Raw genomic sequence first — 55,103 nt, forward strand, 5'->3', positions numbered from 1 at the left:
CTTGACGATGTCGCCGCGGGTCTTGCCGCGCACGTCGCAGGGCTGGATGGTGACCTCGGGGTTGCGGCGGATGCGCTTGACCTTCCAGCTGTCGGTCACCGTCCAGATGTACAGGCGGCCGTTGTCGAGGGCGGCCCACAGGGGCGTGCCGACGGGGGTGCCGTCCTTCTTGAACGTGGTCAGCATGACGTATTGGGCGGTCCCGGCCGGGCCGAAGGGGTTGTCCACGATCGCAGCCTAGCCGGTGCGCGGGCGGGCGGCCCGGCATCGCCGCCGGGCGCTGGCTCCCGGCCACCTTCCCGCAACAAGTCATAGGCGCGTGTCCAGTGGGCTTTGTAGGCTGATTCGCGGAGGAGAACAGTGCGAGGAGGCAGTAATGGTGGCGACTTCGGTTCCCATGCTCTGGGGCGGCAATCTGCCGGAGACTCTCGATTTCTACAAGACGCTGGGCTACGTCGTCACGTACGAGCAGCATCGCCCGTACAGCTACGGGGCGGTGCGGCGCAACGGATTCGAACTGCACTTCGGTCCGACGCCCAAGGAACTCGACGCCCAGCGGGCACACATCGGGTGCCTGGTGGTGGTCGACGAGGTCGAACCCTGGCACGTGGAGTTCACCGCCGCGCTGCGTGCCAAGTACGGGCGCATCCCCGCCCGCGGGACGCCGCGCATCACCCGATTCCGGCCCGGGCAAACGCGTTTCACCGTCGTGGACCCGGTCGGCAACACCGTCATCTACATCCAGCGCGATGAACCGGACCCCGAATACGGCGGGTCGGCGGCGCTCGAGGGGCTGGCCCGGGTGCTGGACCACGCCCGGATCCTGCGGGACTCCAAGAACGACGACGTGGCCGCCGCCCGCGTCATCGAGACCGGCCTGCGCCGGCACGCCATCAAGGCCAGCCCGGTCGAGCGGGCCCGCGCGCTGGCCATGCTCGCCGAGATCGCGGCCGCCGCGGAAGATGCCGGCCGGGTGGCCCAGTTGATCGCGCAGATCGACACCCTCGCGCTCTCCGACGACGATCGCGCGGTGGTGGACGACGAGCTCAAAGCGGTAGCGGCGCTGCGGGACTGGCTGGCCGAACAGGCCTGACGCGACCGGGCCGGTGCGTTACCGGCCCGCGGCGTCCGATGTGGTGCGGCGGGTGCGCGCCGGGCGTGTGGAACGGGTGCGGCCGGGCGTGCGGCGCCGGATGCGCGGGACGTCCGGGCGCGGTCACCGGGTGCGGGCGCCGACCATACGCAGTGCGAGCGTGGCGTATTCGTCGCCGAGGGTCTCCGGGGTGCTGCGGTAGCCGGGGCGATACCAGCGCGAGGTGTCCACGCTCAGGCCCAGCAGGGCCAGGGCGGTCGCGCTCGGATCGGTGATGTCGAATTCGCCGGTGCGCGCGCCGTCCGCGGCCAGATCGCGGATCAGGCGGTGCAGGCCGTGCTGTACCTCGGTCACCTCGGCGCGGTGGTCGGGGGTGAGGTCGGTCAGGTGGTAGAGCACGACGCGGACCGAACCGCTGTAGCGGGCATGCCAGACGGTCAGCTCGCGCACGGTGCGGGCCAGGCGCTCGGCGGCGGTGCCGGGGCCGGCCGCCGCGGCCTCGGCCACCTGCTGGGTCAGGCGCAGCGCCGAGAGCGAGATACGGTGCAGAACTTCCTCTTTGGAGCGGAAATGCACGTACAGCCCGGCCGGGCTCAGGCCTGCGCGGGCGGCGATGTCGCGGGTGGTGGTGGCGTGGAAACCACGCTCGGAGAAGGCGTCGATGGCCGCGAGGAAGATGCGGCGCTGCCCGTCGGGGAAGCGGCGACCGCCCTCGAGCTGCGCCAACGCCGTGGCCAGCGCGGCATTGCCGGGATCCAGGCCGGTTTCGGTCCCGGGCGGATGCCCGTTGCCCGGGGCCTGCGGCCGGTCGATCCCGGCGCCCTGCGGTACGTCGTCGATGTTCATCGAATCATTATCGTGCAGAGAGGTTTTCGCGCGCGCGGCCGGGCGTGGATCACCCAGGGGGCCGCCGCCCGATCGCGGCTCGGTCGCGGTACCCGCGGTGGTCAGGCGACGAGGGTGAGCACCTGCGGTCCGTCGGCGGTGATGGCCACGGTGTGTTCGGAATGGGCGGTGCGCGAGCCGTCGGCCGAGCGGATGGTCCAGCCGTCCGGGTCGGTGTAGACGCGGTCGGTGGTGCGGGCGAACCACGGTTCGATGGCGATGGTCAGGCCGGGGCGCAGGCGGTAGCCGCGGCCGGGGCGGCCGTCGTTGGCCACGTGCGGATCCTCGTGCATGGTGCGGCCCAGGCCGTGGCCGCCGAATTCGGTGTTCACCGGGTAGCCGTGCGCGGCGGCGACCGCGGCGATGGCCGCGGAGACGTCGCCGAGGCGATTGCCGGGCTGGGCGGCGGCGATCGCGGCGTCCAGGGCCAGTTCGGTGGCGCGGATGAGGCGGGTGTCCTCGGGGGCGGCGGTGCCCACGGTGACGGTCGTGGCGGCGTCGGCCACCCAGCCGTCGATGCTCACCGCCAGATCCATGGTGAGCACGTCGCCGTCGCGCAGGTCGTAGTCGAAGGGCAGGCCGTGCAGCACGGCGTCGTTGACCGACAGGCACACCGTGTTGCGGAAGGGGCCGCGCCCGAACGAGGGGGAGTAGTCCCAGTAGCAGGAGACCGCGCCGCGCTGCCGAATGCGCTCGCGCACATGGGCTTCGAGCTCGAGGAGGTTCACCCCCACCGCGGCGCGCTCGCGCAGTTCGGCCAGTACCTCGGCGACGAATCGGCCCGTGACCCGCATGCGGGCGATCTCCGCCGCGGTCTTGAGTTCCACCATGACAACCTCCGTGATCGGTATTTTAATACCGACCATAGCCGCCCGTGGTATTTTTATCCCAATCGCGGCGAACGGCCGCACCCGCCCGGGTCGCCGGGCGGCATACCGGCAGACAGGTGAGGTTTCATGGTTCGGCTTCCACTGACCCCGGCGCAGCTCGAGGCCGGCCGCCGCCTGGGCCGCGCGCTGCGCACCGCCCGCGGAGAGCGCGAGCTCGTCGAGGTCGCCGCCGCGGCGGGCATCTCGCCCGAGACCCTGCGCAAGATCGAATCCGGCCGGTTGCCGACGCCGGCGTTCGGCACGGTGGTGGCCCTGAGCCGCACCCTGGACATCCCGCTCGAAGAGCTCGCCGAGAACTGGAATCCCGCCGCGGAGGCCGCGCGCTCGGCGTCCTGACGCGCGGGCGTCCCCGCGCCGGTGGTTGATCGCGACCGCCGCTGCCGCCTCAGTCGGCCGGAAGTTCGCTCGGCACCGCGATCACGTCGACCATCGCGCCGTTGCGCAGCACCGTCACCGGGAGCGCGCGGCCGATGGCCTCGTCGAAGAGCTGACTCTGAATGCCCTGGGCGTCACGCACTTCCCGCCGGGCCACGCTCAGCACCAGGTCTCCCCGGCGCAGGCCCGCGCGTTCGGCGGGACCACCGCGCACTACCTCCATGATCCGCAGCCCGGCGTTCTGGCCGGTGCGTTCGGCGACGTCCGCGGGCAAGGGAGCGGGCACCCCGACCACTCCGAGGTAGGCGCGCCGTACCCGGCCGTCGTGGCGCAGCGTGGTGATGATGCGGCGCGTGGTCCGGTTGATCGGAATCGCCAGGCCCAGCCCGATGCCCGCCACCGCGGTGTTGATCCCGACCACCCGGCCCAGTGAATCGGCCAGCGCGCCACCGGAATTGCCCGGGTTCAGGGCGGCATCGGTCTGGATGACGTCCTCGATCACCCGCGCGGTGCGCCGGTTGCCCACCGGCACCGACCGGCCCAGCGCACTCACCACGCCCGCGGTCACCGATCCGGCCAACCCGAGCGGGCTGCCGACCGCGACCACCAACTGGCCGACCACCAGTGCGTCCGCGTCCCCGAGCGTGGCGGCCGCGGGCGCCCCGCCCCGCGCCCGCAGCACCGCCAGATCCGAGAGCGGGTCCACCCCCACGACCTCGAATCGCGATTCGGCCCCGTCCGCGAACACGACGACCCCGTTGCCCACGCTCCCCACGACGTGCGCGTTGGTCAGCAGATACCCGTCGTCGGTGAACACGACCGCCGACCCGGTCCCGCGCCGGGTCTGCACACTGGCCACGTGCGGCGTGACCGCCCGCGCCACCGCGATGACGGCCCGCGAGTACGCGTCCAGCACCGGGACGTCCGCCCCCGGCCGCGCCGAGCCGGAGGTCGTGTCGCCCGCTGTAGGGAGATCAGACACCGGGTCGGAAGTGCCGGGCAGACCGAACAATTCGGCGTCGGCGTTCGGCGCGGCGGGGTCGGCGGACTCGAATTCGCCGGCGGGGGAGAGGGCGGGTTCGTCGGACACGGTGACCACCATCCGATTACATGATTACGGGTGAGTCATTCCAGGATGCCCGCGCGCCGGGCACCCGGCATGCTGTTCGCTCGCGGCGCAACCGGTGGGCGGGGCAGGGCCCTCACGGTCGCGCTGTCGACGGAACATCTCGGGCCTATGTCTGTCCTCGCAGCGACACCGCCAAAGAGCCTCGGGTCTCGATCGGACACCGCCGCATAGCCCGCGTGCTGGCCGACGCACGGTCGGCCTGATGTTGGCCGCCGGTGCGGATCACCAGTCGTGCCCGAATCGGTTTCGTGCGAGTAATCGTCGTCTCGCGATGAAAGTCAATGCCCCGCCGCAGCGCGGAGGCTGTCGGGGTCGGTGACGCTCAGGGTCAGGGAGGTGGCCCGGACGCGGCGGAAGGCCAGCGTGCGGGCGGGGACCGGCGGGGTGAACTCGATGCGGAGCAGGGGAGAGGACGGGGAGCGGATCACGGTGAGGTGGCCGGAATCCTCGTCTACGGCCAGGCCGAGTTCGGCGGGGTCCCGGGCGGGCGGGGTGAACTGGGCGATCGCGGTGATCGAGGTGAGGGGGATATCGAGGGCTGCCAGCCAGCCGAAGCGGACGCGTAGCAGGGCGTCGGTTACCCGGACGCCGCTCCACAGGGGTGAGGCCACAGCCGCGAGCAGGACCAGCGTGGCCGCGCCGACGACGATATCGACCACGCGGGCAACGACTTCCGGGAGCAGGGCGGTGACCAGGAAATGCAGGACCACCGCCTCCAGCACGCCCAGTACGCACAGGCCGGCGACCAGCGCGGACCAGCCGGACCTGCCGCCCAGGCCGATGCGGGTGGCACCCATCGGGACCGACTCCTTCGTGGTCGAGCCGGTCCCGGCGGACCGGGGGACTAGGTGGCCTGGCTGACCGAGGACATGTGGAAATCGGGAATGCGCAACGGCGGCATGGCCGTCCGGGTGAACCAGTCCTTCCACTCCCGGGGCAGCGCGATCTCGGTGCGGCCCGCCTCGGACACCCGGCGCAGCAGATCCAGCGGCGACTCGTTGAAGCGGAAGTTGTTCGCCGCCCCGACCACCTCGCCGTCCTCCACCAGGTACACCCCGTCCCGGGTCAGACCGGTCAGCAGCAGCGTCGCCGGATCCACCTCGCGGATGTACCACAGGCAGGTGAGCAGCAGCCCGCGCTCGGTGCGGGCGATCATGTCCGTCAGCGAGGCGTCCGAACCGCCCGTCATGAGCAGGTTCTCCCCGGGCAGGGTGACGGGTGCGTCGAACTCGGCGGCCGTGGCGCGCGGGTACACCAGCGACTCCACCACGCCCTCGCGCACCCAGTCCGCGCGCTGGGCGCTGAGCCCGTTGTCGAACACCGACAGCGACTCCGAGGACGCCGGGGTCGCCACGAACGGCCGGTACTCCAGCCCCGCCGCCGACGGATCCGAGAACAGGGTGAGCGGAATATCGGTGAGCCGCTCCCCGATTCGCGTACCACCCGCGCGCGCGAACGCGGTGTGACCCTCGTGCGCGCCGCGGCCCTCCATGGACCAGGCCATGTAGATCATGAGATCGGCGACCGCCGAGGGCGGCAGCAGCGTCTCGTAGCGCCCGGCGGGCAGATCGACCCGCCGCTTGCTCCAATCCAGGCGGCGCGCGAGCTCGGCCAGCAGCCCCGGCACGTCCACGTCCTGGAAGTCGGTGGTGCCCGCGCCGACCCACGCGCTGGCCAGATCCGCTCCGGCGCCGCGCTTTCCGTTGATCTCCACCGAACCGGTCGGCTGCACCCAGCGCCGGCGCATCCCGGCCGAGGTGCCCAGCCAGGTGGAATGCACCTGGTGGTGCGCGAAGCCGTACAGCTTGTCCGCGCCGTCGAACCCGGGCGCGAGATCGCGCGCCAGCTCCCCGAACACCCCGATGTCGGTGGTCGCGGGCGTACCCTCCCAGTCGAGCATCCGATCCAGGGTGTCGGCGTCGACCGCGCCGGGTTCCAGCAGCGGCATCGCGTCCTTGGCCGGTTCGGCCGCCCGCGCGGCCGCTTCGCTGGCGCGGACCACGGCCTCGATATCGGCCGGATCCACACTCGTGGAACTCACGCTGCCCACGCGCGCGCTCGCCCCGTCCCGCAGGATCGAGACCACCGCCCAGTCCCGGGCGACCGAGGAACCGTTGGTGGTCATGGAGTTTCCGGCCCAGCGCAGGGACGCCTCGTGCGCGTCGGTGACGATCACCATCGCCTCGTCGGCGCGCGAGAGACGCAGCGCCCGTTCGACGACCTCGGGTGCGGGAAGCACACTCACCGTATCGATCCTTTCCCCGATGCCCGGGTCACTGCCCGGCCTCGGCGCGGGTGTTGAGAACGTTGATGCCGCGCACCAGGACCGACGGGCAGCCGTGCGAGACCGCCGCGACCTGACCGGGCTGCGCCTTACCGCAATTGAACGCACCGCCCAACTGCCAGGTGGACGGACCGCCGACCGCTTCCATCGCGCCCCAGAAGTCGGTGGTGGTGGCCTGATACGCGACATCGCGCACCTGCCCGGCCAGCTCGCCGTTCCGGATCCGGAAGAACCGCTGACCGGTGAACTGGAAGTTGTAGCGCTGCATGTCGATCGACCACGACTTGTCGCCGACGATGTACAGCCCGTTCTCGACCCGGGAGATCAGTTCGGCGGTCGTGGTGTCGCGCTCGGGATCGGGTTGCAGGGACACGTTCGCCATGCGCTGGATCGGGACGTGATGCGCGGAGTCGGCGTAGGAGCAGCCGTTCGAGCGCTCGAGGCCCAGGCGCGGGGCGAACGAGCGGTCGAGCTGGTAGCCGACCAGGGTGCCCTCGCGCACCAGGTCCCAGCGCTGCCCGGCCACGCCCTCGTCGTCCCAGCCGACCGTGGCCAGGCCGTGCTCCTGGGTGCGGTCGCCGGTCACGTGCATGATCGGGGTGCCGTAGCGCAGGGTGCCCAGCAGGTCGGGGGTGGCGAAGGAGGTTCCGGCGTAGGCGGATTCGTAGCCGATGGCGCGATCGTATTCGGTGGCGTGGCCGATCGACTCGTGAATGGTCAGCCACAGATTGGTGGGATCGATCACCAGATCGGTGGGACCCGCGACCACGGTGGGCGCCTTGACCTTCTCGGCCAGCCAGCCCGGAATGCGGCCGAGTTCGCCGTCCCAGTCCCAGATTCCGTCCGCGCCGGTCACGTACTCCCAGCCGCGCCCGGCCGGAGCGGCCAGGGTGCGCATGGTTTCGAACACGCCCGCGGCGGGATCGACGGTGATGGCCTCGAATTGGGGGTGCAGGCGCACCCGCTGCTGGGTGATGCGGGAGCCGAGGGTGTCGGCGTAGAAGGTCTGCTCCTTGACCTGCAGCACCGAGGCGGTCACGTGATCGACGCCGTCCGCGGCGGCGAGTCGTTCCGAATAGTCCAGCAGCAGTGCCACTTTGTCGGGGGTGGCGACCGAGAAGGGGTCGATATCGTAGGCGGAGACGTACTCCGCGTCGGCGTAGCGCGGCTCCGGAGCGAGTTCCACCCGTTCGCGATTCAGGGCCCGCAACGTTGTGGCTACCGTCACCGCGCGGCGCGCGACCTCGACGGCGGAGTTCGCGGTGAGGTCGGCGTGCGAGGCGAAACCCCATGTGCCGTCGACGATGACCCGGACCGCGAAGCCGAGATCGGTACTGTCGCGCACCGATTCGACGCGGCCGTCCCGCAATCTGATGGACTGCTGTAGGAGTCGGTGCACGCGCAGATCCGCGTACTGCGCGCCCGCCGCAGTCGCCGCCGACAGGGCGGCCTCGGCCAGCTCCGCCAGGGGGAGTGCGCGGAACTCCTCGTCCACGACCTTGGTTGCGATGCTCACCCGCACCACGCTAGAGGGTGCCCCGGCGGTCGTTCAACAGCACGCGCACACCCGTTCGCCTTCACAGGCTGCAAAGGTGCACACGCTGCAAGAACGCACGGGGTGCGAAGTAGCACACAGGGAAACGCACGCGACAAGCCCTGCACATGCGAGGTTTTGCTGTTCGGATGCCGTAGCGTCTGCCCGCGTGCCGCCATCCGCACTACGCGATCGCAAACGAGAACGCACCCGCCGCGCCCTGTACGAGGCCGCCGCCGAACTGTTCGAAGCCAGAGGCTACGAGGCGACCACCGTCGCCGACATCGCCGCCGCCGCCGAAGTGGGCACCCGGACCTTCTTCAACTACTTCGCCAGTAAAGAGGAACTGCTGTTCCCCGAACCCGACGATCGGGTGAGTTCGGCGGCGCGCGCCATCGCCGCCCGCACGCCCGAGGAACGACCGGTCGAGGTGCTGCTGCGGGCGTTGCGCGCGGCCGGCGACGATCCGGGAGCGCAAGCGGGAGACAAACTCTCGGCCCGCATCGCGGTGATTCGCGCGCAGGTGTCCCGTCATATCCCCGCGGTCAGTGGCCGGGCCGCCTACGCACAGCTGTCGGCCCAGCAGGAAATCGCACAGCAACTGCGCGCGGCGTTCCCGGAGGAACTGGACGAGGTCGGCGCGGCCGCCCTGGTAGGTGCCGTGATCGGCGCGGTGTCCGGTGCGCTCACCGCGCTGTTCCAGAGCGGGGCCGCCGGTGATCCGGCCGAGCTCCAGCGCCGCATCCAGGACACCACGTCCACGGTGCTCGCGCCGTGGCTCACCGCGCCCCGGCCCGGAACCGGTGTGGCACAGCCCGCCCCGGGTTCGGGCGGGGCTCCGGTCCGCGCGCCCCAGGTGCGCCGGGAGCCGGGTGCGTTGCGCGCACCCGAGATTCGGCGCGACGCCACGGGCCCGTCCTCCGGTGACCCCCGCCGCGCCGCGCCCATGGCTCCGGCACGGGGAACCTCGGCCGCCGCCAAGGCGTCCCAGGCCAGCCGGATCTTCGCCCCCGCCGAGCCCCCCTCCCGCGACACCCTGGTGGGCCCGATCCCGCAGGCGCACACCGCCTCCGGCCCGTCCGCCGCGCTCGACGCGACCGCGCGCCCCGCCCCGGTGACGGTCCAGGTACGCGGCAATTTCGACGCCGAGGCCTGCGCGATCACCACCCCCGCCGAGGTGTCCCGCGCGGTCCGCGTATTCGGCGCGACGGTCCGCCAGTCCGACACCTGGAGCTCGGCCGGCACCCCCGAATCCCGCACCTCCCCAACCCCGGATCCGGACGACTCCTACGCCACCCGCACCGACGCGACCTCGGGCCTGACCCACACGGGACTGTCCGCGGCCGAACTGTCCACGGCGGCGAACCGCCCGGAACCGGCACCCGCCGCTCCGCGCCCGGCGACGGTCTCCGACCCTCCCTGCCTCACCCCGCCCCAACCGGCGGGCGCGACAAGCGCGGAGCCGAATGGTCAGGCGCTCACGGAAACCGCTGCGCGGCAGGTCCCCTCGGTATCAACCGCGCACACGGTCGCCCCCGAGGTAGCGGACTCGGTCGAATCGGGTGCACGTTCGGACCATGCCGTGGACGCCTCCCGAAGGTCGCGTCCGGAAGGTCGTGCCGAGTCCGGCCCGGGTGCCCTGCCCGTCATCGGACCGGTCGCGCGCTACGAGTTCGAACGTGCGGTGTCCGTCGCCGTCGCCGGTGAAAGCCCGTCCACGGTCGAACCGACAGCGGATGCGCAGCCGATCGTAGACAAGGACCGAGAGATGCGCGCGGGCATCGGGCCCACGGCGGATTCCGCCACCGGCGATGCGCCCGGCGCTGAACCGGCTGCGCGCGTTGGGTTCCAGCCGGAAGCGGTGAGTCCCGTCACCGCCGATCTCGGACGCATGCCGGAACCGAGCGTGCGCCCCGGGTTCGGTGTCACCCGAAACTCCGACGCGGACGATTCGATCGGACCCGCGGCAAGCGATGTGCCCATGCCGGCCGGGCAGCGAGGTCCTGCGGTCCAGGTGACCACGACATGGGACTACGCCACCGACTCGCACACCGCGCGGGACGCCGCTTCGGGGGCGTTCGTGCGCCGGGAACCGGTGAGCACCTCGGATATCGAGGTAACCGGTGGCGGTCGCCCGGACCGGGACGGCACGGCGGATCCGGAGTCGGCGGTGCGGGAAACCGGCGCGGCCGACGAGTCGGTCCCGGTGCCGGTGAGCCGTCTCGATGTCGCCGCCGCACGTGCCGACGCCGGTTCGATCCGGGCCATCGGGGGCGAGGCGGACGAGACCCGGACAGCCGGAGACACCCGGTGGGACATGCACGACCGGAGTCGGTGGACGGTGGCCCGGCCTGACGTGTCCGTGCCGGAAGCCGAGCGGGGCGCGCCCGAGTCGGGCGCGACGGTCCCGGTCGCCGGGAACGCGATCGAGTTCGTCTCGGGCGCGGGGAAACCTGCGCTCGGGGTTGATGAGACCGTGGTTGAGCCTGCGGTATTCGTGCCGCGAGAGTCCGTGGCCGTCGACTCGAAAGCCGGCGGGATTCTGCCCGAGCGGCCGGCGCGTACGGGCGAGGATGTCCCCACTGCCGGTGGAGTTTTCGCCGAGCGCAAAGGACCCGAGTCAGCGGATCTCCAGCCCGTGAGTGAGGTTCAGGAGCCCGGGGCGCGGGAGACCCTCCGCGGGGGCCCGCGGTCCTATTCGGTCGCAGGGGATTTCTCGACCGAGGCCGCGCCGACCGCCCCCGAGGGCGGGGCGGTTCCCTACTGGGACGCGAATTCGCGGCCGCGGCTTGCGGTTCCGGTCCGGCACCTGGGTGCCGCGGTGTTGCGGCGGCAGGCGACCGTGGCGTCGGGGGAGGATGAGGACGGGGCCGTGGGTGCCGCGGTCGAATCCGGTTCCGCAACGGTGATTTCGGGTGTCGACGGGAGTCGGTCGGGTTCGGGGGACAGCGGCGCCTGATCCGGAGCATTCGGTCACTCGGCCGGGCCACCGCGAACCGTGGTGGCCCGGCCGAGGTGTATTCGGCTCGGGCGGTGTCGTGTGACGAAAGTCAGGCGAACTGTTGCCAGCCGAGGCGGATGACCATCGCGACGACCACCACCAGCAGGACCACGCGGACGAAGCTGGCGCCGCGGGCCAGGGCCATGCGGGAGCCGACCACCGAACCCGCGACGTTCGCGGCCGCCATCGACAGGCCCAGCGCCCACAGGACGTGGCCGGTGCTCGCCAGGAACACCAGGGAGCCGAGGTTCGAACCGCAGTTGATGACCTTGGCCATCGCGGCGGCGCGGACGAACTCGGTGCCCAGCAGGGTCGCGAAGGTGATGATCAGGAACGTGCCGGTGCCGGGGCCCAGGATGCCGTCGTAGAAGCCGATCAGGCCGGCCGCCAGGGCGATGACCAGGATCGTCTTGCGGCGGGTGGGCGGGTCGGTGGCCAGGGTGACGCCGATGGACGGGCGCACGGTCACCACGATCGCGACGCCGATCAACACCACCATGACGATCGGGATGAACAGGTCGCGGTCGATCAGCGCGACCGCCGCCGAACCGGCCGCCGCCGCCCCACCCGCCAGCGCCGCCGCCGGCAGCAGGCGCTTCCACTGCATCGGCACCTTGCGCGCGAAGGTGATCACCGCCGCGGTCGTGCCGGAGAAGGCCGCGAGCTTGTTGGTGCCCAGCGCCGTCTGCGGCGCCAGCCCGGGCATCACCACGAACAGCGTGGGCAGCACGATCAACCCGCCCCCGCCCACCACCGCGTCGACCCACCCCGCCGCCAACGCCGCACTCAGCAAGACCGCCCAGTCCACACCCGTCACCGCCCGAGCCAAGCAGACCGCGCCAACTCCGGGCAAACCAACCACGCCGCCCACCGCTCACCGCCGCGTCCCGGCGACGCGGCGATCCGGCTCGGGGTGGGGCTCGGGCGCTGCACCTAGGGTGGACGCATGCGCCGGTTCAGTTTGTGGCTGCGGGACAGGCCGCTGATCTCGGACTCCATGCTGGCACTGGGTCTGCTGATCATCGACATGCTCGCCATCGGGGAGAGCCGACATCGCGTCGTCTACGTGGTGCTCGGCGTGCTGCTGGTACTGCCGATGGTGTTCCGGCGCACCTACCCGCGCGCCAGTGCCGTTGTGCTGGTGGCACTCTCGATCTGTTTGACGCTCGTGCACTGGGGCCTGGCCCAGGGCAACGCGCTGCACCCGGCCCTGCTGGGCCTGGGCATCATGCTCTACACGCTGGTCGCCTACGTCGGCCGGCGCGAGGGCCTGTGGTACCTCGGGGTGCTGCTGGTCGACGGCACCCTGTCCGCGCTGCTGCTGGACACCCCCGAGAGCTTCACCGACACCGCCTTCACCGCGCTCTACTACGCCCTGTGCTGGACCCTGGCCGAATTCGTCGGCGCGCGCCACGCCTACGACAACGAGGTCGCCGCCCGCCTGGCCGTGGCCGACTATGACCGCGAACGCCGCGCACACGACGCCGTCGCCGCCGAACGCACCCGCATCGCCCGCGAACTGCACGACGTGGTCGCGCACGCGGTCAGCGTCATGATCGTGCAGGCCGACGGCGCCCGCTACACCCTGCGCCGGGACCCCGACGCCGCGGAGAAGGCCGTCACCATCATCGCCGGCACCGGCCGCGACGCCCTGCGCGAACTGCGCCGCACGGTCGAACTGCTGCGCAGCGAACACGCGCCCGAAGGGCTGCCGCAGCACGGCACCGCCGGCATCGCCAAGGTCGTGCACATGATGCGCGACACGGGCCTGGGCGTGGGCCTGGAGATGACCGGCGAGCTCGACACCGTCAGCCCGGAGGTCAGCCTCGGCATCCACCGCATCGTGCAGGAATCGCTCACCAACACCCTGCGTCACGCCGGCCCGGCCCCGCGCGCGGAGGTGATCGTGGCCCGCCGCGAGCACGACGTCCTGGTGGAGATCAGCGACTCCGGGCGCGGCGAACCCGCGGTCACCCGCATTCCCGGCAGCGGATTGGGCCTGCTCGGCATGCGCGAACGCATCGCGGTGCTGGGCGGCACCCTGGACACCGGCCGAAACGGCAACGGCGGCTGGACCGTTCGCGCGACGATCCCGCTGGATCGGGCCGCGGCCGGGGACCCCGAGCCCGACGGCTGGGGCGACCCCGAGCCCGACCGATAGATTGAACGGGTGCCGATCACCGTTCTAGTAGTCGACGATCAGGAGCTCATGCGCGCGGGATTGCGCATGGTGCTCGGCGCCCACCCCGATCTCGAGGTGGTGGGGGAGGCCGACAACGGCGCCACCGCCATCACCCGCGCCACCGAGCTGTGCCCCGACGTGGTCCTGATGGACGTGCGTATGCCCGTCACCGACGGGGTCACCGCCACCGCGCGCATCATCGAATCCGGTTGCGGCAGCCGCGTATTGGTCATGACCACCTTCGACCTCGACGAACACGCGCTGGGCGCGCTGCGGGCGGGCGCGAGCGGGTTCCTGCTCAAGGACACCCCGCCCGAGGACCTGATCTCCGCCATCCGCAGCGTCGCCGCCGGTGACGCCGTGGTCTCCCCGAAGGTCACCAAACGCCTGCTGGACCGCCTCATCGCCGACGATCCCGCCGCGGGCCGCGACCCGGGCGTGCTCGAGGTGCTCACCGCCCGCGAGCGCGAGGTGCTCGAACACATCGCGGTCGGGCGCTCCAACGCGGAGATCGCCGGCGTGCTGTTCCTGTCCGAGGCGACGGTGAAGACCCACGTCGGCCGGGTGCTGACCAAACTCGGCCTGCGCGACCGCGTGCAGGCGGTGGTGCTCGCCTACGAAACCGGGCTGGTGCGCCCGGGCAACGCCTGAGCCGGCCCGCCGTCCGGCGCCTCGGTCCCGCGCAGCGCCGCGACCTCCGCGCGCAGCGCCCGCACCTCGGCGACCAGCAGGCCGATCTCCTGATCGGCCCGCTCGGTCGAGACCTCCACGGCCTTGAGCTGATCGAGCACCCAGCTGGTCGCGGTGCCGATCGCGAAGCTGATCAGGCCGATGCCCAGGGTCATCAGGATCAGGGCGATGAACCGGCCCTCGGTGGTCACCGGGTACACGTCGCCGTAGCCGACCGTGGTCACCGACACCATCGACCACCACAGGGCGTCACCGAAATTCAGGATCTTGGACTCGGGCGCGCCGTACTCGGCGTCGAAGAACGCCAGCGAGCACAGGAACATGATGAGCAGCGAACTCGTGCCGACGAAGATGGCCAGCCGGGCGCGGGTGACACGACTGCGGTTGAGGCTGTCCAGCATCAGCAGGGCCGCGCGCATGAGCCGCAGCGGCCGGAAGGGCGGCAGCAGCACGATCAGCACCTCGATCGGGCGGCGGCGCACGAACCGCCACCGATCGGTGGAGAGCCACACCCGGATGCCGAAATCGGTGGCGAACACCGCCCAGATGGCGATGTCGGTGACGGTCAGCCAGGTGTCCAGGCGCGGGGAGGCGCCGGTGTCCAGTACCTGCCAGGCGTAGACGCCGACGAACGCCACGGCCAGCGCGAGCATCGGAATGTTGGTGGCGTGCTCCCACGCCTGCCGGCGCGTGCGCGGGCGGGACTCGGGGGCCGAATCGGGCTGGACCATGATCTACCTGTGCTGATGCGGTTGCGTGCCTGATGCATCGCCGCCTGGTAGAGCGACGCTACAGTCCCGATGCGATGTGAGAACCACCGCATCGGGAGAAAAATCGCACCGCCGGCCGTTGACGAAGTAGATCGCTCGAAAGGAGCGCCCCCCATGCCCGCACTGCTGTTCCTGGCCTACTTCGTCGCCGAGATCGCCACCCTGGTGCTCTTCGGTCACCTCATCGGCGTCTTCCCGACGATCCTGTTGCTTGTGCTGGGTTCGGCGGCCGGTCTGATCCTGGTCCGCTCGCAGGGCCGGCGCGTGTTCGAGGGCTTCCGGCGCGCCTCGCGCGGTGAACTCGACCCCGGTACCGCGGTCGCGGACGGCGCGCTGGTGACCGTCGGCGCGGTGCTGATGTTCGTGCCGGGTCTGCTCACCTCGCTGCTGGGCCTGCTGGCCCTGACCCCGGTGACGCGTTTCCTGCTGCGCCCGCTGGTCGCGGCGTTCGCGGCCCGCAAGCTCTCGCGGGTCGCCACGGCCGTCGGGCCGTACGGCTACCGCAACGTGGTGATCGACCCGGACGGGGAGGTCATCGACGCGACCGTGGTCGGGGAGTACTACGACGACGGCCAGGGCCCGGCCCGGCGCATGATCATCGACGGGTCGACCGACTTCACCAAGCCCGGGCACTGATCCGGAACCCGACTGCTGCGAGGGCCGAGCGTCACACGCTCGGCCCTCGCGCCGTATTCGGACAAGCCCGCGTATCCGATTCGTCCGCTGTGCGGTAGTGCGGTTGCGGGCGGGCGGGCCGCGTGCGGCAGACTGGAAACCCGTGAGTACCCAGTTGCTTGTCGGCGGCCGAATCTACAGTTCGACCAACCCCGATGCCACGGCCATGGCGGTCACCGGCGACCAGGTGACGTGGATCGGCGCGGACCGCACCGGGCGCGCGCTGCACCCGGACGCCGAGGTCGTCGACCTGGACGGCGCTTTCGTCGCACCCGCCTTCGCCGACCCGCACGTGCATGTCACCGCGCTGGGCCTCAAACTCACCGGACTCGATCTGGCACAGGCGAATTCCCTCGAGCACTGCCTGGAACTGCTGCGCGCGCACGCCGCCGCACAGCCGGCCGGGCCGATCCTGGGCGACGGCTGGGACGAGACGACCTGGCCCGGCGGCCGCGCCCCTTCGCTCGCCGAGATCGACGCCGCCGCGCCCGGCCGCCTGGTGTATCTGGCTCGCGTGGACGCGCATTCGGCCGTGGTCTCCACCACGCTGCTGGACGCCGTCCCGGGGGTGACCGAGGCGACCGGCTTCACCCGCGGCGAGCCGCTGCGCGCGGACGCCCACCATCGCGTCCGCCGCGCGGCACTGGGCGCCCTGGATCCGGCCCAGCGCGATCGCGCCCGCCGCGCCGCGCTCGACGCCGCCGCCGCGCAGGGGATCGCCGCGGTGCACGAATGCGCGGGACCGGACATCTCCGGCGAGACCGATGTGCGTGAGCTGCTGGCCTTTTCGCACGGGGTCGAGGTCCGCGCCTACTGGGGGCAGGCCGTGCGCACCGCCGACGAGGCCCGCACCCTGACCAAGGAACTCGGGGTGCACGCCCTGGGCGGTGACCTGTTCGTGGACGGCTCGCTCGGCTCGCACACCGCCCTGCTGCGCGCCCCCTACGCCGACCTCGACACCCGCGGCACCGCCTACCTGGACGCGGAAGCCGTTGCCGCCCATGTCCTGGCGTGCACCGAGGCTGGAATCCAGGCCGGATTCCACGTGATCGGCGATGCCGCCATGGACGCGGTCGTCGCCGGCTTCGAGCAGGTCGTGGACCGTCTGGGCGGCCCGGCGGTCGCCACCCGCGGGCATCGCGTGGAACACGCGGAGATGATCGATCCCGAGCAGATCGGCAAGCTCGCCGCCTGGGGCGTGATCGCCAGCGTGCAACCGGCTTTCGACGCCGCCTGGGGCGGACCCGACGGCATGTACGCCACCCGCCTGGGCGCCGAGCGCGCCGCGGGCCTGAACCCCTTCGCCGCCATGGCCGCCGCGGGGATCTCCCTGGCCATCGGCTCGGATTCCCCGGTCACCGCGCTGAATCCGTGGGCCGCGATCCGCGCCGCCGCCCACCACCGCACCCCCGGTCATCAGATCTCCCCGCGCGCGGCCTTCGCCGCCGCCACCCGCGGCGCCTGGCGCGCGGGCGGGGTCCGCGACGGTCTCGCGGGCACCCTGGTCCCCGGCGCGCCCGCCTCCTACGCGGTCTGGGAGGCCGCGGATCTGGTCGTGGCGGCCGCCTCGGACAAGGTTCAGCGCTGGTCCACCGACCCGCGCTCGCGCGTCCCCGGCCTGCCGCCCCTGACCCCCGGCGCCGAGCTGCCCCGCTGCCTGCGCACCGTGCACCGCGGGGTCACGATCCATGGCAACTGATCCCGCCCCCGAAACCACCCCGCCCGCAACCCCTTCCACCCCTCCGGAACACCGTGTGACCTCCGCCGATCCGGCCGGCGGGGCCCGCGCGGCGGGTTCGAACTCGACCCCGGACACGGCGGGCGCCACCGCGGTCGCGACCGCCGGGAACGGGGTGATCACACGGCTGACACGTGTCGCGCGGGCGTATCCGGTGCTCACGCGAATGCTGTGCGCCGTGCTGGCGGGATTGTTGTTGTTCGCGAGTTTCCCGCCGCGGACTTTGTGGTTTCTCGCACCGGTCGGTATTGCGATTCTCACACTCACGGTGCGCGGGAACGGGCGCCTGCGTGGGGGATTCGGATACGGAATGCTGGCGGGGCTGGCGTTCTTTCTGCCTTTGCTGCCGTGGACCGGAATTTACGTCGGACCGGTGCCGTGGATCGGATTGTCGACCGCGCTCGCGGTGTACGTGGGGCTGTTCGGCCTGCTGGTACGCCTGGTCGGGCGACTACCGGGGTGGCCGCTGTGGGTCGCGCTGATGTGGTCGTTCACCGAGTGGGGGCGCTCGAGCTTCCCGTTCGGCGGGTTTCCTTGGGGCAGGCTCGCTTTCGGTCAGGCCGACGGGTGGTACCTGCCCTACGCCATGATCGGCGGCGCGCCGGTCGTGAGCTTCGCGGTGGCCCTGACCGGCGCCGGGCTGGCCGCGTGCGCCGTGTGGTTGCTGGAGGCGCGTAGCACATCCGGCGATCCGGTAGGTCCGAATCCTCCCGGGACGGGGGGTTCGCGTCCCATATCGTGGAACCGGATTGTTGCCGCGGCAATGCTTGTGGCTATAGTTCCGATCACCGGAGTGATCCTCCGGACCGCGCTGCCCAGCCCGGAGGACGGCAACCGGCCGATCACGGTCGCCGCGATCCAGGGCAGCGTGCCGCGGCTGGGCCTGGACTTCAACGCCCAGCGCCGCGCGGTTCTCGACAATCACGTCAAGCGTACCGAGGAACTCGCCAGGGCCGTCGCGGCCGGGCAGGCCCCGCAGCCGGATGTGGTTGTCTGGCCGGAGAATTCCTCCGACATCGACCCGCTGCGCAACGCCGACGCCGGCGCTCTCATCCGGCAGGCGTCCCGGGATATCAAGGCGCCCATCCTGGTTGGCGCCGTTCTCGTGAACGACGATCGCACGACCACGAATTCGGTCATGGTGTGGACCGCGGACGGTCCCGCGGAGCGGCACGACAAGAAGATCATCCAGCCCTTCGGCGAGTACCTGCCGATGCGCTCGTTCTTCCGGCTCTTCTCCGAATACGCCGACCGCGCCGGATATTTCGTGCCCGGCAACGGGGACGGCGTGGTGCACGTGGATCCGGCGGGCGGCGGCGCGCCGGTCGCCATCGGCGTGGCCACCTGTTACGAGGTCGCCTTCGATCGCGCCTTCCAGGACGCCATGCGCGCCGGCGCGCAACTGCTGACCGTGCCGTCGAACAACGCCACCTTCGGCGACAGCGAGATGACCTATCAGCAACTGGCCATGTCGCGGGTGCGCGCGGTGGAGCACGGTCGCGCCGTGGTGGTTTCGGTGACGACGGGGGTCAGCGCGATCATCACCGCCGACGGCGTCATCCAGCAGCGGACCGAGCAGTTCGTCCCGGCGGCGCTGGTGGCCTCGGTGCCGCTGCGCACGGACTCGACACTCGCGACGCGGATAGGGCCCGCGCCGGAACGAATCCTGTGTATTCTGGCCGCGGTTGCCGCCGTGGCGGCAGCACTGCGACGGCGCGCGCACACCCACGCGGGTCCGTCCGACCCTCATGAAGCCGGTACCCATCCGGCGCGATAGCTGCGGGCACGTATGACGAGGGCCGTCCCGCCCAGCGAACAGACTATTCGCTGAAATTTAGCCAGAGCCCAGTTACTTCGGTTGATATGTCTGAATTCAATCCGGTGCCCTATGCGAATTACGGGAAAATCGCGAGGTTTGCTTTGAAGTAGCTGTCCTGAATATCGCTCCGCCAACGCCGTTCGTTGCCGGGCAACTCGAGATCACCACCGATCCGGTCGGCGTGATGCTCCGAATCATAGGGCGTGGATCACGTCCTAAGGCTCGCGCGTGCGCGAAAGCCGTAAGGGTTCGGGGCACGGGGGTTCGGGGAGTTGCGTCAACAGCGGCAGAAGGAGTGATTGATGAGTTCATTGGCCACCGATCGTGTCGACCAATGTGCTTCCGGTGAAATCTCGCTTCAACCATTCGCGCTCTCTCCCGCGCAATCGGCCCTCTGGTTCGCCCAGCGGATTCGGCCCGACATTCCGCTCACCATCGCCCAGTACGTGGAGATCCACGGCGATCTGGATGTCGGCCGGCTGCTGTACGCCGTCGAGCGGTTCGGCGCGGAGACCGAGGTCGGTCATGTGCGGATGTGGGAGATCGACGGGGTTCCGCACCAGGCGGTCGACCCCACCTGGCGCCCGGGCTGGGCGCGCATCGATCTGCGCGAGGAACCGGACCCGCGTGGCGCGGCCCTGGCCTGGATGAACGATCACGCCAGCTCGCCCATCGACATCGAACACGATCCGCTCACCATCAATGTGGTGCTGCGGACGGGTGATTCGGACTACATCTGGTACTCGCGCGGCCATCACATCGTCATCGACGGCTACGGCGCCATGAACGCGCTCACCCGCACCGCCGAGATCTACACCTCGCTCGAGGACCACACCGAGCCCGTGGTCTCGCGCGCCACCCCGCTGTCCACCATCTACGGCGACGAGAACCGCTACCGCGAGACCAGCCGCTTCCGCAGCGACGGCGACTACTGGCGCGAACAGCTCGAGGGCGTGAGCGAGCCCATCACCCTGGCCGGGTCCGGTTCGGTCGCCGCCGGATCCGACGCCAGCCGCCGCTGCGCCACCGCGGTCCTGGGCCAGCACGTGGCCGACGCCGTGCAGGCCGCCGCGTCCGCGTTCGGCTCCAACACCTCCGCGCTGTTCGTGGCCGCGCTGGCCTGCTACGTCCGCGCCGTCACCGGCAACCAGGACGTCGTGCTCTCGCTGCCGGTCTCCGCGCGCACCACCGTGGCGCTGCGCCGCTCGGCGGGCGTGGTCTCCAACGTCGTACCGCTGCGCGTGCACTTCGACGGCTCCGCCACCGTCGCCGACGCGGTCCGCGCGGTCGAACTCCAGATCACCGGCGCCCTGCGGCATCAGCGCTACCGCAGCGACGACATCCGCCGCGACTGCGGCTACTCCCGCGACGCCCGCGGCTTCTTCGGGCCCATGGTCAATCTCATGCTGTTCCACAGCGAGTTGAAGTTCGGCAGCCTGGTCGGCTCGCTCAACGTGCTCTCCACCGGCCCGGTCGAAGACCTCTCGATCAACCTCTACAACGGCGTCGGCAACCGCATCCACATCGACTTCGAGGCCAACCCGCGCCTGTACGGCGACGCCGAGTTGACCATGCACCACGGCCGCTTCCTGGACTTCCTCGAGCGGTTCCTGCGCGCGGCGCCCGAGCAGATCGTCGGCGACCTGCCCGCCCTCACCGACCTCGAACGCGAACGCGTGCTGCACGAATGGAACTCGACCCGCGTCGCGCGCCAGGAAGGCACCCTGGCCGGCCTGTTCGCCGACCGTGCCGCCCTGAGCCCGGCCCGGGTCGCGCTCGACTTCGAGGGCGAGATCCTCACCTACTCCGCCTTCGACGAACGCGCCAATCGCCTGGCGCGCGAACTCATCTCGCGCGGCGCGGGCCCCGACACCGTGGTCGCGCTCGCCATGCGCCGCAGCCACGAACTGCTCGTCGGCATGTACGCCGTGGTCAAGGCGGGCGCGGCCTACCTGCCCCTGGACCCCGACCATCCCGCCGATCGCGTCGCCCAGGTACTCGACCAGGCGCATCCGCTGTGCGTGCTGACCACCACCCGGGACGCCCTCGAACTGCCCGCCGGCGCACCACGATTCGACATCGACGCCGCCGACCTGAGCGCGCACTCGCCCCGCCCGGTCACCGACGCCGACCGCACCGCCCCGCTGCGCCCGGATCACCTGGCGTACGTGCTGTTCACCTCCGGGTCCACCGGCAAGCCCAAGGGCGTCGGGGTCAGCCACGCCGCCATCGTCAACCGGCTGCGCTGGATGCAGCACGCCTACCCCCTCGACGCCACCGACGTGGTGCTGCAGAAGACCCCCGCGACCTTCGACGTCTCGGTGTGGGAGTTCTTCTGGCCCTTGCAGATCGGCGCGCGCCTGGTCATCGCCGCCCCCGACGGGCACCGCGACCCCGGCTACCTGGCGCGGATCATCGCCGAGAAGCGGGTCACCACCGCGCACTTCGTGCCCTCGATGCTCTCGGTCTTCCTCACCGACACTGACGTCGCCGGCTGCACCGGCCTGGCCCGGGTCTTCTGCTCCGGCGAAGCTCTGCCCGCCGCCACCGTCGCCGAGTTCCACACCGCCCTGGGCACCGGCCCGGACGCGCCGCAACTGCACAACCTGTACGGCCCCACCGAAGCCGCCGTCGACGTCACCGCCTGGCACTGCGTCCCCGGCGCCACCGACGTGCCCATCGGCTCCCCGGTGTGGAACACCCGCACCTACGTTCTGGACACCCGTCTGCAGCCCGTCGCGCCCGGCGTCGTGGGCGAGCTCTACCTCGCGGGCGTGCAGCTGGCGCGCGGCTACCTGGGCCGCCCCGGCCTGTCCGCCGACCGGTTCGTGGCCAACCCCTTCACCCCCGGCACCCGCATGTACCGCACCGGCGACCTCGTGCGCTGGCGCGCCGGGCGCACCGGAGTCCTGGAATACCTGGGCCGCAGCGACTTCCAGGTCAAGATCCGCGGCCTGCGCATCGAACTGGGGGAGATCGAGACCGCGCTGCTGAGCGACCCGCGCGTCGCCCGCGCGGTCTGCGTGGCCCGGCGCGGGCGCGGTGGCGACGAACTCGCCGCCTACGCCGTCGCCGCCCCCGGCGCGGGCCCGCTCGACCCCGCCGAACTCGGCGCCGGCCTGCGCAAACTGCTGCCCGGATACATGGTGCCCGCCGCGCTCATGGTGCTCGACGAACTACCGCTGAGCGCCAACGGCAAGGTCGACCGCAAGGCCCTGCCCGACCCGGAGATCACCCTGCGCCGCCCCGCGCGCGTGGCCACCGAACCCGGCACCGAGGCCGAACGCCGCCTCGTGGCCGTGTTCGCCGAGGTCCTGGGCACCGAGGACATCGGCGTCGAGGACAGCTTCTTCGATCTCGGCGGCAACTCGCTCAGCGCCGCCCGCGCCATCGCGCGGGTCAACGCCGCCCTGGGCACCGCCCTGACCATCCGCGATCTGTTCGAGTACTCCACGGTCACCGCCCTGGCCGCGCGCCTGGACGCCCCGCAGGCCGAGAGCGCCTCACCGATCCTCGCCGCCGGTGAACGGCCCGAACACATTCCGCTGTCCCTGGCACAGCAGCGGCTGTGGATCCTCAACCGCTTCGCCGAGCACGCCGCCGCCTACAACATGCCGCTCGCGGTGGAACTGACCGGGCCCCTGGATATCTCGGCCCTGCGCGCCGGCCTGCTCGACGTGCTCGAACGGCACGAGAGCCTGCGCACCACCTTCCCCGACACCCCCGACGGTCCCGGCCAGGTCGTGCACCCCGCCGCCGAGATCCCGCTCACCCTCGACCCCGTCGACGCCGCCGCCGGCGACGTGGTCCGCCTCGCCGGTGAGTTCGCCGGCTACGGCTTCGATCTGCGCAGCCAGGCCCCGGTGCGGGTGGCGCTCTACGCCACCGGCCCGGACAAGCACGTCTTCCTCATGGTGCTGCACCACATCAGCGGCGACGGCTGGTCCATCGCCCCGCTGACCCGCGACATCATGAGCGCGGTCGCCGCCCGCACGGCCGGCGCGGCCCCCGACTGGACGCCGCTGCCGGTGCAGTACGCCGACTTCGCGCTCTGGCAGCGCGAACTGCTCGGCGACGAGGCAGACCCGGCCAGCGCGCTGTCCAAGCAGCTCGCCTACTGGCGGGCCGCGCTCGCCGACCTGCCCGATCAGCTGGACCTGCCGCTGGACCGCCCGCGCCCGCGCCGGCGCTCCACCGACGGCGGCAGCGTGGAATTCACCATTCCCGCCGCCACCCGCAAGGCGCTGGCCGCGGTCGCGGCCGATCGTGGCGTCAGCACCTTCATGGTCCTGCACGCGGCGCTGGCGACGGTGCTCGCGCGCCTGTGCAACACCACCGACATCGCCATCGGCACCCCCATCGCGGGCCGCAGCGACCCGGCGCTGGACGAACTCGTCGGCATGTTCGTCAACACCCTCGTGCTGCGCACCCGCGTCGATCCGGCCGCCGGATTCGACCGCATGCTCACCGAGGTCCGCGACACCGACCTCAACGCGTTCGCCAACGCCGACGTGCCCTTCGAACGGCTCGTGGACGTGGTCAACCCCGAACGCTCCGCGGCCCGCCACCCGCTGTTCCAGGTCATGCTCTCCTACGACAGCACCCCGGAACTGAGCTTCGACCTGCCCGGGCTCAGCGCCGCCGTCCTGCCCATCCAGGTCGACGTCGCCAAGTTCGACCTGCAGCTCACCGTGCACGAACCCCTGGGTGCGAGCGCCGAGGACGCCGGGCTCACCGCCGAATTCGGCTACGCCGCCGACGTTTTCGACCACGCCACGGTGGAGGCCATCGCCCGGCGCTTCGGCGCGGTGCTGGCCGCGGCCGTCGCCGACCCGAGCGTGCCCGTCGGTGACCTGCCGCTGCTGGACGCGCGCGAAACCGCGAAGCTCGTCCCCATCGTGGGCGCGCCGGGCGAACCCGGCACCACCCTGGCCCGCCTGCTCACCGACACCGCCGAGCGCGTGCCCGACAACGTCGCGGTCCGATTCCAGCACCGCGACACCACCTATCGCGATCTCGACGAACGCTCCAACCGCCTCGCCCGCGTGCTCATCGAACACGGCGCCGGCCCCGAGGTGGTGGTGGCGATCGCGCTGCCCCGCAGCCTGGACAGCATCCTCGCGGTGTGGTCGGTCGCCAAGACCGGTGCCGCGTACGTGCCCATCGACCCCGACTACCCGGCCGACCGCATCGCGCACATGCTCTCGGACTCCGGGGCCATGCTCGGCATCACCGACGCCAACCACCACGCCGGCATGCCCACCTGGCCCGCCAAGCGCGGACGGCACCGCAAGACCTACGTCGACTGGCTGCTGCTGGGTTCGGACGAGCTGACCGCCGAATGCGCCCGGTTCCCCATCACCCCCGTCACCGACGCCGACCGCCACCACCCGCTGCGCACCGCGGGACCGGCCTACCTGATCTACACCTCCGGCACCACCGGCAAGCCCAAGGCCGTGGTCGTCACCAACGCCGGCCTCGCCTCGCTCGCCCACGAGCAGATGCACCTGTTCAAGGTCACCGACACCGCCCGCACCCTGCACTTCTCCTCGCCGAGCTTCGACGCCTCGGTACTCGAACTGCTGCTGGGCTTCGCGGCCGGCGCCACCGTCGTGGTCGCCCCCGCGGGCATCTACGGCGGCGCCGAACTCGCGAATCTGCTGCGCGCCGAACGCATCACGCACGCCTTCGTCACCCCCGCCGCCCTGGCCACCGTCCCCGCGGACACCCTGCCCGAACTCGACGCGGTCATCGTCGGCGGCGAAGCCTGCCCCGAGGACCTGGTCCGCGTCTGGACCGATCCGGCCGCCCGCCCGGCGGATCTGCCGCAGCGCCGCATGCACAACATGTACGGCCCGTCCGAGGCCACGGTCGCCGCCACCGCCACCGGACCCATGGTCGCCGGGCAACCGGTCCCCATCGGCCTGCCGGTGCGCGGTATGCGGCTGTTCGTGCTCGACCCCCGCCTGCACCCGGTCCCGCCGGGCGTCGCGGGCGAGCTGTACCTGTCCGGCCCCGGCCTCGCGCGCGGCTACCTGGGCAGGCACGGCCTCACCGCCCAGTCCTTCCCGGCCAACCCGCACGGCCGGCGCGGTGAACGCATGTACCGCACCGGCGATCTCGTGGTCGCCGACACCACCGGGCAGCTGCGCTTCCTGGGCCGCGCCGACGACCAGATCAAGATCCGCGGCTTCCGCATCGAACTGCGCGAGATCGACCACGTGCTGCGCGCACACCCGGGAATCACGTTCGCGCTCACCGTCGTTCACAACGACGAGCGCGGCATCCCGCGCCTGGTCGCCTACCTCACCGCCGACGGCGACCTCGATCCGGCGGCCGTGCTGGCCACCGCGCGCGGGCGCCTGCCCGGCTACATGGTGCCCGCGGCGCTCACCGTCCTGGACACGGTGCCGGTCACCCAGTCGGGCAAGCTCGACCGAAAGGCCCTGCCCGCACCGGATTTCGCGGCCATCGCGCCCTCGCGCGCCCCCGGCACCGACACCGAGCAGCAGGTCGCGCAGGTCTTCGGCGCGGTCCTGGGCGCGCCGGTGCACGGCGCGGAGGACAACTTCTTCGACATCGGCGGCAACTCCCTGCTCGCCACCCGGCTCACCGCCGCCCTGCACCACGAGTTCGGGGTGGAACTGCCGGTCCGCGCGATCTTCGAGGCCCCCACCGTGGCCGGGGTCGCGGCCCGCCTGCAGGAAGCGCCCCGGACGCGGAAAGCGGCGCTGGCGGTGCACACCCCGCGCCCGGAGCGCGTACCACTGTCCCTGCCGCAGCAGCGACTGTGGTTCCTGAACAGATTTTCCCCCGAATCCAGTGCCTACAACATCGCGTTCGTGCTGCGAATCGACGGCGATCCGAACGTCGAAGCGCTGCGCGCCGCCCTCACCGACCTGGTGGAGCGGCACGAGGTGCTGCGCACGATCTTCCCCGAGGACGAGCAGGGCGCCTTCCAGCGCCTGCTCGAGACCGCGCACTGCCTGCCCGCACTGGACCCCATCGAAACCGACGAGACCGGCGCCCAGCACACCCTGCGCGAGCTGGCCCGCCGCGGCTTCGACCTGACCCGCGAGATCCCGCTGCGAATGACGTTGCTGCGCACAGGCAATCGCCGGCACCTGCTCGGCATCGTGCTGCACCACATCGCCGCCGACGGCTGGTCCCTGGGCCCCCTCACCCAGGACCTGGCCATCGCCTACACCGCGCGGCACGGCGGGGCCGCCCCGGCCTGGACGCCACTGCCGGTGCAGTACGCGGACTTCAGCCTCTGGCAGCGCGCCTGCCTCGGCCAGGAGTCCGATCCCGAGAGCGCCGCGGCGATCCAGCTCGCGTACTGGCGCACCGCCCTCGCGGATCTGCCCGAGGAGATGCCGCTGCCCTACGACCGGCCCCGCCCGGCCGCGCCCACCCAGCGCGCCGGCACGGTGCGGTTCGAGGTCGGCCAGGATCTGCAACGGCGCATCGCCGACGTGGCTCGCGCCCACGGGGTCAGCGTGTTCATGGTGCTGCGCACCAGCCTCGCGGTGCTGCTGCGCACCGTCACCGGCGGTCGCGACATCGTGATCGGCACCCCGGTCGCCGGGCGCGGGGACACCCGCCTGGACGAACTCGTCGGCATGTTCGTCAACACCCTGATCCTGCGCTCGGACGTGGACCCCGACCGCGGCTTCGCCGAACTGCTGCAGGCCGACCGCGACACCGAACTCGCCGCCATGGCCAACGCCGAGGTGCCGTTCGAACGGGTCGTCGAGGAACTCGGCACCGGCGGCGTCCGGCCCGTCCTGCAGGTGGCGCTCACCGTGCAGGACACCCCGGTCCCGGTCCTGCGCCTGCCCGGATTAGCCCTGCAAGCCGACGAACTCGACATCGCGCTGGCCAAGTTCGACCTCGAACTGCGGGTCCTGCCCGGCACGGAACCCGACCAGCGCGTCTTCGAATTCCTGTACGCCGCCGAGCTTTTCGACCAGGCGACGGTCCAGACCCTGGCCGAGCGGCTGAACCGGATCTTCGCCGCCGTCGCGGCCGACCCGCGCGTGCGGATCCGCGACATCGACGCCCGCACCGACACCGAACGCGAACTGTTCACCCCCGCCTGGGGTCCGGCCCCCGAACCCCAGTGCAGCCTGGCGGCCTACTTCGCCGCCACCGCGCACCTGAACCCCGATCGCGATTTCGTGCAGTTCGGTGACACCGCGCTGAGCTACCTCGAATCCGACGTGTACTCGAATCGCCTGGCGCGCGCGCTCATCCGGCGCGGGCTCGGCCCGGGGGACCGGGTCGCGCTCGGGCTCACCCGGTCGGTGGAATCGGTGCTGTCGGTGCTGGCCGTGGCCAAATCCGGCGCCGCGTTCGTCCCGGTCGATCCCAACTACCCGGCGGACCGGGTGCGGCACATGCTCACCGACTCCGGCTGCGCCGTCGGCATCAGCATGATCGAGCACGCCGACCGGCTCTACACCGCCGCCGGCGAGCACGCCACGGAATGGCTGCTGCTCGACGACCCCGAACTCCTGGACGAACTCGAGGTCCTGGACGACGGCCCGATCACCGACGCCGACCGCGTCGACACCCTGTGGACCGCCGATCTGGCCTACGTCATCTACACCTCGGGCTCGACCGGAAAACCCAAGGGCGTGGCCGTGACCCACGGCGGCCTGTCCAACTTCGGCGACGAGATCCGCGACCGTATGCGGGTCGAGCGCGAATCGCGCACCATGCACTTCTCCTCGCCGAGCTTCGACGCCGCCATCTTCGACCTGCTGCTCACCATCGGCGCCGGCGCGACCATGGTCATCGTGCCGCCGGAGGTCTACGGCGGCGACGAACTCGCCGCCCTCATGGAACGCGAGGAGATCAGCCACACCTTCCTGACCCCCGCGGCCCTGGCCACCATCGACCGCGACGCCTGGGAGCTGCCGAGCCTGCGCGCCATCGCCGTCGGCGGCGAGGCGTGCGGCCCGGAACTGGTGTCGCGCTGGGCCCCCGGCCGCCTGATGTTCAACGGCTACGGTCCCACCGAGGCCACCGTGGTCATCAGCATCGCCGGGCCCATGCGGCCCGGGGAACCGGTCACCATCGGCACCGTGGTGCGCGGCGCGCGGGCCCTGGTCCTGGACGAACGCCTGCGGCCGGTCCCGATCGGGGTGCCCGGCGAGCTGTACGTCGGCGGCCAGGGCGTCGCCCGCGGCTACCTGGACCGGCTCGGACTCACCGCGGCCCGGTTCGTCGCGGACCCGTACGGTCCCGAGGGCGGGCGCATGTACCGCACCGGCGACGTCGTGCGCTGGACCGCCGCCGGCGAACTGTTCTACCTGGGCCGCAGCGACCACCAGGTCAAGGTGCGCGGTTTCCGCATCGAACTCGGCGAGATCGACGCCGTGCTCACCGCCCACCCCGCGATCCACTTCGCGCACACCGAGGTTCGCGAGATGGCGGGCACCGCGCGCATCGTCTCGTTCGTCCTGCCCGCCCAGCCGGGCGCCGCGGTCGAACTCGACGCGCTGCGCGCGCACTGCGCCGAACGCCTGCCCGCCCACATGGTCCCCGGCTCCATCACCGTGCTCGAGCGCATCCCGCTGACCCCGGTCGGCAAGCTCGACCGCGCCGGCCTGCCCGAACCGCAGGCCGTGGTCGCCGCGCTCTCCCGCGACCCCGAGACCGAGACCGAGATCCTGGTCGCGGCCATCATGGGCGAACTGGTGGGCGCCGACCGGCTCGGCGCCGACGACAGCTTCTTCGAGGTCGGCGGAAACTCGCTGCTGGCAACCCAATTGGTGGCCCGCCTGGCCGCGGCCACCGGTGTCCGGCTCGAGGTGCGCGCCCTGTTCACCGCGCCCACCGTGGCCGGACTCGCCCTCGCCCTGGACAGCGGACCGGCCACCACCGAACTGCGGCCCGAACCGCAGCGGCGGCCGCGGCCCGAGGCGATCCCGCTCTCGGCCGCCCAGCGCCGGCTGTGGTTCCTCGAGAAGTTCAACGCGAGCGGGCAGGCTCTGGGCGCGTACAACGTCCCGGTCGCCCTGCGCCTGAGCGGTGAACTCGACGTGCAGGCCCTGCACGCGGCGCTGCACGCGGTCCAGCGCAGGCACGAAACCCTGCGCACGGTCTTCCCCGAACTCGACGGCGAACCTCGCCAGCACGTGCTGGACGCGGCCGCGGCGGCCATCGCGCTGCCGCTGCGCACCGTCGCCGCGGGCGAGGTGACCGCCGAGGTGCGCCGCGTGGCCGCCGCCGGATTCGAGCTGGCCACCACGGTGCCGGTGCGCGCGGCCCTGCTGCGCCTGACCGGAACCGAGAGCGTCGTCGCCGAACACGTGCTGGTCCTGGTGGTGCACCACATCGCCATGGACGGCTGGTCCCTGCAGCCGCTGGCCGCCGACGTCGCCGCCGCCTACCGCTCCTACGCGGGCGGCCGCGAACCCGACTGGCCCGAATTGCCCATCCAGTACGCCGATTACACGCTGTGGCAGCAGGACGTGCTCGGCGCCGAGACCGAGCCCGACTCGGTCATCAGCCGCCAGCTCGACTACTGGCGCGGCGCCCTGGCCGGGATCCCGGAACTGCTCACGGTCCCGGCCGACCGGCCGCGCCCGCCGGTGCCCAGCTACCGCGGCGGCACCGTCGAGTGCACCCTGGACGCCTTCACCCATCGCGAACTGCAGGCCCTGGCCGCCGAGCACGGCGTCACCATGTTCATGGTGCTGCACGCCGCGCTGGTCGCCCTGCTGCACCGGGTCACCGCCGGGGACGACATCACCGTCGGCACACCCATCGCCGGGCGCGGGCATCCGGCCCTGGACCGCATGATCGGCATGTTCGTCGGCACCCTGGTACTGCGCACCCGCATCGACTCCGGCGCCGCCTTCGGCGACCTGCTGCGCGCGGTCCGCGACACCGACCTGGAAGCCTTCGCCCACGCCGACGTGCCGTTCGAGCGGCTCGTCGAGGTGCTCAACCCGGTGCGCTCGCAGGCGCACCACCCCATGTTCCAGGTCATGCTCTCGGTGCAGAACCAGCCCGTCCGGGTCCTGGAACTGCCCGGCCTGCGCATCGAGGCCGCCGACGCCGATCCCGGCATCGCCAAATTCGATCTGCAGTTCACCCTCACCGAATCCTGGACCCCGGCCCGCGAACCCGACGGCATCACCGTCTCGGTCGACTACGCCGCGGACCTGTTCGAGCACGCCACCGCCCAGCGCCTGGCCGACCGTTTCGCGCGCCTGCTGGGCGCGGCCGCGGCCGGCCCCGCCACCGCGGTCGGCGATCTCGAACTCCTGGACCCGGCCGAATGGACCGCGCTCGCCCCGGTGCGCGGCGCCGAGGCCGGTGCGCCCGTGACCTTCCCGGCGGTGTTCGAGGCCGCCGCGAACCGCAACCGCCAGGCCGTGGCGGTGCGGGCGGGCGGCACCCAGATCTCCTACGACGCCCTGGACCGCTGGACCAACCGGCTCGCCCGGGTGCTCATCGGCTACGGCGTCGGCCCGGAAACCCTGGTGGCCATGGGCATTCCGCGCTCGGCCGAATCGGTCGCGGTCATGCTGGCCATCGCCAAGGCCGGCGCCGCGTTCGTCCCGGTCGACCCCACCTACCCGGCGCAGCGCATCAGCCACATGCTGTCCGACTCCGGCGCGGGCATCGGCATCACCCTGTCCAAGCACCGCGAGCACATGCCCGACGGCGCGAACTGGACCGTGCTGGACGCCCCGTCCTTCCGCCGCCGCGTCCTGGCCGCGGCCGACACCCCGATCCAGGACCGCGAACGCATCACCCCGCTGCGCATGGAGAACCCGGCCTACGTCATCTACACCTCGGGTTCCACCGGCGTGCCCAAGGGCGTCGTCGTCACCCACGGCGGCCTGTCCAACTTCGCCGCCGAGACCGCCCAGCGCTTCGAGGTCGGCCCCGGCTGCCGCGTACTGCACTTCGCCACACCGAGTTTCGACGCCGCCATGCTCGATCTGCTCTTCGCGCTCGGCGGAGCCGCGACCCTGGTCATCACCCCACCCGGGGTGGTCGGCGGCGACGAGCTGGGCGCGGTGTTCGCCGAGGAGGGCATCACCCACGCCTTCATCACCACCTCGGCGCTGGGCACCGTCGACCCGGCCGGCATCACCGCGCTGCGCCACGTCCTGGTCGGCGGCGAGGCGCTGCCCCCGGACCTGGTCACCCGCTGGGCGCCGGGCCGCAAGCTCTACAACGTGTACGGGCCCACCGAGACCACCATCGTCACCGTGATCTCCCAGCCCATGACACCGGGCGGGCCCATCACCATCGGCGGTCCCATCCGCGGCGTGCAGGCCACCGTCCTGGACGGGCGCCTGCACCCGGTACCGGGCGGGGTGACCGGTGAGCTCCAGCTCGCCGGCGCCGCGCTGGCCCGCGGCTACCTGAACCGGCCCGGGCTCACCGCCCAGCGCTTCGTCGCCAACCCGTTCGGCAAGCCCGGCGAACGCATGTACCGCACCGGCGACCTGGTGCGGTGGACCGAGAACGCCGGGCGCGCACGGGATCTGGAGTACGTGGGCCGCACCGACCACCAGGTCAAGATCCGCGGCTTCCGCATCGAACTCGGCGAGATCGACGCGGCCATGGCCAAGCATCCCGCGGTCGAGTTCACCACCACGATCGGGCATCGCACCCCGGCGGGCGTCACCGCGCTGGTGGCGTACGTCAAGCCGCGCGCGGGCACCGCGCCCGCGGTGGCCGAACTGCTCGCGCACGTGGCCGAGCTGGTACCCAACTACATGGTCCCGCAGTCGATCATGCTGCTGGACCGGGTCCCGCTGTCCCCGGTCGGCAAGCTCGACCGCAAGGCGCTGCCCGAGCCGGTGTTCACCGCCGGCGAGGGCTACCGGGCGCCGAGTACCCCGACCGAGGCGGCCCTGTGCGCGGCCTTCGCCGAGGTGCTCGGGATCGAGCGGGTCGGCGCGGACGACGGCTTCTTCGAACTCGGCGGCAACTCGCTGCTCGCGACCAAGGTGGTCGCGCAGCTGCGAGCGGGCGGCATCGAGCTGCCGGTGCAGGCCATGTTCGGCGAATCGAGCCCGGCCGCCATCGCGCGCCGGCTCGCCGACGCCGAGGGCGACACCGGGGCGGCGCTGGCCGCGGCCCTGCGCCCGGTGCTGCCGCTGCGCCCGATCACCGATTCGGCGCTGCCGCCGCTGTTCTGCCTGCACCCGGCCATCGGCCTGGCCTGGTGCTTCGCCGGACTGCTCGCGCACATCCCGGGGGACCGGCCCGTCTACGGTTTGCAGGCCCCGCACGTGTCCCGCGACCCCGAACACGCCCGGCTGCAGCACTCGAGCATCGAGGAAGCCGCGAAATACTATGTGGCGCAGATCAAATCGGTGCAGCCGTACGGTCCGTACCACATCCTGGGCTGGTCGCTGGGCGGGCTGCTCGCCCACGAGGTCGGCGTCCAACTGCAGGAGCTGGGCGACCGCGTCGCACTGCTGGGCATGATGGACAGCTACCAGCTGTCCGAGCGCTGGCTCGCCGACGCGGTTCCCAGCGTCGCGGACATCATCGGCGAATTCGGCAGCGACCTGCTCGGCGACACCGATATCGACCCGCGCCTGACCCTGCCCGAAGCGGCGGAACTGCTGCGCAACCGGCCGGGCCCGTTCGCGGCGCTCACCGTCGATCATCTCGAACGGCTCTACACCGGATACGCCAACGGCGCGGAACTGGCCCACGCGTTCCGGCCCGGCGTCTTCGACGGCGATGTCCTGTTCTTCACCGCCGCCGACGACGAGATCAACCGTGCGGACCCCGCCCGCAACGCCGCGAGCTGGGAACCGTACGCCACCGGCACCGTGCACGATCACCTCGTGCGCTGCCGGCACGCGGGCATGACCACGCCCGAAGCCCTCGCAGCCATCGGACCGGTGCTGCGAGAACACCTGGCGGCGAGTCACTCTCGCACCGAGCGGGAGGAAGCCCGATGAGCCTGGCAGTGGAAGTCAACGGACTGGTCAAGTACTACGGCAAGGTCCGGGTGCTGGACGGCATCGATCTCGAGATCCCGTCCGGCACCGTGATGGGCCTGCTCGGCCCCAACGGGGCGGGCAAGACCACCACGGTCCGCATCGTCACCACGCTGCTGCGCCCCAGCAAGGGGTCGGTGCGCGTCACCGGGGTCGACGTCCTCGAGGACCCGGCCCGCGCCCGCACCCGGCTCGGCCTGTCCGGGCAGTACGCGGCCGTGGACGCCAACCTCACCGGCTTCGAGAACCTGCGCATGGTCGCCCGCCTGTACGGCATGAGCCAGAAACAGGCCGGGGACCGCGCCACCGAACTGCTCACCGCCCTCGGCCTCGACCACGCGGCCGGGCGGCTGGCGGGCACCTACTCCGGCGGTATGGCCCGCCGGCTCGATCTGGCCGGCGCACTGGTACGCCGGCCCCCGGTGGTGGTCCTGGACGAGCCCACCACCGGGCTCGACCCGCGTGGACGGCTCGACATGTGGCGCGTCATCGGCGACCTCGTCGACGACGGCACCACCGTGCTGCTCACCACCCAGTACCTGGAGGAAGCCGACCTGCTCGCCGACCGCATCACCGTCATCGACCGCGGGCGGGTCATCGCCCGCGGGTCGGCCGACGAGCTCAAGACCTCCATCGGCGGTGACCGGCTCACGGTCACCCTCGCGCCCGGGCAGGACCCCAAACCGGCGATGAAGGTGCTCTCGGGGGTCGGGGTCGGCGAACCCGGCTACGACGCCGACGCGGTCACCATCGTGGTCGGCGACGGCACCCGCACCATGGTCGAGGCGCTGCGCCGGCTCGACGACGCGGGCATCTGCGTCGTCGACGCGGCCGTGCACCGTCCCAGCCTGGACGACGTATTCCTTTCTCTCACCGGCAAATCCGCCGAACGCAAAGCACCCGTCCGCTCCCTCGACACCGTGCAAGAGGAGATCCTGTCGTGACCGCCCTGAACGACGCCCCCGCGCCCCCCGCGGACGCGCCCGCGCGGGACCGCGCCCCCGGTACCGCATCCGAGTCATTCATGGCCCTGCCCCGCGTCTTTCGCGACAGCGCCATCGTCGCCTACCGCAATCTGCTGACCATCCTGCGCGTGCCCACCCTGCTGGTGACCGCCACCATCCAGCCGCTGATGTTCGTGTTCCTGTTCGCCTACGTGTTCGGCGCGTCGCTGGGCGGCGGGCAGTACCGCGAATTCCTGCTGGCCGGAATCTTCACCCAGACGGTCGCTTTCAACGCCGCCTTCACCACCGTCGGCCTGGCCAACGACCTGCACAAGGGCATCATCGACCGCATGCGCACCCTGCCCATGTCCCGGCTGGCGGTGCTCATGGGCCGCACGCTCTCGGACCTGGTGGTCAACATCCTGGCGCTCTCGGTCATGGTCGGCTGCGGGTACGCGGTCGGCTGGCGCATCAACGGCGGCATCCTGGACGCGGTGCTGGCCTTCGGGGTGATCCTGCTGTTCGCGTTCGCCATGTCGTGGGTGGGCGCGCTGACGGGGCTGCTGTCGCCGAGCGTGGAGGTCGCCCAGAGCGCGGGCCTGATCTGGCTGTTCCCGCTGACGTTCATCTCCTCGGCGTTCATCTCCGGGGAGAGCCTGCCCGGGCCGCTGCGCGTCATCGCGGAATGGAATCCCATCACCGCGGTCGCCGCGGCCGGGCGCAAACTCTTCGACAACGGCGCCCCGCCCACCTTCGTGCCCGCCGACGGCTGGCCGGCCGATCATTGCGTCGAGTACGCGATCCTGTGCTCGCTGGCGATCCTCGCGGTCGCGGTGCCGATGTCGCTGCTGCAGTACCGCAAGGTCGCCAGTCACTGAGAGCGGATCCCGGCCACTGTGCCCGGGCCGCCCACCCGGCCCGGACACAGCGAAGAGCCCCCCACCCGATTCGGGTTGGGGGGCTCTGTCGTTCGGCGCCCGAGCTGTCCGGGCTACGCGCGGCGGCGGCTCTTGATCAGATCCATCCGCTCCTGCAGCAGCTCCTCGAGCTCTTCCTTGCTGCGACGCTCCAGCAGCATGTCCCAGTGGGTGCGCGGCGGCTTGACCTTCTTGGGCTCGACCGTGGTGCCCTCGAGCAGAATGCCCTCCTGGCCGTTACGGCACAGCCAGGTCGGGGGGATCTCGGCGTCGTCCGCGAACGGCACGTCGAATTCCTCGCCGTTCTCGGTCCGGTACTTCGCCATCCGACGCGGCGCGAGGTCGTGGTCGCGGTCGGTCTCGTAGCTCACCGCTCCGAGTCGACTGCCCCGGAGTACGCGATCTGCCATGAGTGCGGTCCCTTCTCGCCTAGCGGCAACGTTCTACGTAGTGTCTCGTCTCTACTCAACGCTTCGACGTGACCTTCGGTTCCCGTGGAGAGAACCCGTCCATTCTACCGGTCCGGCGGTACTGCTTTCGTTCGGCGTGCCCACCGCCCGGTCGGGGCCCGGAACCGTTAATGTTCCGGACCATGTTGCGCCACCGCATGCCCTGCCAATGGTGTGGGAGGGAGATCGCCGATTCGGAGATCGGCCGCCGTCGGCGCTATTGCCGGCAATCCTGTCGCCAGCGTGCCTACGAGCATCGAAACAGTGTGAAGGGCACCGGTATTCCCGAGGACTCGGTGGTGCTCTCCGCCCAGGAGGTCGCCGACCTGTCCGATCGCTGGTTCGCCGCGCGCTGTGCCGCGGAGGACGTGGCGACCGCGGTGCAGGAGGGGGCCGATCATCGCGAACTGGCGGATCTCACCGAGACATTGGTGCGGTTGACGCGGGACGCGGAACGCCTGCGCTGAGCACGACCGGATCGGCCGCCGCGCGGCCGTGTACGAGATGAACCAGTCCGATACCCGCCGCGGTGACCGCCGCGACCACACCCAGCGCGGTGACGGTCGCGGCATCGGGATCGAGCAGGGGCTGACCGCGCAGCGCCTGCCAAGCCACGACACCCAGTAGACCGGCGTACCCCAGGGCCAGGACGCCGAGGAGATCGGCGCGCGCGCGTTCGCGGCGCAGCCACGGGATCCGCGGAGCGAGTTTCGCCAGCACGACCGCGAGCACGATCAGCAGTTGGATGCCGTGCAGTCCGATGAAGTGCGGGATGCGCAGATCGCCGCCGTTGGTGCTCCAGTGCGTGATCGGCATGGTGTCGACCCCGTCGCGCAGGACCGGCTGCTCGGCGCCGCTGATGACGGTGTGCCCGGCGGCCAGGGGGATCGGATTGCCGTAGGCGTCGGTGGCCTGCTGCTTGCCGGTGAAGCCCATGAGATAGCCCAGCGCCATACCCGCCACGGCCAGTGCCAGGCCCAGGTGGATCGCCCGCGAGGTGGGCCGATCGGTGACCCGCTGCCACGAAAGCACGAGCGCGATAACCAGATTGGCGGCGAACAGGCCCGGCACGCCGGAGGCGAACACCATCTGGCCGATGTTGTTCCAGGCGTCGTCCTCGTTGCTGAAATGGCTGAAGGTGCCGCGCGCGGCCTGGGTGACGATGAAACCGACGTCGACGACGGCGGTCACGGCGAAGATCGTGCCCATCCACCAGGTCAGGCGCTGCCCGCGATGCTCGAAGGCCAGCAGCCAGGTCAGGGTGCCGGTGTAGAGCGTGAACGCGAACGCGAACTTGAGCGGTTTGAGCCACACCGACTCCCCGAGCAGTTGCCGGTCGTCGATTGCCATGGCGCACAGGCAGAACAGGGCCAGCACGGTCATGGCGGCGGTGGTGTACAGCAGGGGCCGATGGAACCGGCGTGTGGCCGGGGCGAGCGCGGTGGTCATGTCGCTGACGCTAGGAGCGCGGGGCCGCACCGCACCTCACCCGGCGGTGGGGTGGGCACGTAGTACCGCGGTAGGGGTCCGCGCCGGTCGTGAAAACCACGCGGGGACACCGCGATCGGAGCGCTTCGGGCCGTGGGCCTCGGGGCCGACCCGAGGATCTGGTCCGAGTCGTCGGGCTGCTATCTCGAATCCCGGTACGCGACACCGCCGCGCGGACCCGGCGCCGCGAGTGCCGGCTTGACCCTCACGCGGCGTGAGGTCGCAGGCTGGCCCCATGAGCGACACGTTTCCCGCTTTCGATATCAGTCCCGTTCCCGTCCCCGGCCCGGACGCGGTGCCGCCCGCGCTGTTCCGCGGCCTGTACGGCATGCCCATGTTCGTCACGATCCCGGTCGTGGACCTGGCGGCCTCGGTCGATTTCTGGGTGCGCGGGCTCGGGTTCTTCGATCTGTTCACCGTGCCCGGGCAGATCACGCATCTGCGGCGGTGGGCCTTTCAGGACGTCCTGCTCGTACCGGGTGCGGCGGGACCCTCGGCGATGACGGTGAGCTTCTCGTGCGTGCTGAGCCAGCTGGAGCAGATCGCGGCGGCGTGCGACGGGCTCGTGCCCGGGTGTGTGAGCGGGCCGCGGGCGATGCCGTGGAACTCGGTGGAGCTCGAGGTCCGCACACCCGAGGGCGCCCGCGTCATCATGACCGGGGCGCGTCCGTACGATCCGGGCAGTGCCGAAGCCGAACACCTGCGAGCGATGGGAATCGACGGCCCCGATGTACCCGCTGCCCGATGAGCTGACCGTCGGCGCGGTGGCCGCCCGGCTGGGGGTCACCGTGCGGGCGCTGCACCACTGGGACTCCATAGGCCTGGTGTGCCCGTCCGAGCGTTCGGCGGCGGGCTACCGGCTCTACACGGCCGCCGATGTGTCCCGCGCGCACCGGGTGCTGATCTACCGGGAGCTGGGGGTGCCGCTGACCGATATCGGGCCGATGCTGGACGCGCCCGGCGCCGGCGCGCTGGAGGTGCTGCGCCGTCAGCGCGATCAGATCGGCGAACGTGTCACCGAACTCGAGGCGATGGGCGCGGCCCTGGACCGCTTGATCCGGGCGCGGGAATCGGGCCTGCTGCTCTCGCACGCGCAGCAGCGGGAGATCTTCGGCCCCGAGTGGGAGCCGGGCCATGTCGCGCGGGCCGGGCAGCGCTGGGGTGAGACGGCCCAGTGGGCGCAGTACGCCGAACGCGCGGCCGATCGCACCCCGGACCAGTGGCGGGTGATCGCGGCGGCCCTGGACGAGCTGCACGCCGCGCTGGCGGCCGCCTGCCGCGCGGGCACGGTCCCGGGCAGCCCCGAGGCCGACGCGCTGGCCGAACGCCACCGGGCCTCGATGGCGGCGTATTTCGACTGCTCGCACGCGATGCAGGTGTGTCTGGGGCGCACCTATGTGGAGGAGCCCGGTTACCGGGCCTTCTACGACGGGCTGGCCCCGGGGCTGGCGAGCTGGCTGCGCGCGATCATCGACGCCAACGCCCGCGCGCACGGGGTCGATCCCGGGACCGCGACCTGGGGCTGACCCGTCCGGGCCGCGGTGTCATCGGGTACCGGCGGTCGTGCGAACCGCGCACGATGGTCGGACGGGGATCGCGGTGCCCGAATCATGGTCGGCGCCTGGGAAATACGACGACACCGGCGCGGGAACCCCTCATCGATTCCCGAGCCGGTGTCGGCGGTCGTGCGTATTCGGGTGGAGCCGTGCGGGTCTCAGTCGACCGGTGCGCCGACGTCGATGCCGCGGGCGGCGAGCCAGGGCATGGGGTCGATCGGGGCGCCGGGGGAGGTGTGCACCTCGTAGTGCAGGTGCGGGCCGGTGGAGTAGCCGCGGCTGCCGACGGTGGCGATGTCGTCACCGGCGCGGACCTGCTGGCCGGGGGCGACCAGGATGTCCTGCATGTGGCCGTAGACGCCGATGGTGCCGTCGTCCTGCTGGATGCGGACCCACAGGCCGAAGCCCGAGGCCGGGCCGGCCTCGATCACGGTGCCGTCGGTGACGGCCTTGATCGGGGCGCCGAAACCGTCGCCGAAGTCGATGCCGTTGTGCGCGGCGCCCCAGCGCTGGCCGAAGCCGGAGGTGAGCGGGCCGGCGACCGGGCGCACGGTGCGCGGGCGGTTCTGCTCCTGCTGCTGCTGGATACCGAGGTTGTGCAGGAAGTCGGTGACCTCCGGCGGCACGTTCTGCGGCATCTGGGCTTCCCACGGGGTGAACGCGGTGAAGTTGGCCTTCTGCACGCCGGGGATGTCGGCGGAGACCAGGCCCGGCGCGGAGTCGGCCAGTACGGTGGAGGCGTTAGCGGAGAGTTGGCTCGCGGAGGCGACGGCGGTGTCCTGGTCGGCGGCGGCGACAACTCCCAGGGCGGAGCCGACGACGGCGGTAACGGCCACTGCACGAGTTGCGGCCGTCCGGTACTTGCCGGCCTTGAGGGCTTTGGATAACGGAACGGTTACGGGCATGCATCGAACGTAACCGAGGTTATGACCGGGCCAGAAATGCTGTGCCTACCGTCACATCGGTACAAAATCCCAGTTCGAATGTCACGACTACATAACGACATGGAGGTAATTTCGTTATGACATTGGTGAAAGGGTATTTCGGGTGTATTGACCTCGACCCTGCCCTGCGGGCAACCTGTGTAAGTGCCCGCTAACGGAGTCCGAGTCATGACCGCTCTCGCGGACCCCACACGCCGTGCGATCTTCGAGGCTTTGCCGTCCGGAGCGCGGTCGGTCGGGGAGCTCGCGGCGGCCGTCGGCGTCAGCAGTTCCGCGGTATCGCAGCATTTGAAGGTGTTGCGGGAAGCTCGCCTGGTGATGTCGCAACCCGCGGGCAACCGCAGGCTGTACTCGCTGGACCCGCGGGGGCTGGCGGACTGCCGTGACTATCTCGAACAGTTCTGGCCCAGCGCCATCGCCGCCTACTCGGCCGCGCTGTCCTCCGCGCGGGCCGATCTGGCCGATATGTGAGGGTTCCCGCCCGTCCGGGAGCGGGGGACAGGTCCGGCTCAGCCGACCCGGCGGTACGCCTGCTGTCCGCGCCGATCCAGCCCGGTGCCCGGCCACGGCCGCTTGCGCAGCTGCTTGTCCACGGCGTTGATCACCTCGGGCACGTCGATCTTGAGCAGACCGGGGTCGGGCGTCTGGGCGGCCGGGTCGCCGACCTGCCCGGCCCACAGCACCGCGTGCCTGCCCAGCAGATGCGGCGGCGGCCCGCTGCGGCTGGGCGGTGTGGGCCCGAACAGCAGCACCGTGCGGGTGCCGAACGCGGTCGCCAGGTGCGCGACCCCGGTGTCCCCGGCGACCACCAGGGCGGATTCGGCGACGGTGGCGGCCAGTTCGATGAGGTTCTGTTCCCCGGCCAGCACCTTGGACACGGGCAGACCGGCGCGCGCGGCGACCCCGAGGGCGATGTCGCGTTCGGTCTCGTCGCCGGTGAGTACGACATCGCGGCCCTGGACGAGCAGGTGGCACACGACCGCGGCGAAGCGGTCCGGCGGCCAGCGCCGCGCGGGCGCGCCCGCCCCGACGTGCACCACGACGCAGTCGCGATGGCTGGTGGTGGCCACGGGCGGGACCAGGCCCAGATTGCGGCGATCCGCGGCGATGCCCTCGGATTCGAGCAGGTGGCACCAGCGGTCGACGTCGTGCATGTCGGGATCCCAGTCGGGTCCGGTGAGTTCGGGGAAGTAGGGATTGCGATAGGTCAGGACGCGGTCGGGGTTGGTGCGCAGCAGCTCGGCGAGCCCTTCGGTGCCGCAGCCGTGCAGGTTCACCGCGAGGGCGGGCGCCTCGCCGTCCCAGCGCACGGCCGAGGGGCCCGCGATGGGCACGAGTTCGTCGACCGCGGCGATGAGATCGATGATCGGTTTGAGGCGGTGCGGTGCGGCCAGTGCGATGTGATCCTGGGGCCTGGCCCGGCGCAGCGCGCGCAGCGCCGGGACCGCGGTGAGCAGATCACCCAGTCCGCGAGCCCGCAGCACGAGTACAACCGCCACCTGATCTCTCCTAGCCGTTCACTGCCCGCAATGTCCTTGCCTGCACCGTTTTCCGCGCGACGCCGCCGGTCTCGGCGTCGCGGCCCCACAAGGGGAGAGCCCTCCAATGCGGGAACACCGAGGGCCATTAGGAGAGGACTACCCGAGCGGCCGCGGCGCGAAACACCACGGCGCGCGGGACTCGCGACTATTTATTACTACCGCCCGTCGGAGGCGCGCGAGATCAACTACCGTGTCTGGTCATGGACTTCGTCTACAACCTGGTGGTCGTGTCCCATCTACTCGGTATGGCGGCCGTCGTCGGCGGATACGCCGCCGGTCAGCCCCGGGTCTCCGAGCTCATGGTGTGGGGTGCGCGCGCCCAGGTGATCAGCGGCATCGTGCTGGTGGGCCTGGCCGAGTCGATCGACTCGCTGGGTAAGGACCTCGACATGGCCAAGATCGGGGTCAAACTCGTTGTGGCCGTTCTGGTCGCGGCGTTCGCCGAGATGGGCCGGGCCGATGCCAAGCGCGGCAAGGCGGTGGTGTGGATGACCCACGCGGCCGGCGGGCTGGCCATCGTGAACGTCTTCGTCGCCGCGCTCTGGCACTGACCCGCGCGCGGGGTCACGACCCGTTCGCGCCCGAATCCGGTACTCGCGCCGCGGTGGCGAGGGCGCGCGCGAGTTCGGCGGCGACCACCGCCTGCCCGGCCATGGTCAGGTGAATGTGGTCCGCGCTCAGCCAGTCCGGGCGCAGGCGGGCCGGATGGTCCCAGAACTCGGTGAGGATGGCGTCGTGCCGGCGCGCGACCCGGCGGACCGTGTCGGCGTAGTCGGCGAACAGCGGGCGCAGGGGCCGGAGTTTGCCGGTGAAGGCGTCGGCGAGGGTGAACAGGGACAGGCGCGCGCCGGTGGCGGCGAGTTCGGCGCACAGGTCGTCGAGGTCGCGTTCGACGGTGTCCATGCGCGCCCCGCGCTGGAACAGATCGTTGCCGCCACCGGTGACCAGGATCAGGTCGGGTCGGAAATCGGCGACGCGGGCACGCTGTTCGGCGCGGATCTCGGGCAGGGTGGCGCCCATGCGGCCGGTGTTGAGGTAGTCCGATTCGGGGTGCGCGGCCAGGAGCCAGCGGGCCAGGCGGTCGGCCCAGGGGATGCTCGCGTAGCCGGGGCGGGGGTCGCCGATGCCCGCGGCGATCGAGTCGCCCACGACCGCCAGGCGCCGCCACGGCATGTCCGCGAACAGGTTTCGGGCTTCGGTGTCGGACAGCAGCAGGGGATCCTCGGCCTCGGTGGCGGGGTGGGGGCCGAGGGCGTCGAGATCGAGTGCGGCGGTGTGGATGTCGCGGGTGGCGCGGTGTGGGGTGCGAATGTCGTTGGTGGTCATGGTCGGTGTGCTCCTGGGTGCGCGGGTCATCGTCACTGTGACGTTGCTCGGTGGCGGCGTGTATCGGGTGTGTCGCGACGTGTGCGGTGTCCCGGGTGTCGCGGGGCCCTCCGGGAATCTAAACTGTACGTACGATCGTTCGTATTGTTGAAAAGTACGACCGATCGTGTGCTTTGGCAAGTCGAAGTGACACCATGGAGGGATGGCCGACCCCGTGCAGACCGCTGAACAGCACATCCCCGCCCCGATCTCCGATCAGCGCCTCCTCAAGGGCGCCCGGGCCCGCGCCGGCATCGCCCGCCACGCCGCCGACGTCGCCTCGGTGGAAGGACTCACCGGACTGAGCCTGGGCAGGCTCGCCGGTGATCTCGGGGTCAGCAAGAGCGGGGTGGCGACCCTGTTCGGCACCAAGGAGAAACTCCAGCTGGCCGCGGTGGCCGCGGCCCGGGAGGTCTTCATCGAGCACGTGGTCCTGCCCGCCCGATCGGAACCGCGCGGCATCGACCGGCTGCGCGGGTACATGCGGTGCTGGTTCGACTACATCGACACCCCGGTGCTGCCCGGCGGCTGCTTCCAGGTCGCGGGTATGGCCGAGTTCGACAGCCGCCCCGGCCCGGTGCACGACGCCCTGGCGGCGACCCGCGCGGAATGGTTCGCCGTCCTCGAACGCGAGATCGCGCGCGCCCAGGAGGCCGGATTCGCCGCGAGCGGCACCCCGCACGCGGTGGCGTTCCAGCTCGACGCGTTGATCAGCTCGGCCAACACCGCCGCCCGCATGGGTGAGGAGACCGCGATCGCGACCGCCCGCGAGATCGTCGCGGGACTGCTGGACCGGCGCGCGGAGTAGGCCGCCGCGGCGGCCGTTCCGTGCGAACCCTGTCACCGAGGCCGCGGTGACCGCCGATCCTGTTGTGCGGCAGCCGTATTCACGCTCCCCGCGGCGCGTACATGATGATCGCGACCCCGATCAGGCACACCAGCGCGCCCGTCACATCCCAGCGGTCGGGCCGGAATCCGTCCAGGGCCATCGCCCACAGCAGTGACCCGGCCACGAACACCCCGCCGTAGGCCGCCAGGATCCGCCCGAAGTTCGCGTCCGGCTGCAGGGTGGCCACGAACCCGTAGATCCCCAGCGCCACCACCCCGGCCCCCATCCACGCCCACCCGCGATGCTCGCGCACGCCCTGCCAGATCAGCCACGCCCCGCCGATCTCGGCGACGGCGGCCAGCGCGAACAACAGCACGGAACGCAGGACGGTCATGCGCTCACCCTAGGCGTGGCACGCATCGGTGGCGGCGACCACCCGCCGGCGCGATCCACCGGACCGTCGGCGATTGTTCCGCCGACGTTCGATGGTTCACGGTGGCGGCGAACCCCCACCGTGAGAACCGCAGCGCGCGAACAGATATCGACGACCCTGACCGTCGATCCGGGGGAGCATCAGGTCCGCCCCCGGATGACCGGCGCCCGGCCCCCGGCGGTGAAGAATCCACCGGGGCCGGGCGGATTTCAGCGACCCAGGCCGCGTGGACCCTCGAACAGGGTTTGCCCCAGGTAACCCCCGGGCTCGGGCACACCCGGAGGAATCGCGAAGACCGCGGACCCGACCGGCGTGGTCCACCGGTTGAGGGCGTCGAAGTCGGCCAGGCGCTGCTGTACCGGTAGGTACTGGGCGCCGATGTCGCGCTGGAAGGCGGTGAACAGCAATCCGGAATTGGAGAGCTGCCCGGGAGCGGGGGTGTCGTCGTAGTTGAAGCCCCGGCGCAGGAAGCGCTCGCGCTCGGTGGTGTGGTGGGCACGCGCGATATGCGAGGACGGCGGGATGAGGGTGATCCCGAACTCGTCCACGGCCTCGAAATCCGGGTCGTCGGATTCCTTGGTGCCGCCCAGCGGCGCGCCGTCGGAGTCACGCCGGCCCAGGGTGATCGCCCGCGCCTCGGCGTCCATCTCGTCCCAGCTGTCCAGGTTCATGGCGATGCGGCGCAACACCATGGAGGTGCCGCCCGCCAGCCACGGCGTGCTCGCCCCGTCGTCCCACACCAGGGTGTCGAAATCCAGGGTCCCGGGGGCGATGTTGACCGTGCCGTCGACCTGGCCGAGCAGGTTCCGCATGGTCTGGCCCCGGGAGGCGTTGCGGAACCCGCGCTGCACCCATTTCACGGTGACGAGGGACTTCACGTGTTTGGACAGCACCCGGACCGCGTGCGAGACCGTGGTCGCCTCGTTCGAGCACACCTGCAGCAGCAGATGCGCGCCCGTGTACGCCGGATCGAGTTCGTCGATGCCGTACGCGGGCAGCGGCGCCAGCCAGCTCGGGCGCTCGGCCGTCAGCCCGGCGATCGTGAACAGTTCCGGCCCGAATCCGACGGTGATCGTCAGTTTCGCGGGCCGGGCCGCCAGTTGGGGTTCGGTGTCCGCGAGCGCGGGCCGGCCCCGGGTGAGGCGGGCCGCGTCGTCGGTCCAGATCTTCAGCACACCGATCACGTCCTCGCGATCGGTGCCCGGGGCCAGGTCGAAACCCAGGAACGCCACCTGGTCCTGCGGATCGGTCGCGATCCCGGCCTGATGCGGGCCGTAGAACTCGATCGTCTCCAGGGCCGGATCCCGATCGTGCTCACGATGGGTGAGAGTTGAAGCGCCCCAGCCTATTCCGGCCGCACCGGCGGCCCCGGCGACGGCCGCGCCGCCGCCCAGGAGCCGCCGGCGCGTGACCCGGCTCGGATGCGGTAGCGCGGGCTCAGCCACCGTGGGCGGGGTTCTGCGCGCCGGGCGCGGCGTGCTCGCCGCCGCTGTAGTTCTCGTTGCCGCCCGCGAAATCGCGCACCTGCGCCGACACCGTGGTGGTGGAGCCGTCGGCGAAGATCAGCGTGATGGGCGTTTCGGACCCGGTGCGCAGCGGCTGCTTCAGATCCATGAACATCAGATGGTCCGAGCCGGGCTTCAGGGTGACCGACCCGTGCGCGGGAATGGTGATCCCGCCTTCCTTGGGGCGCATGGTCTTGTCCCCGCCCGCCGCGGCCACGACCTCGTGGATCTCCACGCGCGCGGACACCGGGCTGGACGCGGCGACCAGATTGACCGGGGCGTCACCGGCGTTGGTGAGAATGCCGAACGCCGCGGACATGCCGCTGTCGGCGGCCTTGATCCACTGATCGTCGTAGCTGATCTCGTCGGCGGCCTTGCCGGTGGACGAGGAGGCCGAGTCGCTGGAACAGGCGGCGGGGAAGATCGCCAGCGCGGACACCGCCGCGAGCAGGCCGAGACGGCGGACGGTACGCGGGGTACGGGCGAGCAGTGCGTGGGACACGAGAAACTCCGATCGAATGAGAGGGGATGCGGAATTCGTTCCGGGCGAGACGCCGGTGCCGTGAGCGGGCCGCCGTGCACGAGGGACAGCCGACGCACGGACAGCGCGGCGTGAGCTCGCGCGGTTGTGCGAGGCGAGACCTGGTGTGCGAGTCGAATTATCGGGCGCACGAGCACGTTTCGGCCGCCGGACACGCCCCGCGCGGCCTCCTGCTTGCACGCTCGAGAATCGGAGCGCGGCGGGATGCCGAACCTGCGCGGCAACGCGAACACAGCGGGGAACCCGAGCCGATACCGACTACGCGCGCGCAGCAGGGTGCAACAAGGTGCAACCGGCCATCGCGGGCGCGATGCGAGCCGAGAGCGTGGGGTTACGCCGGAACGAAGGGAGAGAACCCCGCCGTCGGCGGCCCGCGCCGCCCGATACCCGGACTCACCAGCAGGCGGCGAACCACCGCCCGCTCGTCGGCCACGAACGCCCGCGCGGGCAGCGCCGCCGGCGCGAGCACACCGTCCAGGGCGACCATGAACCGCCGCACACTGGTGACCGCCCGCCGCACACCGACCTCGGCGGCCCCGATGAGCACCGCGCCCACCGGAACGGCCACCAGGTGCGCGGCCAGCATGAGCGGCGTCGCGCCGTGGTGATGATGACCCGGCGACATCGACAAAGCGACATGCCCGACCGCCTGCCCGACCGCGAGCATGCCCATGGTCGAGGCCAGCACGTGCGCGGGCCGCACGGCCGCGACCACGACGCCGATCAACCCGCAGGCCGCCAGCAGCAGCGCCATCGCGGACCCGGCCGGCATCGAGGCGCCGCCGCCGAGAGCGTGCGCGAAGATCGCGACCGCCCCCGAGGTCGCCCCGACGGCGGCGCCGCGCAGGGGCGCGGTGTGATCCGTCGGTGAGCGCACCCGCCCATAGTAGGGCCGACCCCGCCCTGACCGGCGCGCAGGTGCGGTGACCGGCGTCTCCACAACATCTCCACACGCGGGGCGAACCATCTCCACGCCCACTGCATAGGGTCACACCATGGAAGCGACCCAGCAGCGCACCGCCCGGCGCATTCTGGTGGTGGAGGACGAACCCACCATCGCCGAATCCATCGCCGCACGCCTGCGCGCGGAAGGGTTCAGCGTCGACCTCGCGCACGACGGGCCCGCCGCGGTCACCGCCGCCGAAACCCTCGACCCGGACCTGGTGGTCCTGGACGTGATGCTGCCCGGCTTCGACGGACTCGAGGTGTGCCGGCGCATCCAGGCGCGCCGCCCGCTGCCGGTGCTCATGCTCACCGCCCGCACCGACGAGACCGACATGCTCATCGGACTCGGCGTCGGCGCGGACGACTACCTCACCAAACCGTTCTCCATGCGCGTGCTCACCGCCCGGATCCACGCGCTGCTGCGCCGCGTCGAACGCACCGCCGCACCCGGCGCGGCGATCGTCGTCGGGGACCTGCGCATCGACCTCGACCAGCGCCGAGTCTGGCGCGCCGACACCGAAACCCAGCTCACCCCACTGGAATTCGAGCTGCTCGTGCACCTGGCCCGGCGACCGCGCACGGTCCTGGCCCGCGAACGCCTGCTCTCGGAAGTATGGGGCTGGGCCGACGCCTCGGGCACCCGCGCGGTGGACAGTCACATCAAGGCCCTGCGCCGCAAACTCGGCCCCGACCTCATCCGCACCGTCCACGGGGTCGGCTACGCGCTCGAGGCGCGATGAGCGCGGGGGAGTGGGCCGCGAGAGTGGCCGCGGCACTGCACGAATGCCCCGAACGCCGGGATGGTTCGATAGGGGGTGCGCGGAGGGGGAGCTCCGCGCGGCATCGGGTGTGTGCCCACCCGACGCCTGTGCGCTATCGGCGGGGGGATGCGTGAGCGAACGCGGGGAACGAGTACGGGAAGCGGCCCGACAGGTCGCCGCGCGACTGCCGCGCCCGCTGGACCGGGTCCGCTCGATCAAGGCCAAGCTCGCCATCCTCATGGTCGGCTCGGGCGCGGTCGCGTTCGGCTTCTTCGCCCTGCGTATCGGCTGGCTGCCCCCGCGCACCACCGCCGCGGCCGTCCTGCTCGCCTTGGCCACCTCGCAGATCCTGGCGCACGGCATGACCATGCCGCTGCGCGAGATGACCGCCGCCGCCAAACACATGGCCCAGGGCGACTATTCACGCCGGGTCCGCGCCACCTCTCGCGACGAGGTCGGTCAACTCGCCGCCGCGTTCAACTCCATGGCCGCCGACCTCGCCGCCGCCGACCAGCAGCGCCGCGAATTCATCGCCAACGTCTCCCACGAACTGCGCACCCCCATCACCGCCCTGGGCGCGGTGCTCGAGAATCTCGTCGACGGGGTCGCCGAACCCGACCCGGCGACCCTGCGCACCGCGCTCGCCCAGACCGAGCGCCTGAGCCTGCTGGTGTCCGAGCTCCTCGCGCTGTCCAGCATCGAAGCCGGCGCGGTCGCCCTGGACCGCGAACAGTTCCCGCTCGAGCCACTGCTGACCGAAGTCGTGGCCGAAGCCGAGGTCATGGCCGCCGCCGTGGACCGCCCCGTGCGCTTCACCATCGCCGCGACCCCCGGCCTGCTGGTCCGCGCCGATCGCGCCCGCCTGCACCAGGTCCTGCTCAACCTCGCCGACAACGCCACCCGGCACGGCCCCGCCCGCGGCGAGGTCCGCCTCGAAGCCCACACCCTGCGCGGGCACACGGTGATCGAGGTGGCCGACGACGGCCCCGGCATCCCACCCGCCGAACGCCCCCGCGTGTTCGAACGCTTCACCCGCGGCGGCCGCACCACCAGCGGCGGCACCGGCCTCGGCCTGGCGATCGCCCGCTGGATAGTCGACCTGCACGGCGGCACGATCGCCGTGGCAGCCCCCGGCTCCCGCATCCGCCTGACCCTTCCAGACTGACCACCCTCGCCCCCGCCTCGATGACCCGCCCCGGGCATCGAGCCACCCCGCCACACCTGCACGCCACCACCACAAACCACCCACACACCGACCCGGCCTCGAATACCGGGACCACCCAACACATCCACAGGAGGTCCGATGTCCGACACCCCCGCCCATCCCGGCGAGCCCCCACACTCGAAACCCCAGCCCACGCCGGACACCCTCAGCGCCGGGGAGTCGCTGAGCGGTACCCCCGCCACGGGCACCACCGTCCCGCCCACCGATTCGCCGGCCCTCACGCCCAATGCGGACACTGCTTCGCTTGGCGCGCAACGTGTTTCGTCCGAAGCCGATGCGCGTGACGCGAGTGCCTCGACCGATTCACGAACCTCTCTCGCTGAATCCCCGGGTGCTACCTCCGTTGATGCGGCGCACACGCCCGATACCGAGGCAAAGGGAAGCCTGGGCTCCACCGCCACCCGGGAGACGGCGACACCGGTTCTCGCGCATGCCACCCCCGGCGATCGGCAGGCCGGGTCGGAGACCGCAGAGGGGAGTGCCACCAACCTGGCGGGCAGCACGGTCGAGGGGTCCGTGCCGCCCGCCGGATCAGGCGGCGACGTCAGCGTGCCGGAGCCCTGGGCCCGCCCCGAACCCGGATCACCGGTCGCCGGGCCCGTGGCCTGGGGAGCACCCCCGGCCACGGGCAACGCGGCTCCGGTCCAACCGCACTGGATGACGAACCTCGCACTGACCCCCGGCAACGGGGCCGTGACCGGTCTCGACCCCATGCGCCCCGTCGCGTACACCGCCATGCCGGTCCGCGTACCCCCCAAGTCCAGCCGGATCCCGATGGCCCGCGGCACCCTGCCCGCGATTGCCGTGAGCGGCCTCGCCGGCGCGGTCCTGATCCCCCTCGACCGCCCCGGCGTCGGCTGGCTCCTCGCCGGCCTGGCCACCGCCGGCGCGGTCTACGCCGTGGACGCGACCGCCCGCCGCCGCGCGGACACCCAGGAGTCGGCCACCGAGGATCACGATGCCGCACGTTCCGGAGTTTCCGGCCCACCAGGCGATGCGAAATCCGCTGCGGGACAAGCGGCCGGCGCAACTGTCGCGCCGGATGCCGAGACATCGTTCGACGCTGCTGGGGTGAGTACAGAGGTATCCACCCAGGATTCCGCCACCTCGCGGGACCGAACCGACGATTCGCCCGTAACCACGGCCACCGCCGTGGGCGCCGATCACGGTCCGGCGGTCACATCGAACAACGCGGCCGCCTCGCCTACCACCGCGCCGGGTTCGGGGACGCCATTGCAAGCGGCCACGGCGAGTGCGGGGTTGTCCAGCGGGGATACCGCTGCCTCGTCGGGTCCCACCGAGGATTCGCCGACCGCAACCGTTGCGAGCAGTGGTCCCGGTCAGGCAGCCGTGTCTGACACTGCGGCCGTCTCGGCGACCACCGAAGTCCCCGGCTCCCAGGGCATCGAGCATGTGGAGGGGACGATTCCCGGCAAAGCTGGAACCCCTCCTGCGCGGGCCGCCGCGACCGGCGGAGTCGATGAAACGGCGTCGCACGCGGCTCGGCCCGCCGCGGCGAGCCCGGGTGCGCCGGGGCCACACGCTCCGCTCTACCCGGCGGCCTCCACGAATGCCATTGGCGCGCAACACGAATCGCCCGCCGAGCCGGAAACCGCTTGGACCCGGATCTTCGGGGCGGCCGGATCGCGGCGATCGGTCACGCTCGGGCGGATCTGGTGGGTCGCGCTCGCCATCGGGCTGCTCGGGGTCGGGGCGGTGCGGGCGGCGGAGTGGCTGTTCGTGCTGTGCCTGATCGGGGCCGCGGTGTCGGCGTCGCTGGCGGTCGTGTCGCGGCGCTCGATCTACGGGGCCGTGTACGACCTGTGCGCGGTGCCCATGCAGGCGGTCGGGTCGGTGCCGTGGGTGTACCGGGGCATGCGCGCGGTCCGGGGGCGTACGGCCTCCTCCTCGCAGCGCATGTGGTGGTCGCTGCTGGTCACTGTCGCGCTGCTGCTGGTGTTCGTGCCGCTGCTCGCGGGCGCGGACGCGGTGTTCGCCCGTTTCGTCGAGGACCTGTTGCCCGCACTGGCGGTCGACGAACTCGTGCGCTGGGTCTTCGTGTTCCTCGTCGTCGCGGCCTGCGCGGCGGGCGCGCTCTACCTGCTGGCCGGGCCGCCCCCGGCCGCCGCCGACGCCCCCGAGGGCGCGTTCTCGACCTTCTTCGGCATACATCGCGCCCCGGGCCACCGGCCCCGGCGCTTCACCCGCATGGAATGGGGCCTGCCCATCGGCGCGCTCACCCTGCTGTTCGCGCTGTTCCTGGTCTCCCGCCTGGCGGCCATGTTCGGCGGCGACTCCTACGTGATGAGCAACGGCGGCCTCACCTACGCCGAATACGCGCGCAGCGGATTCTGGCAGCTGTCCATCGTCAGCCTGCTCACCCTCGCGGTCATCGCGGTCGTACAGCGCACCGCCGCACAGGAATCGGCCGCCGACCGCCTGTGGCTGCGCCTGGCCGTCGGCGCGGTCAGCGTGCTGACCCTGGTGATCGTCGCCTCGGCCCTGCACCGCATGTGGGTGTACCAGGAGGCCTACGGATTCACGATCATGCGCCTGCTGGTCGAGGTGTTCGAACTCTGGATCGGCCTGGTCTACCTGATGGTGCTCGCGTCACTGGTGAAACTGCGCCGCCAGTGGGTGCCGCGCGCCGCGATCGGCGCCGCCGCGGCGACCCTGCTCGCACTCGCGGTCGTCAACCCCGAACTGCTGGTGGCCGAACGCAATGTCGATCGCGCCCTCGAGCACGGCAAACGTCTGGACGACTACTACCTCGCCGACCTCTCGCCGGACATCCTGCCCGCCCTCGCACCCCTGCCCGCCGCGGACCGCGCCAAGATCGAGCGCGCCGTGCTCGCCGACCTCGAGGACGATTCCTGGCAGGGCTGGAACCTCTCCCGCTCGTCCGCCCGCAACTGACCGGACCGATCAGGCGGTGCCGCGCCGCTCCGCGAGCCGCGCGGCCACCTGCCCGATCAACTCGTACGGAATCGGCTCGCTCAGCGGGAACTTCAACGTCCCCTTACCCGCCCGATACGGCGCGATGGCCGCCTCGAACGCCGCGTCCCCCTCGGGAATCGGGTACACGCTCACATGCTTGGCCCAGCCGCCGTAGAACACCACGACCTTGCCGTCCAGCTTGAGCGCCGGAATCTGATAGCTGATGGCATCGGACCCACCCGGCACCGCAGCGTGCACCGTCGCCCGGATCGTCTCCAGCACCTCCCGCACCTCGGGCGGGAACTGCGCGATGTACTCCTGAACGGTGCTCGCCACTGCCATGTCTGCCACCTTCGCCGGTATCGGTCGGGAACAGCACTGCCGAACTCGACCGTACCGCCGAGACGCGCGCGCCCGGCCGAACCCGAGCGTCTCGGTCGTACAACCGCGCCCCGAGCACGCCGGAGGACATGCCCGGGCGTCCGCGATCGCGGACGACCCAAACCAGCCACCGCGCCGGAAAGCCTGTGTCGCACAGCCCACATCCCCGTGCCCGCATCCCCGCACTCGAGCACTATGGGCGGAGTGGGAGAACACAAGGACCGCATGCTGCGCGGCGAGCTCTATCGCGACAACGACCCCGAACTGGTCGCCGAGCGCCGCCGCTGCCAAGAACTGCTCGACAGCTTCAACACCACCCGCGCGGGGGAGGACGACCGGCGCCGCACCATCCTCACCGACCTGCTCGGCGCGATCGGCGCGGGCTCCTGGATCATGCCCCGCTTCCAATGCGACTACGGACACCTGATCCGCCTGGGCGACAACAGCTTCCTCAACTACGACGCCATCGTCATGGACTGCGCACCCGTCACCATCGGCAACGACGTCTCCATCGGCCCCCGGGCCCAGCTCCTGACCGCCCTGCACCCCATGGCCGATCACGAACTCCGCCGTCAACGCTGGGAGACCGCCGCACCCATCACCATCGGCGACAACGTCTGGCTCGGCGGGGGAGTCATCGTCTGCCCCGGGGTGACGATCGGCGCCGACACGGTCGTCGGCGCGGGCAGCGTCGTCACCCGCGACCTCCCGCCGAAGGTCTTCGCCGCGGGCAACCCGGCCCGCGTGATCAAGACCCTGTAACCCGCGCGGGTGGTGGTCTCTCCCCATTACCCGGCGGGTAATGGTTGTGGCGAGCACGGATTCGTACGATCTGGACATGCGTACTCACACCGCCGGTGACCTTCTCCGGCATTGGCGCGTCACCCGCAGGCTCAGCCAGCTCGAGCTCGCCGGGCGCGCGGAGACCTCCACCCGGCACCTGAGCTTCATCGAGACCGGCCGCTCCACCCCCAGCCGGCAGATGATCCTGCACCTGTCCGAGGAACTCGAGATCCCGCTGCGCGAACGCAACCGCATGCTCCTCGCGGCCGGCTACGCCCCGGTCTACACCGAACCGGAACTCGACGCGCCCGCCATGGCCCCCGTACGCACCGCCGTCCGCCAGATCCTCGCGGGCCACGAACCGCACCCGGCCCTCGCGGTGGACGCCGGCTGGAACATGGTCGACGCCAACGCCGGAATCGCCCTGTTCCTCGCGGGCGTCGACCCCAGCCTGCTTGCCGGCCCGGTCAACGCCCTGCGCCTGAGCCTGCACCCCGCCGGTCTCGCACCGCGCATCATCAACCTCGCCGAATGGCGCGGGCACCTCTTCGAGCGCCTGCAACGCCAGATCGACGTCAGCGGCGCACCCGAATTGACCGCCCTGCTGGCCGAATTGCGCGCCTACCCGGGCGGTGAAGAGGCCCCCGGCCTCCCCGAACCCGATCAGGCGGTCGTACCCCTGCGCCTGCGCCTGGACGAGCACGAACTCGCTTTCATCAGTGTCACAACGGTATTCGGCACCCCGATGAACGTGACCGTCGCCGAACTGGCGATCGAGGCCTTCTTCCCGGCCGACGCGGCCACCGCGACCCTGCTCCGCGAGCGCATAGCCGTGACCGCGGACTGATCCGACACGCCGAACGTCGGGGGAGTCCGATGGTTCCGTGCGTTGTTCGTCAGGTGTGAGGCAGGGGAGTGGGGGCGATCCGTCGCCTGCCAGACCGCCCCAGTTGCGTTCTGTAACAGCACATCTGGGTCTGATCTGAAGCCTCGCGACGGAGCGGCGTAAGCGTCCTGCGCGTTAGGAGAAATCGGTATCTCTAAGATACCTACATGGAAATATGCGCATCTACACATGTGGTTCCGAATGTTGGGAAAAGTCGCGGTCTGGAGGTGGCCATAAGGAAAAAAGACAGCTCTTACAAAGAGGGCCGGCGCGCGGCGCGGTCGAGCGGGGGGAGGGGTGGGATAGCTTGGGGGGCGTGGAGCTGCGTCGAATCCATCATGTGGCGGTGATCGCCACCGATTACGCGAGGTCCAAGGACTTCTACGTGGGAGTGCTGGGGTTGCGGGTGCTGGCCGAGCACTACCGGGCGGAAAGGCGTTCGTACAAGCTCGATCTGGAGTTGCCGGACGGTGGGCAGATCGAGTTGTTCTCGTTCCCGGATCCGCCGCCGCGGCCGTCCCAGCCGGAGGCGGCCGGCCTGCGGCACCTGGCGTTCGTGGTGCCGAGCGTGGGGGAGGCGCTGGCCGAGCTGGCTGATAGGGGAGTGCGGGTGGAGGAAGAGCGGGTCGACGAGTACACGGGCAAGCGCTTCGCGTTCTTCTTCGATCCGGACGATCTGCCGCTCGAGCTCTACGAGGCCTGAGGGTCTCGGTGGGATCCGTCTGGAAATCAGACGATGGAAATATGCGCATCTGAACATCTTTTCTGCTGATATCTTTTTCCTCCCCGAACTCACCTGTGCGGCAACGTCGCGACCACCGTCGCTCACCTTCTTTCGCCCCGATCGGGGGGTCGCGGCAGGGTCGGCAGATGTGCACGCTGCGGATCCGAGCGTCGCGGGTTCGGTACGCCCTCGGAGCCGGTGGAGGTTCGATCCTGTTGCGGGACAGCGGTTTGCGTGGTTCGGCGTGGAGGTTTCGATGCCGGGCGGTCGGGTGTTTCGGGGCTCCCATACGATGGTGGCCATGACCACAGTGCTCCTGAAGACCTCCGCCGGGGATATCACCCTGGAACTCGACGAGGCCAAGGCGCCGAAGACCGTCGCGAACTTCGTCGACTACGTCAAGGCGGGCCACTACACCGATACCGTGTTCCATCGCGTGATCCGCGGCTTCATGATCCAGGGCGGCGGCATGACCGCCGACATGCAGCAGAAGCCGGCGCCGAACAAGGTGGAGAACGAGGCTAACAACGGTCTCAAGAACGACAAGTACACCGTCGCCATGGCGCGCACCATGGATCCGCATTCGGCGAGCGCGCAGTTCTTCATCAACTCCAACAACAACGACTTCCTGAACTACCCGGGCCAGGATGGCTTCGGCTACACCGTGTTCGGCAAGGTCGTCGACGGTATCGCCGCCGTGGACGCGATCGAGGGCGTGCGTACCGGTTCCAAGGCCGGGCACCAGGATGTGCCGGCCGAGGCCGTCACGATCTTCTCGGCCGAGGTGGTCGGGTAAGTAAGGGTTCTTCCGACTTCGAAGCGGGGGGGGGGGGGGTCTAAAACCGCCGCCGGGAGGATTAACAGCCCGGGGCGGGGGTAGGGGGCCAAAGACC

General features: G+C 71.3%; 43 protein-coding genes (1 of these 43 running past the window's edge). 24 read left to right on the plus strand and 19 right to left on the minus strand.

Annotation, left to right across the window (positions count from 1 at the left end):
- Positions 1-228, minus strand: partial view of a PPOX class F420-dependent oxidoreductase gene (locus tag ACWIGI_RS30735; protein WP_454206205.1) — the 5' portion only. Its footprint begins 156 nt before the window's first position; only the first 228 of its 384 coding nucleotides appear in the window; the start codon lies at positions 226-228; the stop codon falls past the left edge of the window.
- Between the two features lie 148 nt (positions 229-376).
- Here ACWIGI_RS30735 and ACWIGI_RS30740 point away from each other — a divergent pair, with 148 nt between their 5' ends.
- Complete coding sequence (locus ACWIGI_RS30740; protein WP_454206207.1) at positions 377-1,093, plus strand: glyoxalase; 717 nt, start codon at positions 377-379, stop codon at positions 1,091-1,093.
- Positions 1,094-1,216: 123 nt separating this feature from the next.
- On the opposite strand, the gene ACWIGI_RS30745 is transcribed toward ACWIGI_RS30740, so the two are convergent.
- Positions 1,217-1,939, minus strand: coding sequence for a TetR family transcriptional regulator (locus ACWIGI_RS30745; RefSeq protein ID WP_454206209.1), 723 nt, complete (start codon positions 1,937-1,939; stop codon positions 1,217-1,219).
- Positions 1,940-2,040: 101 nt separating this feature from the next.
- Positions 2,041-2,808: a type I methionyl aminopeptidase gene (gene map, locus ACWIGI_RS30750; protein ID WP_454206211.1), complete on the minus strand. Its 768-nt coding sequence runs from the start codon at positions 2,806-2,808 to the stop codon at positions 2,041-2,043.
- 126 nt (positions 2,809-2,934) lie between these two features.
- Here map and ACWIGI_RS30755 point away from each other — a divergent pair, with 126 nt between their 5' ends.
- A complete protein-coding gene (locus ACWIGI_RS30755) occupies positions 2,935-3,204 on the plus strand; it encodes a helix-turn-helix transcriptional regulator (protein ID WP_454206213.1) in 270 nt (89 codons plus the stop codon).
- Between the two features lie 49 nt (positions 3,205-3,253).
- On the opposite strand, the gene ACWIGI_RS30760 is transcribed toward ACWIGI_RS30755, so the two are convergent.
- The 4 genes from ACWIGI_RS30760 to ACWIGI_RS30775 all read right to left on the minus strand — a co-directional run bounded on the left by ACWIGI_RS30760 (position 3,254) and on the right by ACWIGI_RS30775 (position 8,172).
- Positions 3,254-4,159: a S1C family serine protease gene (locus ACWIGI_RS30760; RefSeq protein ID WP_454206303.1), complete on the minus strand. Its 906-nt coding sequence runs from the start codon at positions 4,157-4,159 to the stop codon at positions 3,254-3,256.
- A gap of 491 nt (positions 4,160-4,650) precedes the next feature.
- Positions 4,651-5,169: a hypothetical protein gene (locus ACWIGI_RS30765; RefSeq protein ID WP_454206215.1), complete on the minus strand. Its 519-nt coding sequence runs from the start codon at positions 5,167-5,169 to the stop codon at positions 4,651-4,653.
- Positions 5,170-5,216: 47 nt separating this feature from the next.
- Positions 5,217-6,611: a metallopeptidase TldD-related protein gene (locus ACWIGI_RS30770; protein WP_454206305.1), complete on the minus strand. Its 1,395-nt coding sequence runs from the start codon at positions 6,609-6,611 to the stop codon at positions 5,217-5,219.
- Positions 6,612-6,645: 34 nt separating this feature from the next.
- Complete coding sequence (locus ACWIGI_RS30775) at positions 6,646-8,172, minus strand: TldD/PmbA family protein (protein WP_454206217.1); 1,527 nt, start codon at positions 8,170-8,172, stop codon at positions 6,646-6,648.
- Positions 8,173-8,359: 187 nt separating this feature from the next.
- Here ACWIGI_RS30775 and ACWIGI_RS30780 point away from each other — a divergent pair, with 187 nt between their 5' ends.
- Positions 8,360-11,149 carry a TetR family transcriptional regulator gene (locus ACWIGI_RS30780; protein WP_454206219.1) on the plus strand — a complete coding sequence of 930 codons (2,790 nt, stop codon included), beginning with the start codon at positions 8,360-8,362 and terminating at the stop codon, positions 11,147-11,149.
- Positions 11,150-11,240: 91 nt separating this feature from the next.
- Here ACWIGI_RS30780 and ACWIGI_RS30785 read toward each other — a convergent pair whose 3' ends face one another.
- On the minus strand, positions 11,241-12,008 hold the full coding sequence (locus ACWIGI_RS30785) for a TSUP family transporter (protein WP_454206221.1): 768 nt from the start codon (positions 12,006-12,008) through the stop codon (positions 11,241-11,243).
- 129 nt (positions 12,009-12,137) lie between these two features.
- On the opposite strand from ACWIGI_RS30785, the gene ACWIGI_RS30790 reads away from it, so the two are divergent.
- Both ACWIGI_RS30790 and ACWIGI_RS30795 read left to right on the plus strand, forming a co-directional pair.
- Positions 12,138-13,352, plus strand: coding sequence for a sensor histidine kinase (locus ACWIGI_RS30790; protein WP_454206223.1), 1,215 nt, complete (start codon positions 12,138-12,140; stop codon positions 13,350-13,352).
- Between the two features lie 9 nt (positions 13,353-13,361).
- Positions 13,362-14,024 carry a response regulator gene (locus tag ACWIGI_RS30795; RefSeq protein WP_454206225.1) on the plus strand — a complete coding sequence of 221 codons (663 nt, stop codon included), beginning with the start codon at positions 13,362-13,364 and terminating at the stop codon, positions 14,022-14,024.
- Here the strand turns inward: ACWIGI_RS30795 and ACWIGI_RS30800 are convergent.
- Positions 13,988-14,794 (minus strand): potassium channel family protein, encoded by an 807-nt coding sequence (locus ACWIGI_RS30800; RefSeq protein ID WP_454206227.1) that lies wholly within the window; start codon positions 14,792-14,794, stop codon positions 13,988-13,990. The genes ACWIGI_RS30795 and ACWIGI_RS30800 overlap by 37 nt on opposite strands.
- A gap of 153 nt (positions 14,795-14,947) precedes the next feature.
- Here ACWIGI_RS30800 and ACWIGI_RS30805 point away from each other — a divergent pair, with 153 nt between their 5' ends.
- From ACWIGI_RS30805 to ACWIGI_RS30830, 6 genes are all read left to right on the plus strand, one after another.
- Positions 14,948-15,469, plus strand: a complete 522-nt coding sequence (locus ACWIGI_RS30805) for an FxsA family protein (protein ID WP_454206229.1) — start codon at positions 14,948-14,950, stop codon at positions 15,467-15,469.
- Positions 15,470-15,611: 142 nt separating this feature from the next.
- Positions 15,612-17,207, plus strand: a complete 1,596-nt coding sequence (locus ACWIGI_RS30810) for an amidohydrolase (protein ID WP_454206231.1) — start codon at positions 15,612-15,614, stop codon at positions 17,205-17,207.
- A 205-nt stretch (positions 17,208-17,412) separates the two neighbouring features.
- Complete coding sequence (lnt, locus tag ACWIGI_RS30815) at positions 17,413-19,023, plus strand: apolipoprotein N-acyltransferase (protein ID WP_454206307.1); 1,611 nt, start codon at positions 17,413-17,415, stop codon at positions 19,021-19,023.
- A gap of 344 nt (positions 19,024-19,367) precedes the next feature.
- Positions 19,368-33,017: an amino acid adenylation domain-containing protein gene (locus tag ACWIGI_RS30820; protein WP_454206233.1), complete on the plus strand. Its 13,650-nt coding sequence runs from the start codon at positions 19,368-19,370 to the stop codon at positions 33,015-33,017.
- Positions 33,014-34,000: an ATP-binding cassette domain-containing protein gene (locus ACWIGI_RS30825; RefSeq protein WP_454206235.1), complete on the plus strand. Its 987-nt coding sequence runs from the start codon at positions 33,014-33,016 to the stop codon at positions 33,998-34,000. The genes ACWIGI_RS30820 and ACWIGI_RS30825 overlap by 4 nt, the downstream gene beginning before the upstream one ends.
- A gap of 80 nt (positions 34,001-34,080) precedes the next feature.
- Positions 34,081-34,878 carry an ABC transporter permease gene (locus ACWIGI_RS30830; protein ID WP_454206309.1) on the plus strand — a complete coding sequence of 266 codons (798 nt, stop codon included), beginning with the start codon at positions 34,081-34,083 and terminating at the stop codon, positions 34,876-34,878.
- 113 nt (positions 34,879-34,991) lie between these two features.
- Here ACWIGI_RS30830 and ACWIGI_RS30835 read toward each other — a convergent pair whose 3' ends face one another.
- A complete protein-coding gene (locus ACWIGI_RS30835) occupies positions 34,992-35,327 on the minus strand; it encodes an RNA polymerase-binding protein RbpA (RefSeq protein ID WP_354988743.1) in 336 nt (111 codons plus the stop codon).
- A gap of 182 nt (positions 35,328-35,509) precedes the next feature.
- Between ACWIGI_RS30835 and ACWIGI_RS30840 the strand changes: the two genes are divergently transcribed.
- Positions 35,510-35,833: a hypothetical protein gene (locus tag ACWIGI_RS30840; protein WP_354988742.1), complete on the plus strand. Its 324-nt coding sequence runs from the start codon at positions 35,510-35,512 to the stop codon at positions 35,831-35,833.
- Here the strand turns inward: ACWIGI_RS30840 and ACWIGI_RS30845 are convergent.
- On the minus strand, positions 35,784-36,815 hold the full coding sequence (locus ACWIGI_RS30845; protein ID WP_454206237.1) for a hypothetical protein: 1,032 nt from the start codon (positions 36,813-36,815) through the stop codon (positions 35,784-35,786). The two genes, ACWIGI_RS30840 and ACWIGI_RS30845, sit on opposite strands and share 50 nt — an antisense overlap.
- Positions 36,816-37,089: 274 nt before the next feature.
- On the opposite strand from ACWIGI_RS30845, the gene ACWIGI_RS30850 reads away from it, so the two are divergent.
- Together ACWIGI_RS30850 and ACWIGI_RS30855 are read left to right on the plus strand one after the other, a co-directional pair.
- Positions 37,090-37,602: a VOC family protein gene (locus tag ACWIGI_RS30850; protein WP_454206239.1), complete on the plus strand. Its 513-nt coding sequence runs from the start codon at positions 37,090-37,092 to the stop codon at positions 37,600-37,602.
- Positions 37,538-38,380 (plus strand): MerR family transcriptional regulator, encoded by an 843-nt coding sequence (locus ACWIGI_RS30855; protein WP_454206241.1) that lies wholly within the window; start codon positions 37,538-37,540, stop codon positions 38,378-38,380. The genes ACWIGI_RS30850 and ACWIGI_RS30855 overlap by 65 nt, the downstream gene beginning before the upstream one ends.
- A gap of 188 nt (positions 38,381-38,568) precedes the next feature.
- Here ACWIGI_RS30855 and ACWIGI_RS30860 read toward each other — a convergent pair whose 3' ends face one another.
- A complete protein-coding gene (locus ACWIGI_RS30860) occupies positions 38,569-39,315 on the minus strand; it encodes a M23 family metallopeptidase (RefSeq protein WP_454206243.1) in 747 nt (248 codons plus the stop codon).
- Between the two features lie 207 nt (positions 39,316-39,522).
- Here ACWIGI_RS30860 and ACWIGI_RS30865 point away from each other — a divergent pair, with 207 nt between their 5' ends.
- Positions 39,523-39,825 (plus strand): ArsR/SmtB family transcription factor, encoded by a 303-nt coding sequence (locus ACWIGI_RS30865; protein WP_354988737.1) that lies wholly within the window; start codon positions 39,523-39,525, stop codon positions 39,823-39,825.
- A gap of 38 nt (positions 39,826-39,863) precedes the next feature.
- Here ACWIGI_RS30865 and ACWIGI_RS30870 read toward each other — a convergent pair whose 3' ends face one another.
- Positions 39,864-40,853, minus strand: coding sequence for a glycosyltransferase family 9 protein (locus ACWIGI_RS30870; protein WP_454206245.1), 990 nt, complete (start codon positions 40,851-40,853; stop codon positions 39,864-39,866).
- Between the two features lie 242 nt (positions 40,854-41,095).
- On the opposite strand from ACWIGI_RS30870, the gene ACWIGI_RS30875 reads away from it, so the two are divergent.
- Positions 41,096-41,446, plus strand: coding sequence for a hypothetical protein (locus ACWIGI_RS30875; RefSeq protein WP_454206247.1), 351 nt, complete (start codon positions 41,096-41,098; stop codon positions 41,444-41,446).
- A 13-nt stretch (positions 41,447-41,459) separates the two neighbouring features.
- Here ACWIGI_RS30875 and ACWIGI_RS30880 read toward each other — a convergent pair whose 3' ends face one another.
- Entirely contained in the window at positions 41,460-42,221 is a 762-nt protein-coding gene (locus ACWIGI_RS30880) for an SGNH/GDSL hydrolase family protein (RefSeq protein WP_454206249.1), read from the minus strand.
- A gap of 202 nt (positions 42,222-42,423) precedes the next feature.
- Between ACWIGI_RS30880 and ACWIGI_RS30885 the strand changes: the two genes are divergently transcribed.
- A complete protein-coding gene (locus ACWIGI_RS30885) occupies positions 42,424-43,068 on the plus strand; it encodes a TetR/AcrR family transcriptional regulator (RefSeq protein WP_454206251.1) in 645 nt (214 codons plus the stop codon).
- A gap of 79 nt (positions 43,069-43,147) precedes the next feature.
- On the opposite strand, the gene ACWIGI_RS30890 is transcribed toward ACWIGI_RS30885, so the two are convergent.
- From ACWIGI_RS30890 to ACWIGI_RS30905, 4 genes are all read right to left on the minus strand, one after another.
- Entirely contained in the window at positions 43,148-43,483 is a 336-nt protein-coding gene (locus tag ACWIGI_RS30890; protein WP_454206253.1) for a YnfA family protein, read from the minus strand.
- 248 nt (positions 43,484-43,731) lie between these two features.
- A complete protein-coding gene (locus ACWIGI_RS30895) occupies positions 43,732-44,967 on the minus strand; it encodes a Dyp-type peroxidase (RefSeq protein WP_454206255.1) in 1,236 nt (411 codons plus the stop codon).
- Positions 44,960-45,529, minus strand: coding sequence for a copper chaperone PCu(A)C (locus ACWIGI_RS30900; protein WP_454206257.1), 570 nt, complete (start codon positions 45,527-45,529; stop codon positions 44,960-44,962). The genes ACWIGI_RS30895 and ACWIGI_RS30900 overlap by 8 nt, the downstream gene beginning before the upstream one ends.
- 370 nt (positions 45,530-45,899) lie before the next feature.
- Positions 45,900-46,445, minus strand: coding sequence for a hypothetical protein (locus ACWIGI_RS30905; protein ID WP_454206259.1), 546 nt, complete (start codon positions 46,443-46,445; stop codon positions 45,900-45,902).
- A 118-nt stretch (positions 46,446-46,563) separates the two neighbouring features.
- On the opposite strand from ACWIGI_RS30905, the gene ACWIGI_RS30910 reads away from it, so the two are divergent.
- From ACWIGI_RS30910 to ACWIGI_RS30920, 3 genes are all read left to right on the plus strand, one after another.
- Complete coding sequence (locus ACWIGI_RS30910) at positions 46,564-47,253, plus strand: response regulator (protein ID WP_454206260.1); 690 nt, start codon at positions 46,564-46,566, stop codon at positions 47,251-47,253.
- Between the two features lie 151 nt (positions 47,254-47,404).
- On the plus strand, positions 47,405-48,439 hold the full coding sequence (locus ACWIGI_RS30915) for a HAMP domain-containing sensor histidine kinase (RefSeq protein WP_454206262.1): 1,035 nt from the start codon (positions 47,405-47,407) through the stop codon (positions 48,437-48,439).
- 717 nt (positions 48,440-49,156) lie between these two features.
- Positions 49,157-51,415, plus strand: coding sequence for a DUF4153 domain-containing protein (locus ACWIGI_RS30920; protein ID WP_454206264.1), 2,259 nt, complete (start codon positions 49,157-49,159; stop codon positions 51,413-51,415).
- 9 nt (positions 51,416-51,424) lie between these two features.
- Here the strand turns inward: ACWIGI_RS30920 and ACWIGI_RS30925 are convergent, their stop codons facing one another.
- Positions 51,425-51,778 (minus strand): iron chaperone, encoded by a 354-nt coding sequence (locus ACWIGI_RS30925; protein ID WP_454206266.1) that lies wholly within the window; start codon positions 51,776-51,778, stop codon positions 51,425-51,427.
- Between the two features lie 243 nt (positions 51,779-52,021).
- Here ACWIGI_RS30925 and ACWIGI_RS30930 point away from each other — a divergent pair, with 243 nt between their 5' ends.
- From ACWIGI_RS30930 to ACWIGI_RS30945, 4 genes are all read left to right on the plus strand, one after another.
- On the plus strand, positions 52,022-52,579 hold the full coding sequence (locus ACWIGI_RS30930) for a sugar O-acetyltransferase (RefSeq protein WP_454206268.1): 558 nt from the start codon (positions 52,022-52,024) through the stop codon (positions 52,577-52,579).
- A 76-nt stretch (positions 52,580-52,655) separates the two neighbouring features.
- Positions 52,656-53,447, plus strand: coding sequence for a helix-turn-helix domain-containing protein (locus ACWIGI_RS30935; RefSeq protein WP_454206270.1), 792 nt, complete (start codon positions 52,656-52,658; stop codon positions 53,445-53,447).
- A gap of 355 nt (positions 53,448-53,802) precedes the next feature.
- The gene (gene gloA2 / locus ACWIGI_RS30940) at positions 53,803-54,189 is read left to right on the plus strand and encodes an SMU1112c/YaeR family gloxylase I-like metalloprotein (protein ID WP_454206272.1); all 387 of its coding nucleotides are present in this window, start codon (positions 53,803-53,805) and stop codon (positions 54,187-54,189) included.
- A 322-nt stretch (positions 54,190-54,511) separates the two neighbouring features.
- Positions 54,512-55,006 (plus strand): peptidylprolyl isomerase, encoded by a 495-nt coding sequence (locus tag ACWIGI_RS30945; RefSeq protein WP_454206273.1) that lies wholly within the window; start codon positions 54,512-54,514, stop codon positions 55,004-55,006.
- The last annotated feature ends 97 nt before the right edge of the window (positions 55,007-55,103 follow it).

It is taken from the genome of Nocardia sp. NPDC055321, from assembly GCF_053645575.1.

Bases quoted from the DNA above. Each gene is read 5' to 3' on its own strand.
- ACWIGI_RS30945 (WP_454206273.1), top strand. From the start codon at position 54,512: ATGACCACAGTGCTCCTGAAGACCTCCGCCGGGGATATCACCCTGGAA.
- ACWIGI_RS30935 (WP_454206270.1), top strand. From the start codon at position 52,656: ATGCGTACTCACACCGCCGGTGACCTTCTCCGGCATTGGCGCGTCACC.
- ACWIGI_RS30880 (WP_454206249.1), bottom strand. From the start codon at position 42,221: ATGACCACCAACGACATTCGCACCCCACACCGCGCCACCCGCGACATC.
- ACWIGI_RS30840 (WP_354988742.1), top strand. From the start codon at position 35,510: ATGTTGCGCCACCGCATGCCCTGCCAATGGTGTGGGAGGGAGATCGCC.
- lnt (WP_454206307.1), top strand. From the start codon at position 17,413: ATGCTGTGCGCCGTGCTGGCGGGATTGTTGTTGTTCGCGAGTTTCCCG.
- ACWIGI_RS30920 (WP_454206264.1), top strand. From the start codon at position 49,157: ATGACGAACCTCGCACTGACCCCCGGCAACGGGGCCGTGACCGGTCTC.
- ACWIGI_RS30865 (WP_354988737.1), top strand. From the start codon at position 39,523: ATGACCGCTCTCGCGGACCCCACACGCCGTGCGATCTTCGAGGCTTTG.
- ACWIGI_RS30845 (WP_454206237.1), bottom strand. From the start codon at position 36,815: ATGACCACCGCGCTCGCCCCGGCCACACGCCGGTTCCATCGGCCCCTG.
- ACWIGI_RS30860 (WP_454206243.1), bottom strand. From the start codon at position 39,315: ATGCCCGTAACCGTTCCGTTATCCAAAGCCCTCAAGGCCGGCAAGTAC.
- ACWIGI_RS30800 (WP_454206227.1), bottom strand. From the start codon at position 14,794: ATGGTCCAGCCCGATTCGGCCCCCGAGTCCCGCCCGCGCACGCGCCGG.
- ACWIGI_RS30825 (WP_454206235.1), top strand. From the start codon at position 33,014: ATGAGCCTGGCAGTGGAAGTCAACGGACTGGTCAAGTACTACGGCAAG.
- ACWIGI_RS30925 (WP_454206266.1), bottom strand. From the start codon at position 51,778: ATGGCAGTGGCGAGCACCGTTCAGGAGTACATCGCGCAGTTCCCGCCC.
- ACWIGI_RS30755 (WP_454206213.1), top strand. From the start codon at position 2,935: ATGGTTCGGCTTCCACTGACCCCGGCGCAGCTCGAGGCCGGCCGCCGC.
- ACWIGI_RS30850 (WP_454206239.1), top strand. From the start codon at position 37,090: ATGAGCGACACGTTTCCCGCTTTCGATATCAGTCCCGTTCCCGTCCCC.
- ACWIGI_RS30830 (WP_454206309.1), top strand. From the start codon at position 34,081: ATGGCCCTGCCCCGCGTCTTTCGCGACAGCGCCATCGTCGCCTACCGC.
- ACWIGI_RS30910 (WP_454206260.1), top strand. From the start codon at position 46,564: ATGGAAGCGACCCAGCAGCGCACCGCCCGGCGCATTCTGGTGGTGGAG.
- ACWIGI_RS30875 (WP_454206247.1), top strand. From the start codon at position 41,096: ATGGACTTCGTCTACAACCTGGTGGTCGTGTCCCATCTACTCGGTATG.
- ACWIGI_RS30745 (WP_454206209.1), bottom strand. From the start codon at position 1,939: ATGAACATCGACGACGTACCGCAGGGCGCCGGGATCGACCGGCCGCAG.
- ACWIGI_RS30740 (WP_454206207.1), top strand. From the start codon at position 377: ATGGTGGCGACTTCGGTTCCCATGCTCTGGGGCGGCAATCTGCCGGAG.
- map (WP_454206211.1), bottom strand. From the start codon at position 2,808: ATGGTGGAACTCAAGACCGCGGCGGAGATCGCCCGCATGCGGGTCACG.
- ACWIGI_RS30790 (WP_454206223.1), top strand. From the start codon at position 12,138: ATGCGCCGGTTCAGTTTGTGGCTGCGGGACAGGCCGCTGATCTCGGAC.
- ACWIGI_RS30805 (WP_454206229.1), top strand. From the start codon at position 14,948: ATGCCCGCACTGCTGTTCCTGGCCTACTTCGTCGCCGAGATCGCCACC.
- ACWIGI_RS30885 (WP_454206251.1), top strand. From the start codon at position 42,424: ATGGCCGACCCCGTGCAGACCGCTGAACAGCACATCCCCGCCCCGATC.
- ACWIGI_RS30820 (WP_454206233.1), top strand. From the start codon at position 19,368: ATGAGTTCATTGGCCACCGATCGTGTCGACCAATGTGCTTCCGGTGAA.
- ACWIGI_RS30765 (WP_454206215.1), bottom strand. From the start codon at position 5,169: ATGGGTGCCACCCGCATCGGCCTGGGCGGCAGGTCCGGCTGGTCCGCG.
- ACWIGI_RS30835 (WP_354988743.1), bottom strand. From the start codon at position 35,327: ATGGCAGATCGCGTACTCCGGGGCAGTCGACTCGGAGCGGTGAGCTAC.
- ACWIGI_RS30890 (WP_454206253.1), bottom strand. From the start codon at position 43,483: ATGACCGTCCTGCGTTCCGTGCTGTTGTTCGCGCTGGCCGCCGTCGCC.